Here is a 53,930-nt window from a genome sequence, read left to right on the forward strand (position 1 = left end):
GCATGGTGCAGGTCCACGCCCTGCACCAGCAGCGTCCATTCCGGGCGCGAGCGCGGCGGCAGGGCACGGCGCGTGAACGGCCCGCGGCGCAGGCGCCAGTCCCCGCCCCTGCGCTCGACCAGCCGCGACTCGACCTCCTCGCGCGCCGCCAGCCCGAACAGCGCATCGCGCTCGACCACGGCCTGCATGGCGGGGACGGCGCCGCGGATCAGCAGCGGCTTGCGCTGCCAGTGGCGGCGCATGAACTGCGCGGGCGTCAGGCCGCCCAGCAGGGTGATGGGTTGGTCTATGTCCATGGAAGAGATGTCAGCTGCGACAATTCTCCCCCATGGAAATCAAGGATCAATGCGTGGTCGCGCTGACCTGGACGCTCAAGGACACGCTGGGCGACACCCTGGACGTGCTGGAATCGCCGGTGGAGTTCCTGGTCGGCGGCGAGGACCTGCTGGCCAAGATCGAGGAGGCCCTGCAGGGCCACGAGCCGGGCGACCGCATCGACCTGCACCTGGAGCCGGAGGAGGCGTTCGGCGACTACGACGAGCAGCTGGTCTTCCTGGAGCCGCGCCCGCTGTTCCCGGCGCAGCTGGAGGAAGGCATGACCTTCGAGGGCCTGCCGGCGGGCACCAACCCGGACGCACCCAAGGACATCCTGTACACGGTCACCGAGATCTACCCCGAGCACGTGGTGCTGGACGGCAACCACCCGCTAGCCGGCATCGCGCTGCGCCTGCAGCTGAAGGTGGAAGCCGTGCGCGACGCGACCGAGGAAGAGGTCGGCCGCGGCTCCGCCGGCACCGGCTTCTTCCGTGTGAACTAGCGCCGCGGCCTTACGCGCGGTAGATGACGCCGTTCTCCACGCGCACGCGGTCGCCCACGCGCAGGTCGCCGGTGGCGCTGACCTCGTAGGTGCGCATGACGCCCTGGTCGGTCTGCACCGAGATGCGGTAGGCCGCGCCCGCCGCCGTCGCCGGTGCGGGCTGGTTGTTGCGGCCCACCTGGCTGCCGACGGCCGCGCCGCCCACGCCCCCGAGCACCGTGGCCACGTCCCGGCCGCTGCCGCCGCCGATCTGGCGGCCCAGCACCGCGCCGGCCACGCCGCCCACCACGGCGCCGATCACGTTCGGCCGGTTCTGCGTGGTGGCGCCCGCGGGCACGTACTCGATGTTGGTCACGCGGCCGAACTCCAGCGCCGAGGACGCCGTGGCCGGTGCCGGCGCCGGATAGCTGCCGGCCGCCGGGTAGGTGCTGGTGGGATAGCTGCTCGCCGGCTGCGAGGGATAGCCGGCACAGGCGCCCAGCATTGCAGCGGCGATGCCGGCGGCTGCCACGGAAACGAGACGGTGTTGACGCATGGGAATCTCCTTGTCTGTCGGGGCCGCGCCAAGCGACGGCCGTGCCAGCATTTGACGCGGCCCCGCTTCCACGGCCGGGCAGCAGATGCCGCGGCTTGCTGTAGGAGCGGACGGGAGGGTGCGTAGGAGCCGGCCTCAGGCCTTGCCGGTCGAGCCGTAGCCGCCCTCGCCGCGCCGGCTGGGCGGAAATTCGGCCACCACGTTGAAGCGCGCCTGGGCCACCGGCACGATCACCAGTTGCGCCAGGCGCTCCAGGGGCTGCAGCGTGAACGCCGTGGGGCTGCGGTTCCAGGCGCTCACCATCAGCTGCCCCTGGTAGTCGCTGTCGATCAGGCCGACCAGGTTGCCCAGCACGATGCCGTGCTTGTGGCCCAGGCCCGAGCGCGGCAGGATCAGCGCGGCATAGCCCGGGTCCTTCAGCCAGACGGCGATGCCGGTGGGCACCAGCTGCCAGGCGTTGGGCGCCAGGGTGAGCGGCGCATCCAGGCAGGCGCGCAGGTCCAGGCCGGCGCTGCCCGGCGTGGCATAGGCGGGCAGCTGGTCCGCCATGCGCGGATCGAGGATCTTGACGTCGACTTGCATCGCTTGTCCGTAAGAGGTGCGGTCAGGCCGCCGGCCGCAGGCGCCGGGCGATCTGCGCGATCAGCTGCCGCGCCAGCACCAGCTTGGGGCCGGGCGGCAGCGCCTGCTCGCCGTGTTCGTCCACCAGCAGCAGTTCGTTGTCGTCCCGGCCGAAGGCCAGCGGGCCGATGTTGCCCACCAGCAGCGGAATGCCCTTGCGCCCGCGCTTGGCCCGGGCGTGGGCCACCAGGTTCTCGCTCTCGGCGGCGAAGCCCACGCAGTACAGCGCGCCGCTGCGGGCGCGCTCGCCCTGGGCCAGGGTGGCCAGGATGTCGGGGTTCTCGACGAAGCGCACCGCCGGCGGCTGGCCGGAGCCGTCCTTCTTGATCTTGTGGTCGGCCTGCACCTCGGGCCGCCAGTCGGCGACCGCCGCGGTGGCGATGAAGACGTCGGCCTGCCGGGCCCCGGCTTCGCAGGCCTGCAGCATCTGGCGCGCCGACTGCACGTCCAGCCGCGTCACGCCGCGCGGCGTGGGCAGGCTGACCGGGCCGGCCACCAGCGTGACCTGGGCGCCGGCCTCGCGTGCCGCGCGGGCGATGGCGAACCCCATCTTGCCGGACGAGTGGTTGGTGATGCCGCGGATCGGGTCCATGGCCTCGAAGGTGGGGCCGGCCGTCACCAGCACGCGCCGGCCGGCCAGCGCCTTGGGCTGGAAGAAGGCGACGATGTCCTCCAGCAGTTCGGCCGGCTCCAGCATGCGGCCGTCGCCGGTCTCGCCGCAGGCCTGCGGGCCGGCCCCCACGCCCAGCAGGACGGCGCCGTCGGCGGCCAGCTGCGCCATGTTGCGCTGGGTGGCGGGATGGGCCCACATCTCGCGGTTCATGGCCGGCGCGATCAGCAGCGGCACGCGGTCCAGGGGACGCGCCAGGCACATCAGGCTGAGCAGCTCGTCCGCGCGGCCGTGCACCAGGCGCGCCATGAAGTCCGCGCTGCACGGCGCGACCAGGATGGCGTCGGCCTCGCGCGACAGGTTGATGTGCGGCATGTTGTTCGGCTCGCGCGCGTCCCATTGCGAGCCGTACACCGGGCGGCCGGACAGCGCCTGCAGGGTCACCGGCGTGATGAACGCCTGCGCGGCCTCGGTCATCACGACCTGCACCGTGGCGCCGGCCTTGACCAGGCCGCGGCACAGTTCGGCGGACTTGTAGCAGGCGATGCCGCCGGACAGGCCCAGGACGATGTGCTTGCCGGCGAGGTCGTTCATGCGGCGCAATGTAGCAGAGCCCTCGCGGCCATGCGCCGGGGGTGGAGGGCCCCTACCCCACCCGTATAGAATCTCGCTTTACCACCTCCTTTCGGAAGCCCGCTTCCGAGCCGACATGACCAAATTCGTCTTCGTCACCGGCGGTGTGGTGTCCTCCCTGGGCAAGGGAATCGCCTCAGCCTCCCTCGCAGCGATCCTGGAATCGCGGGGCCTCAAAGTCACCCTCATCAAGCTCGACCCGTACATCAACGTGGACCCGGGCACCATGTCGCCGTTCCAGCACGGCGAGGTGTTCGTCACCGACGACGGCGCCGAGACCGACCTGGACCTGGGCCACTACGAGCGCTTCGTCACCACGAAGATGCGCAAGGCCAACAACTTCACCACCGGCCAGATCTACAAGAGCGTGCTGGAGAAGGAGCGCCGCGGCGACTACCTGGGAAAGACGGTGCAGGTGATCCCGCACGTGACCAACGAGATCCAGGAATTCATCCGCCGCGGCGCCGGCGTCGGCATGCCGGGCGAAGTGGACGTGGCCATCGTGGAGATCGGCGGCACGGTGGGCGACATCGAGTCCCTGCCCTTCCTGGAGGCGGTGCGCCAGATGAGCCTGAAGATGGGGCCCAACAACGCCGCCTTCGTGCACCTGACCTACGTGCCCTTCATCGCCGCCGCGGGCGAGCTCAAGACCAAGCCGACCCAGCACACGGTGCAGAAGATGCGCGAGATCGGCATCCAGCCGGATGCCCTGCTGTGCCGCGCCGACCGCCGCATCCCCGAGGACGAGGCCGAGAAGATCAGCCTGTTCACCAACGTGCCGCGCTGGGGCGTGATCAGCATGTGGGACGTGGACACCATCTACAAGGTGCCGCGCGTGCTGCACGAGCAGGGCCTGGACGGCCTGATCTGCGACAAGCTGCGCCTGAACACGCCGCCGGCCAACCTGCGCCGCTGGGACGAGCTGGTGTACGAGGTCGAACATCCCCGGGGCGAGGTCGGCATCGCCATGGTCGGCAAGTACGTGGACCTGTCGGACAGCTACAAGTCGCTCAACGAGGCCCTGCGCCATGCCGGCCTGAAGAACCACGTGCGCGTGAAGATCGACTACGTGGACTCCGAGACCATCACCGCCGACAGCGTGTCGCGCCTGGCCAAGTACGACGCCATCCTGGTGCCCGGCGGCTTCGGCAAGCGCGGCATCGAGGGCAAGATCGCCGCCGCCCGCTTCGCCCGCGAGAACAAGGTCCCCTACCTGGGCATCTGCCTGGGCATGCAGGTCGCCACCATCGAGTACGCGCGCCACGCGGCGGGGCTGCAGGACGCCAACAGCACCGAGTTCGAGCCCCAGACGCCCCACCCGGTGATCGCCCTGATCACCGAGTGGCACGGCGCCGACGGCACCGTCAACAAGCGCGACGAGAAGTCCGACCTGGGCGGCACCATGCGCCTGGGCGCGCAGAGCTCCGACGTGGCCAAGGGCACGCTGGCCCACAGGATCTACGGCGACGTGGTGACCGAGCGCCACCGGCACCGCTACGAGGCCAACGTCAACTACCTCGACCAGCTGCGCCGGGCCGGCCTGGTGATCTCGGCGCTGACCCAGCGCGAGCACCTGACCGAGATCGTCGAGCTGCCCCAGGAGGTGCACCCCTGGTTCATGGGGGTGCAGTTCCACCCCGAGTTCAAGTCCACGCCCTGGGACGGGCATCCATTGTTCAACGCCTTCATCAAGGCGGCGGTGGATCACCAGTCGGCGGGCAACAAGTCACTGAAGGCGGTCGCGTGAAACTCTGCAACTTCGACGTGGGCCTGGATCGGCCCTTTTTCCTGATCGCCGGCCCCTGCGTGGTCGAGTCCGAGCAGCTGCAGCTGGACGTGGCCGGCCAGCTCAAGGAGATCACCTCCCAGCTGGGTATCCCGTTCATCTTCAAGAGCAGCTACGACAAGGCCAACCGCTCCTCGGGCACCAGCTTCCGCGGCCCGGGCATGTCGCGCGGGCTGGAGATCCTGGCCAAGGTCAAGAAGCAGCTGGGCCTGCCCATCATCACCGACGTGCACAGCGAGGCCGAGGTGCCCATGGTGGCGGAGGTGGTGGACGTGCTGCAGACCCCGGCCTTCCTGTGCCGGCAGACTGATTTCATCCGCGCCGTGGCGCAGTCGGGCAAGCCGGTCAACATCAAGAAGGGCCAGTTCCTCGCGCCGCACGACATGAAGAACGTGATCGACAAGGCGCGCGCGGCGGCGCGCGAGAAGGGCCTGCCCGAGGACAGCTTCATGGCCTGCGAGCGCGGCGCCAGCTTCGGCTACAACAACCTGGTCTCGGACATGCGTTCGCTGGCCATCATGCGCGAGACCGGCGCGCCGGTGGTGTTCGACGCGACGCACTCGGTGCAGCTGCCCGGCGGCCAGGGCACCAGCTCGGGCGGCCAGCGCGAGATGGTGCCGGTGCTGGCCCGCGCGGCGGTGGCCGTGGGCGTGGCCGGCCTGTTCATGGAGACCCACCCCGATCCCGCCAAGGCCCTGTCCGACGGGCCCAACGCCGTGCCGCTCAAGCACATGAAGCCGCTGCTGGAGACGCTGCTGGCGCTCGACCGCGTCACCAAGAAGAACGGTTTCCTGGAGGACCATTTCCATGCCTAGCGCCTACATCCTGGCCAACGTCGAGGTCACCAATGCGCAGCAGTACGAGGAGTACCGCAGGCTGTCGACCGTCGCCATGCAGAAGCACGGCGCCGAGGTCTGCGTGCGCGGCGGCAAGGTGGAGGTGCTGGAGGGCGACTGGTCGCCCAAGCGCGTCGTTTTGCTGAGGTTTCCTACAACCGAGCAGGCGCGGGCCTTTTACGATTCGGCCGAGTACCAGGCGGCCAGGGCCGCCCGGCAGGGCGCAGCCGTGATGAGGATGGTCCTCATCGAAGGTGTCTGAGCCGCCACCCCTTCCCAACTTCCGGAAAAGAGAACCCGAATGAGCGCCATCGTTGACATCGTCGGCCGAGAGATCCTGGATTCGCGTGGCAATCCCACCGTGGAATGCGACGTGCTGCTGGAGTCCGGCACCATGGGCCGCGCGGCCGTGCCCTCGGGCGCGTCCACCGGCAGCCGCGAGGCCATCGAGCTGCGTGACGGCGACAAGGGCCGCTACCTGGGCAAGGGCGTGCTCAAGGCGGTGGAGCACATCAACACCGAGATCAGCGAGGCCGTGCTGGGCCTGGACGCCTCGGAGCAGGCTTTCCTGGACAAGACCCTGATCGACCTGGACGGCAGCGACAACAAGAGCCGCCTGGGCGCCAACGCCATGCTGGCCGTCTCCATGGCCGTGGCGCGCGCCGCCGCGGAAGAGTCGGGCCTGCCGCTGTACCGCTACTTCGGCGGCATGGGCGGCATGCAGCTGCCGGTGCCCATGATGAACGTGGTCAACGGCGGCGCGCATGCCAACAACAACCTGGACCTGCAGGAGCTGATGATCATCCCGGTGGGCGCGCCCAGCTTCCGCGAGGCCGTGCGCTGGGGCGCCGAGGTGTTCCACGCGCTCAAGAAGATCATCCACGACCAGGGCATGAGCGTGGCCGTGGGCGACGAGGGCGGCTTCGCCCCCAACGTGGCCAACCACGAGGCCGCCATCCAGATGATCCTGCAGGCCGTCGAGGCCGCCGGCTACCAGCCGGGCGAGCAGATCGCCCTGGGGCTGGACTGCGCGGCCAGCGAGTTCTACAAGGACGGCAAGTACCACGTCGAGGCCGAAGGCCTGCAGCTCGCCGCGCCCGAGTGGGCCAACGTGCTGGCTACCTGGGTGAACAAGTACCCCATCATCAGCATCGAGGACGGCATGGCCGAGGGCGACTGGGACGGCTGGAAGCTGCTGACCGACCTGCTGGGCAAGCGGGTGCAGCTGGTGGGCGACGACCTGTTCGTCACCAACACCAAGATCCTGAAGGAAGGCATCGACAAGAAGATCGCCAACTCCATCCTGATCAAGATCAACCAGATCGGCACCCTGACCGAGACCTTCGCCGCCATCGAGATGGCCAAGCGCGCGGGCTACACCGCCGTCATCAGCCACCGCTCGGGCGAGACCGAGGACAGCACCATCGCCGACATCGCGGTGGGCACCAACGCCGGCCAGATCAAGACCGGCTCGCTGTCGCGCTCGGACCGCATGGCCAAGTACAACCAGCTGCTGCGCATCGAGGAAGACCTGGGCGACATCGCCAGCTATCCCGGCCGCGCCGCCTTCTACAACATCAAGTAGATCCGGCGAACCGACGCACATGGCCCACCGAGCCGTCCCCGCCGTGCTGATCGCGCTGCTGCTGGTGTTCCATGCGCAGCTGTGGTTCGGCCGGGGCAGCGTGGGCGAGGTGGCGCAGATGCAGCGCAAGCTGGAGGCGCAGAAGGCCGCCAACCTGCTGGCCCTGCAGGCCAACGAGCGACTGGCCTCCGAGGTGCGCGACCTCAAGGAAGGCCTGGAGATGGTGGAGGAGAAGGCCCGCACCGAGCTGGGCATGGTCAAGCCCAACGAGATCTTCGTGAACCTGGGCCCGCAGAAGTGAGATGAAGATCGCCTTGCTGGGCGCCGAGAGCACCGGCAAGACGCGGCTGTCGCACGCCCTGGCCGAGCGCCTGCGCGAACGCGGCCTGCGCGTGGCGGTGGTGGCGGAAGTGCTGCGCGAGTGGTGCGAACGCGAGGGCCGCATGCCCCGGCCCGAGGAGCAGCTGCCCATCGCGCAGGAGCAGGAGCGCCGCGTCGACCAGGCCGCCGCGGGTGCCGGCATCGTGATCGCCGACACCACGGCCTTGATGGTGGCCATCCATGGCGCCCTGCTGTTTCCCGACCACCCCCTCTACCGCTTCGCAGTGGAGCGCCAGCGCGGCTATGACCTGACCCTGGTCATGGGACTGGATCTGCCCTGGGTGGCCGACGGGTTGCAGCGCGCCGGCGCGCATGCGCGCGAACCTGTCGACGCGCTGGTGCGCGAGCTGCTCGGGCGCGAGAAGATCGCCTACACGGTGGTCTACGGGCAGGGCGCGCAGCGCGCCTGCGCGGCGCTGGCCGCCATCGATGCCACCGCGCCTGGTCGAGGGGCCGCGGCGCCGGAACACCGGCCCTGGCAGTGGTCCTGCGCGCACTGCGGCGACGCCTCGTGCGAGCACCGCCTGTTCACGCGTTTCCGACAGGGTTGAAGCCAGCTTCCCCGCAGCAAGCTCAGGTGTTGGCCTACAGGCAGGCCGCGGTGCGGGCGCCTACCCTTCAGGCACTTCAACAGCGGGAGTCCCGATGAAGTTCAGCCCCATCCCGGGCGGCGGTGGCAAGCCCATCGAACGTGCCCAAGTCAAGACCGAGCAGATCCAGCAGACGCTGCTGGTGGCCGGCGCCGAGCTGCACCTGACCAACACGGCACTCGACCGTTGCCTGCCTCACAGCGTGCGCCATGGCGACGTGGGCCGTGCCCTGGTGCAGAACGCCGCGATCGAGGAGAAGGTGCAGGAGGCGGCCGAGGACCTGGCGGAAGTCACCGAATTGCTGCACGAGGAAGCCGCCGAGCGGCGCCGCCTCGAGCGCCAGCTGCAGGCCGTCCAGGGCGGCCGCGGCTGAACCCCCGAGCTTATGAGCATCGCCGTCCTGCTGGTCGAAGACATGAAACAGATCCGCGGCGTGGTCGCGGACCTGCTGGCCAGCCTCGGCGATTTCCAGGTGGTGGGCGAGGCAGCCACCGAGGCCGAGGCCAAGCTCTGGCTGGAGGAGCACCCCGGCGCCTGGGACCTGGCCATCGTCGACCTGATCCTGGAGCAGGGCACCGGCATGGGCGTGGTGTCCAAGTGCCGCGAGCGGCCCGGCGCCGGCAAGGTGGTGGTGTTCAGCGACTACGCCACGCCCGGCATCCGCCAGCACTGCCTGCAGCTGGGCGCCGACCAGGTGTTCCAGAAGAACAGCGACGTGCCGGCCTTCATCGCCTACTGCTCGTCGCTGGCCGGCCCCGGCGCGGCACCGGCTACTGCACGGCGGATGTGACCGGCGGCTGGTCGCCCGGCGCGGCGAACAGCTGGGCCGCGTCCACCGCATCGAAGCGGTACTGCAGGCCGCAGAAGTCGCATCCCACCTCGATGTCGCCGCGCTCGGCCACGATGCTCTCGGCCTCCTCGCGGCCCAGCCCGCGGATCATGTTGGCCACGCGCTCGCGGCTGCAGGTGCAGGCGAAGCGCGGCACCTCGGCCGGGAAGCGCAGCACCTTCTCCTCCCAGAACAGCCGGCGCAGGATGGTGTCCACGTCCAGCTCCAGCAGCTCCTCGCGCTTGAGGCTGGCGGCCAGGATGGCGATGCGGTTGTAGTGCTCGTTCAGGCCGATCTCGTCCTCGTTGGCCTTGGACACCATGGAGCCGGCCAGGTTGCCCTCGCCTTCCAGCGGCAGGCGCTGGATCAGCAGGCCGGCGGCCACCTTCTCGTCGGCGGCCAGCACCAGCGTGGTGTCCAGCTGCTCGGACTGCAGCATGTAGTGCTCCAGCACCTCGGACAGGCGGCCGAGCTTCTCGCGCCGGTCGCCGTGCAGCGGCACCACGCCCTGGTAGGGCTGCTGGCCCGGGAACTTGTCCTTGGGGTCCAGCGTGATGGCGCAGCGGCCCTGGTTGTTCAGGTTGACCAGCTCGGGCAGGCGCGCATCCACCGGCACGTCGCCCACCACCTTGGCGGTGGCGCGCAGGCTCAGGTCGGGCTGGACCTCGGCCACCGCCACCTTGACCGGCCCGTCGCCGAAGATCTGCAGGATCAGCGCGCCGTTGAACTTGATGTTGGACTGCATCAGTGCGCCGGCCGCGGCCATCTCGCCCAGCAGTTCGGCCACCGGCGGTGCCCAGGGCCCGGTGGCGGTGTTGGCCTCCCGGCGCGCCAGGATCTCGGTCCAGGCGCCGGTCAGCCGCACGATGATGCCGCGCACCGGCAGCCCGTCGAACAGGAACTTGTGCAGCTCGCTCAAAAACGTGTCCTCGTCGCGCTGCGCGCCTTCAGGCGATCTTCTTCAGCCCGCGGGCGTAGCGGCGCGCGTTGCCCACGTAGTGCTCGGCGCTTTGCGCCAGCTTCTGCGCGGCGGCCTGGTCCAGGGTGCGCACCACCTTGGCCGGCGCGCCCAGGATCAGCGAGTTGTCGGGGAACTCCTTGTCCTCGGTCACCACGCTGCCGGCGCCCACGATGCAGTTGCGCCCGATCCGCGCGCCGTTGAGCACCACGGCCTGGATGCCGATCAGCGAGTTGTCGCCGATGGTGCAGCCGTGCACCATGACCTGGTGGCCGATGGTCACGTTCTCGCCGATGGTCAGGGGCTTGCCGACGTCGGCGTGCAGCACCGAACCGTCCTGCACGTTGCTGTTGCGGCCGACGCGGATGGTCTCGGTGTCGCCGCGGATCACGGCGCCGAACCACACGCTGGCGTTGTCGCCCAGCTCCACCGCGCCGATCACCTGGGCGCTGTCGGCGACCCAGGCGCCCTCCCCCAGCTGCGGCGCCTTGCCGTCGAGTTCGTAGATGGCCATCGGAATAATCGTCCTGCGATGCAAACCTAGAATTGTAGGTATGGAGCTCCGACAACAGGCTCTGCAGGCCCTGTGCATCGCCGATCCCGAGGAAAAGGTGGCCGCGGCCCGTGCATTGGCCGGGCAGGCAGCCCTGCTCCCGCTGGCAGCCGTGGCCCCGGTGGCTGCGGCGGATGCCGTCCCCGGCCGTCCCGCGCGGCCGCCGCTGGTGCATCCCGCGCGCGTGCCGCGCCGCTCGCCCCACAAGCCCGAGGGGCTGGCGGCCCTGCTGCACGCCATCGCCCACATCGAGTTCAACGCCATCAACCTGGCGCTGGACGCGGCCTGGCGCTGGGGCGGCCTGCCGCGCCGGTTCCACCTGGACTGGCTGCGGGTGGCGGCCGAGGAGGCGCACCACTTCAGCCTGCTGCAGGCGCAGCTGGCTTCGCTGGGCCATGCCTACGGCGACTTCGCCGCGCACGACAATCTGTGGGCCATGTGCACCCGCACCCAGGACGACGTGCTCGCGCGCATGGCCCTGGTGCCGCGCACGCTGGAGGCGCGCGGGCTGGATGCCACGCCGCAGATCCAGGACAAGCTGCGGCAGGTGGGCACGCCCGCCGCGCTGCGCGCCGTCGGCATCCTGGACATCATCCTGCGCGATGAGGTGGGCCACGTGGCGATCGGCAACCGCTGGTACCGCTGGCTGTGCGAGCGCGAAGGCCTGGACCCGGTGGCCCACTACCCGGTGCTGGCGCAACGCCACGACGCGCCCCGCCTGCACCCGCCCTTCAACGAGGCCGCGCGCCGCAGCGCCGGCTTCACCGAGGAAGAGCTGGCGCGGCTGGAGCCCTAGCCGCGGCGCGCGGCCCTGTCCGACAGACGCCACGCCCTGTCAACGTAGAGTGGTGGCACGACCGGGAGCACCCATGTTCAAGCGCATCCTTGTTCCCCTGGACGGCAGCGAGCCGTCGCAGCACGCGCTGGCCATCGCCATCGGCCTGGCCCGCGCCAACGCAGGGCAACTGCGGCTGATCCACATGATCGACCATGCGACCTACCTGGCCGGCTACGACCCGTCCGGCGGTTCGTCGGCCCAGCTGTTCGGCGCGCTGCAGGACAGCGCCCGCCAGATCGTGGCCGGGGCCGAGGCTTCGGCCCGGCAGGAGGGTGTGGCCGCCGACGGGGTCGTCGTGGATGGCCTGGGCGTGCGCCTGGGGGATGCCGTGGCCAAGGCGGCCTCGGAGTGGGGCGCCGACCTGATCGTGGTGGGCACGCACGGCCGCCGTGGTCCCAGCCGGCTGCTGCTGGGCAGCGGCGCCGAGCAGATCATCCGGCTGTCGCCCATGCCGGTGCTGGTGACGCGGGTGCCCGAGCCGGCGTCCAAGTCTGCGTAGCGGTTCTCCGCGCGGCGCGGCAGGCGGTGCCCGGTCGGGACGGCAGGGGCAAGCACAGCCGCGCGTCAGACCAAGGCTCAGCGCGAGACTGCCCACAACAGTCGTCTTGGGTGTCCTACAAGTTATGCCATGCACCATATGGGTGAATGCGTGACCCGCCAGTTGCGGGATCCACGAACCCAAGGAGATCTTATGAAACAACACCTCGGCCGCCTGGGTGCGGCCGTCCTGCTGGTCGGCACCGCCATGGGCGCGTTCGCCTCCAGCCACCGCGAGGCACCGTTCACCTCGTTCCAGCGCCACATCGACGGCACCGACCTGTACATGTTCCGCAGCTACGAGCCCGGCCGCGAGGGCTTCGTGACCGTCATCGCCAACTACATCCCGTTCCAGGATCCGCAGGGCGGGCCGAACTTCTACATGTTCGATCCCAACGCGCTGTACGAGATCCACATCGACAACAACGGCGACGCGAAGGAAGACCTGAGCTTCCAGTTCAGGTTCACCAACACCCCCAAGGACACGGCCCTCAACGTCGGCGGCAAGGCCGTCAAGATCCCGCTGATCAACAGCAACACCATCAGCGGCGTCAACCCGGCCAGCCTCAACGTGCGCGAGACCTACACCGTGGACCTGGTGCGCGGCGACCGGCGCAGCGGCACCCGCGCCGGCAAGCTCACCAACGCCGCCGGCGGTGCGGACACCTTCGACAAGCCGGTCGACAACATCGGCGAGAAGACCTTCTCCAACAACTATGCCGGGTACGCCAACCAGCACATCTACAACGTCAACGTTCCCGGCTGCGGCACGCCGGCCCGCGTGTTCGTGGGCCAGCGCAAGGAGCCGTTCTTCATCGCCGTCGGCAAGACCTTCGACCTGATCAACCTCAATCCCCTGGGCCCCGAGGTCGGCGGCAACAACAACGACCTGGAGGCGAAGAACGTCAGCACCATCGCCATGGAGCTGCCCATCGCCTGCCTGACCGCGGGCAACGAGCCGGTGATCGGCGCCTACACCACGGCCAGCGTGCGCCAGGGCCGCCTGATCGACGGCTCGCCGGCGACCGGCCTGAACAAGGCCAGCCGCGAGGGCGGCCCGTGGGCCCAGGTCTCGCGCCTGGGCATGCCGCTGGTCAACGAGGTGGTGATCGGCATGACCGACAAGGACAAGTTCAACGCCTCCCGGCCCACCGGCGACGCGCAGTTCCTGGACTACGTCACCAACCCGACGCTGCCGGCGCTGATCCAGACGCTGTACCCCAGCGCGCCGGCGCCCACCAAGTTCCCGCGCACCGACCTGGTGGCCGCCTTCCTCACCGGCATCCAGGGCCTGAACAAGCCGGCCAACGTGGTGCCTTCGGAGATGCTGCGGCTCAACACCTCGATCGCGCCGACGGCTGCCGGTGCGCAGAACGTGATGGGCGTGGCCGGCGGTGACAACGCCGGCTTCCCGAACGGCCGCCGCCCCGCCGACGACGTGGTCGACATCGAGCTGCGCGTGGCCATGGGCGCGCTGTGCCACCTCACCGGTCCCACCGATACCTTGCAGGTGGGCTGCGCGGCGGCCGACGCGCCGGCCGGCAACGCGGCGATCACGGACGGCGTGCGCAAGACGCCGGCCGACTACGCCACCACCTTCCCCTACCTGAGGGCGCCCATCCCGGGCAACTTCAACCCGCCCGCTCCCGCCGGCGTGACCACCCCGTGATGGCAGGAGCAAGCACCATGCGCGCAATCAAGGGAATAGGCATGCTGCTGGTCCTGCTCGGCGGCACCGCCCTGCTCGGCGCCTGCGGCGGCGACGGGGATGACGACAACGCCGGCACGGGCGGTGGCGGCACCACGACCACCAGCTCCAACGAGCTGCCGGTCTCGGCCACGGCCAGCTCCAGCGGCCTGATCGCCTACCTGAACGAGCTGATCGCCAACCGCACCGACGAGACCTCGGAGCCCATCCGACTGGGCAACGCGGTCCTGCCCACCGACGATGCCGCCGAGCCGGCCGCCGTGACGCGCTGACGCGCACGGCATCCACCCGCCACCACCCGCCCGGCGTTCAGCCGCGCGGGTGGTGTTTTTCGTGCAGCTGCTTGAGCCGCTCGCGCGCCACGTGGGTGTAGAGGGTGGTGGTGGAGATGTCCGCATGCCCCAGCAGCATCTGCACCGCGCGCAGGTCGGCGCCGTGGTTGAGCAGGTGCGTGGCGAAGGCGTGGCGCAGCGTGTGGGGGGACAGCGGCGCGGTGATGCCGGCGGTGCGCGCGTGCTTCTTGACGATCACCCAGAACATGGCGCGCGTCATGCCCTGGCCGCGCGCGGTGACGAACAGGTCCTCGGTCTGCTGCCCGTCCAGGATGGCCGCCCTGGCCTCGCGCAGGAAGCGCACCAGCCAGTCGCGCGCCACCTCGCCGAACGGCACCAGGCGCTCCTTGCCGCCCTTGCCCATGACGCGCAGCACGTGCTCGCCCAGGCCGACGTTCAGCGTCTTGAGCGTGACCAGCTCGCTCACGCGCAGGCCGCTGGCGTACATCAGCTCCAGCATGGCGCGGTCGCGCAGGCCCAGCGGCGTGTCCACGTCCGGCGCGGCCAGCAGCGCCTCGACCTGGGCCTGCGTCAGCGTGCGCGGCACGCGCAGCGGCCGCTTGGCCGGCTCCAGCTTGAGCGTGGGGTCGGCCTGCACGATGCGCTCGCGCAGCGCCCAGCGGAAATAGCGCTTGAACACCGCCAGCCGGCGGTTGGCCGAGGTGGCCTTGGTCTGCGCGTGGCGCGCCGCGAAGTAGGCGTGCAGGTCGGCTTCGGTGGTGGCCGGCAGCGCGCGGCCCTGCGCCTCGCGCAGCCAGGCGGCGTACAGGGCCAGGTCGCGCCGGTAGGCCTGCAGGGTGTTCCTGGCCAGGCCCTCCTCCAGCCAGAGGGCGTCGATGAAAGCGTCGACCGACGCGTCGGGCCTCAATCCAGCTTCAGCTTGGCGGCGTCGACCACCTTCTTGTACACCTCGTACTCGGCCTGGATCTGCTGCGCGAACTGGGCCGGCGTGTTGCCGATGACGATGGAGCCGGTGTCCTCGATGCGCTTGCGCACGGCCGGGTCCTGCAGCGCCGTCATCACGCCGCCGTGCACCTTGTCCACCACCTCCTTGGGCAGGCCCTTGGGCCCGTAGATGCCGTAGTAGGCCAGGCGGTTCACCGGCTCCAGGCCCACCTCCTTGAAGGTCGGCACGTTGGGCAGCTCCTTCAGGCGCTGCGGCGCGGCCACCACGATGGGCACCAGCCGGCCGTCCTTGATGAAGGGCAGCGCCGAAGGCAGGTTGTCGAAGATCATGGGCACCTGGCCCGCGACCGTGTCGTTGAGCGCCGGGCCGGCGCCGCGGTACGGGATGTGGGTGACGAAGGTGCCCGACAGGTTCTTGTACAGCTCCATCTGCAGGTGGCCGATGCCGCCCGTGCCCGAGGACGAGTAGGAGTACCGGCCCGGGTTGCTCTTGAGCACCTCGACGAAGGTCTTGTAGTCCTTGGCCGGGAAGCTGGGATGCACCGCGATGATGTTGGGCGTGGCCGCGATGTTGATGATGGGCGTGAAGTCGGTAACGGGGTTGTAGGGGATCTTGGGGTTGATCGCCGGGTTGGCCGCCGTGGTGGACACCGTGGCCACGCCCAGCGAGTAGCCGTCCGGCGCGGCGCGCGCGGTCTCGCTGGCGCCGATGACGCCGCCGGCGCCGGCCTTGTTCTCCACCACCACGCTCTGGCCCAGCGCCTTGCCCAGCGGATCGGCGATCACGCGGGCGATGATGTCGGTGGTGCCGCCCGGCGCGAAGGGAACCTGCAGCTTGACCGGCTTGTTCGGGTAACCCTGGGCCAGCGCGGGGCCCGCGGCGGCGGCCAGCGCGGCGGCGGACAGGGCGATCCAGTGACGGCGTTTCATGAATTCTCCTTGTGAGGGGCTGAGCGAAAAGAGCGAGCATCCTAAAGGCAGATGGATGGGGGCGCGCCGCTGGAATACACATAAGGGAGAACCCCAGGGTCTTGCACTATGCTCGGCCGGTGAACTTTGCCCAGCTGCTGTTCCCTGATTTCTCCCTGATCCTGTGCGGCTGGCTGGTGTGCCGCTACACCGCGCTCAACCGCACCGTGTGGGAGCAGGTCGAGAGCCTGGTCTACTACTTTCTTTTTCCGGTCCTGCTGTTCCAGTCCATCGTGCGCAGCCCGCTGGACCTGGGCGCGGCCTCCAGCCTGATCGCGGCCGGGCTGCTGATGGGGATGGCGGGCATAGCCCTGGCGTACTCGCTGCCGGCCCTGCCCTGGATCGGTGCGCGCATCGACCGGCGCGACCACGCGGGCGCGGCCCAGATCGCCTTCCGTTTCAACTCCTTCATCGCGCTGGCGCTGGCCGAGCGGCTGGCCGGCCCGCAGGGCCTGCTGCAGATCGCCGTGCTCATCGGCGTGTGCGTGCCGCTGTTCAACGTGGGCGCGGTCTGGCCCATGGCGCGGCACTCGGGCACGGGCTTCGGTGCGGCGCTGCTGCGCAACCCGCTGATCGTGGCCACCGCCCTGGGCATGGCGACCAACCTGGCAGGCTTGCAGATTCCTGACTGGCTCACGCCGACGGTGAACCGCATAGGCGCCGCTTCGCTGGCGCTGGGCCTGATGGCCGCCGGGGCCGGCATGCAGTTCGGCTCGCTCGCGCAGGGCAAGGTGCTGGCGGCCTCGGTGCTGGCCATCCGCCACCTGCTGCTGCCCCTGGTGGCCTGGGTGCTGGCGCGCCTGTTGCGGCTGGATGCCACGCAGTCCACCATGCTGCTGGCCTTCTCGGCGCTGCCCGCGGCCTCCAGTGCCTACGTGCTGGCCGCCCGCATGGGCTACAACGGCGCCTACGTCGCCGCGCTGGTCACCCTGTCCACGCTGCTGGCCATGGCCAGCCTGCCGTTCGCCCTCGGCGTGCTGCTTCAGCGTTGAGCCTGCTGCGCCAGCGCCCAGGCCACGTGCTCGCGCACCAGGGCGCTGGGGTGGTCCTGCCGTGCGGCCAGCGCGGCGCGCATGGCGGCATCGTCCTGCAGCGCCAGCGCGTTGCCCAGCGCCACCGCCAGGTTGCGCAACCAGCGCTCGTGCCCGATGCGGCGGATGGCGCTGCCCTCGGTGCGGCGCAGGAACTCTTCCTCGCTCCAGCCGAACAGCTCGGCCAGGGCGCTGCCGGCCAGGCCTTCGCGCGCGTCGAAGTCCGGCAGGGGGCTGCGCCGCGCGAACTTGTTCCAAGGACAGGCCAGCTGGCAGTCGTCGCAGCCGTAGATGCGGTTGCCCATCAGCGGGCGCAGCTCGGCGGGGATGGGACCGGCGTGCTCGATGGTGAGGTAGGAGATGCAGCGGCGGGCATCCAGCCGGCCGGGCGCGACGATGGCCCGCGTGGGGCACAGGTCCATGCAGGCGCTGCAGCGGCCGCAATGCGCCTGCACCGGCGCGCTGGGCGGCAGCGCCAGGTCCAGGTAGATCTCGCCCAGGAAGAACATGGAGCCGGCCTCGCGGTCCAGCAGCAGGGTGTGCTTGCCGCGCCAGCCCTGGCCGCTGCGCGCCGCCAGCTCGGCCTCCAGCACCGGGGCCGAATCGGTGAACACGCGGTGGCCGAAAGGCCCCACGGCCTGCGCGATGCGGTCGGCCAGCTTCTGCAGGCGCGCGCGCAGCACCTTGTGGTAGTCGCGGCCGCGCGCATAGAGCGAGACCACGGCCTCGCCCGGGCGGCGCAGGCGCTCCCACTCCACGGCCCGCCAGCCGTCGGGCGTGGCCGCGGGCAGGTAGTCCATGCGGGCGGTAAGCACGCTGACCGTGCCGGGCACCAGCTCGGCAGGACGCGCCCGCTTGAGGCCATGGGCCGCCATGTAGGCCATCTCGCCGTGGAAACCCTGTTCCAGCCACGCCACAAGACCTGGCTCAGCAGAGGAAAGGTCGACGCCGGCGATGCCGATTTGGGAGAATCCCAGCTCACGGGCCCAGTGCCCGATCTGGGCCACCAGCCAAGGACCGTCGAACTGAGCACCGTTGATCGTCACTTGCCGATTGTAGGAAGCCCCCTCCCGCTTGAATGGTCGAGCGAGGACGACACCCTCGCCTTCGCGCAGGCATTGGCCGGCCGGCCCGCGCTGCGCGACGCCTTCATCGAGCTGCGCGGCGACCTGGGCGCGGGCAAGACCACCTTCGTGCGGCACCTGCTGCGCGCGCTGGGCGTGCAGGGCCGCATCAAGAGCCCCACTTATGCGGTGGTGGAGCCGCACGAGGCGCAGGGCCTGCCGATCTGGCACTTCGACTTCTACCGCTTCAGCGACCCGCGCGAGTGGGAGGACGCCGGCTTTCGCGAGGTGTTCGCCGGCCCCGGCCTCAAGCTCGCCGAATGGCCCGACAAGGCCGCCGGCCTGCTGCCGCGGGCCGACCTGGTGCTGCGCATCGAGGTGCGGACGGACGGCTCGCGCGAGGTCACGGCCACGCCGCAGAGCGGCATCGGCAGGGAGCTGCTAACGTGACGCTCTCGCGGCGCGAGCTGCTGCACGGCGGCGCCCTGGTGCTGCTGCTCGGCGCCCACCAGATCGCCCGCGGGGCCAGCATCATGGCGGTGCGCATCTGGCCGGCGCCCGACTACTCGCGCGTCACCATCGAGTCGGACGGCAAGCTGCGCTCCAGGCAGATCGTGGTGACCAGCCCGCCGCGGCTGGCGGTGGACATCGAGGGCATCGAGCTCAACCCCGCCCTGCGCGAGCTGGTGGCCCAGGTCCAGGCCGACGATCCGTACATCGCCGGCATCCGCGTGGGGCAGTTCTCGCCCGACGTGGTGCGGCTGGTGATCGACCTCAAGCAGGCCGCCCTGCCCCAGGTGTTCAACCTGCCGCCGGTGGCCGCCTACCAGCACCGGCTGGTGCTGGACTTCTACCCGCAGCAGCCGGTGGACCCGCTGGAGACGCTGATCGCGCAGCAGATGAAGGAGAACGCCTGGGGCAGCGCGCCGCCGTCGGGGACGGTGGCGGACCCGCTGGACGAACTGATCGCCCGCCAGGGCCAGCGGCCGCCGACGGCGGGGACCGGGCGGTCCGGCGGGTCCAAGCCCTCCGGCGGCGACAAGACCGACCGGCTGATCATCATCGCCCTGGACCCGGGCCATGGCGGCGAGGACCCGGGCGCCATCGGCCCCGGCGGCACGCGCGAGAAGGACGTGGTGCTGCAGGTGGCGCAGCGGCTGCAGGCGCGCATCAACGCCTCCAGCGTGGGCGGCAACCCGATGCGGGCCTTCCTCACCCGCGACGCCGACTTCTTCGTGCCGCTGCAGGTGCGGGTGCAGAAGGCGCGCCGGGTGCAGGCCGACCTGTTCGTCAGCATCCATGCGGACGCCTTCATCACGCCCAGCGCACGCGGCGCCAGCGTGTTCGCCCTCAGCCACAACGGCGCCTCGAGCACGGCGGCGCGCTGGCTGGCCGACAAGGAGAACCGGGCCGACCTGATCGGCGGCCTGAACGTCAAGTCGCAGGACGCGCAGGTGGCACGGGCCCTGCTGGACATGAGCACCACCGCCCAGATCAACGACAGCCTCAAGCTGGGCCATGCCATGCTGGGCGAGATCGGCAACGTCGGCCGGCTGCACAAGCCGCGCGTCGAGCAGGCCGGCTTCGCCGTGCTCAAGGCGCCCGACATCCCCAGCGTGCTGGTGGAGACCGCCTTCATCAGCAACCCCGAGGAAGAAGCCAAGCTGCGCAGCCGGGCCTACCAGGACGAGCTGGCCGACGCCCTGATGCGCGGCATCCTGCGCTACTTCGCGGCCAATCCGCCGCTGGCGCGCAGCCGGCCGCTCTGACGGAGCCTGGCAGGCGTCGCCCCTGGCGCTCACAGACCAGCTTGGCGCGCAGAGGTCTTGAAGACCTTTCGAGCGAAGCAACGCCCCAGCGCGGCAGGCGGTGCCCGGGCGGGGCGATTTCTGGCGCGGCGGGACGGCTCTTCGGCCTGGGGCTGCGCGCCGCCTGTGCGGCGCGCCTCGTGATCTGACTCGCGGCATCTGTCTGAACGCAGCGCCCTTCGGGCGCGCAGTGAGTTATGCCGCGGCCCCAGGCCGAAGAGAACGGCCCGCGAAGTCCGTGCGCAGCACGGACCGCCACAGCATGAGCCCCGGCCGGGCACCGCCTGCCGCGCCGCGCGGAGCTATGCAACCAACAGTGCCCGCAGAGCCTCAATCCGCCGTCAAACCCTCCTCCCCCCGGCCGACAGGTACGGACGCGCGGTTCCTACACCCGAGCAGACCGGTATTTCCTAGAGTGAAGGCATAGGCAGTCCGCGCCTTCTGCGGACGCAACATCCAAAAGGTGAACCGTATGAATCGCAAGCTTCTCGCGGCCGTTGCGGCCGCTTCCATGATGGGCTTGGCCACGGGCTGCGCCAGCGTCGATCGCCAGACCGCGGGCACGGTCGGCGGCGCGGTGGCCGGTGGCGTGCTGGGCGACGCCGTGTTCGGCAACACCCTGGGCACCGTGGGCGGCGCCGCGGCCGGTGCCTACATCGGCAACCGGGCCACCGACCCGAACCGCCGCTAGATCGGGTAGATCAGCGAGTTGAGCACCATCTCGCTGTCGTAGACGCACCGCCGGCTGCGCAGCCTGAGGCCCGCCGGCGTGCGCTCGATCTCGTCGATGTAGCGTCCCACGTTGTAGACCTCGCTGGCATCCCCCGGCCGGGTGCGGAAGACCGCGTAATGCGCTTGGGCCCTGACCAGGCCCCCTTCCACCGACAGCACCTGCGCCGGGCCCACCAGGTGGCGCGTGTAGTACGGCGCATGGTAGATGGTCTGCGTGATGCCGTAGACCCGGTCCTTCATCATGCCCTTGCTCTCCAGCGCCATCAGGGCCAGCGGCAGGCCGCGGTCGAAGTTCTCCCGCGCCTGCACCTGATAGCTCGCGTCGTCAAGGAAGAACTCGGGCCAGTCGTCGAAGCGGCGTTCGTCCAGCGAGGCGGCATAGGCGGCGTTGAGCTGGTCGACCTCCAGCTGCAGCAGCAGCCGCTCGGGCAGCGCCGCGCTCATTGGTTCATCACCTTGCGCCAGTAGGCGTACATCGAGCGGATCAGCGTCTCCGTCACCATGTGTTCGGTGGGCTCGGTGCCGGTGCCGCCCAGCTCGCACAAGGTGCTGCCGCCCTCGCCCCATTGCCGGAAGCCCTCCTGGCTCAACTCTATCACCTCGCCGTCGTCGGCCGAGACGAAGCCGGCGGGACCGAACAGGTTGGCCTGGCGCAGGCGCCGCCGCGTCATCTCGGGCGTGTCGCCCTCAAAGCCGAAGTGCGTCCAGACGAAGTCGAACCCGCCTTCGCCGCGCGGCACGATGTGTCGCGTGGACAGCGAGTTCACCTGCTGCTGGATGATGAGGCTGGGAAACAGCGTGATCATGGTCACGCTGGGCATGATCTCGGCGCCCGGATGGGACGGGTCGGGCACCTTCCACCAGGGCTCGGGCACCACGTCCAGCAGGCGCGCGTCCTGCAGCGCCATGTCGGCCTTGAAGCTGGTCACGCCCTGCGTCACGGCCTTGTTCTCGCCACCATGGGCCACCGCCGGGGCATCCGGATTGCGGCGCGAGATCATCACCGCGTGCCGGCCGTGCGCGTCCATCACCATGCGGCTCTTCTGGTCGGCGCGCCACAGGCCGAAGGTGACGAACCAGGTGTGCAGCAGGCCCGGGTGGTACGGGTCCTTGATGTTCTCCATCATCAGCTTCCAGTTGCCCGGGATGCGCTGGCGGTTGTAGCCCAGCAGCGTGAGCTGGCGGCCCTGGAAGATGCGGTCCAGCCAGGGCAGGATCTGCGGGCCCAGGTACTGCTCGAGCGGCTCGGCCTGCGGGTCGAAGGTGGCGAACACCAGGCCGTGCAGCACCGCCACGCGCAGCCGCGTCAGGCCGTGGGCCTTGAGGTCGAAGCCCTCGGGCATGCCGCCGTGCACGCAGGGCGAGCCGTCGGCCCCCACCGCCTGCACGCCGTCCTTGAAAGGCAGGCCGGCCAGCTCGCCGTTGAGCTTGTAGGTCCACTGGTGATAGGGGCAGACGAAGCTGCGCGCGTTGCCGGTCCGGCCGTCCATGGGCGGCTGGCAGAAGCGCACGCCGCGGTGCGCGCAGCGGTTCTCCAGCACGCGGATGCCGTGGTCCGTGCCGCGGTCCTTGGGCGCGACGCGGTCGCGCACCAGGATCACCTGCCGCTCGCCCACCCAGCTCAGGCGGTAGTCGCCCACATTGGGGATCTCGACCTCCAGGCCAACGTAGCACCAGTGCGGCCCGTAGAAGATCTTTTCCAGCTCGCGCCGGTACAGCTGCGTATCGGTGTAGGCCCAGAAGGGCACGCGGCTGGAGCCGGGCTGGCTCCAGCGCGACAGGGTCTGCGGTGCGTTCATCGGCAGGTGTCTCCTGCCGAAATAATACGCTTGCTTATCAATTCGGGCCAGCGCGGCCCGGCGTTCAGCCGGCCGCGGCGGCGGACGCGCGGCGCGCCTTCCAGGCGCCGCCGACGGCGATCAGCCCCGGCACGATGATCAGCGCCCAGACGATCTTGCTCAGGTTGTCCTGCACCCAGGGCAAGCTCCCCAGGAAGTAGCCGGCGGTGCAGATGCCCAGCACCCAGATCAGCGCGCCGCTGATGTTGAAGAAGCTGAACTTGGGCCGGCTCATCTCGGCCACGCCGGCCACGAAGGGCGCGAAGGTGCGGATGAAAGGCATGAAGCGCGCTAGGATGATGGTGATGCCGCCGTACTTCTCGTAGAAGGCGTGGGCCTGCAGGAAGGCGTTGCGGTTGAAGAAGCGCGACTGCTCCCACTGGAAGACCTTGGGCCCGAAGTAGCGGCCGATGCTGTAGTTGCACTGGTCGCCCAGGATGGCGGCGGCGATCAGCACCGCGCAGGCCAGCGGGAAGCTCATGAAGCCGACGCCGCACAGCGCGCCCACCACGAACAGCAGCGAGTCGCCCGGCAGGAAGGGCATCACCACCACGCCGGTCTCGGTGAAGACGATCAGGAACAGCAGCGCATAGACCCAGGCGCCGTGGTTGCGCACGAAGGCCTCGAGGTACCGGTCCACGTGGAGGATGAAGTCGATCAGGAAGGTGGCGAGTTCCATGGGGCGCGATTATCGGAGCCCGGCCCGCCGCCCGGGCCGGGCCGGGTGGCTCCAACGGGCCATGCCGCCGTCTCCCTAGAATCCTTCCGGTGAACGCCGTGCTTTCCCCACAGCCCCGCCGCCCGATCCGCGAGCTGCCCGACGAACTGATCAGCCAGATCGCGGCCGGCGAGGTGATCGAGCGCCCCGCCTCGGTGGTGCGCGAGCTGGTGGACAACGCGCTGGACGCCGGCGCCACCCAGGTCACGGTGCGCCTTTCGGCCGGCGGCGTGCGCCTGATCTGCGTGGAGGACGACGGCTGCGGCATCGCGCGCGAGGAGCTGCCGGTGGCGCTCAAGCGCCACGCCACCAGCAAGATCGCCTCGCTGGCCGACCTGGAATCGGTGGGCACCATGGGCTTTCGCGGCGAGGCGCTGGCGGCCATCGCCTCGGTGGCCGAGCTCAGCCTGCTGTCGCGCACGGCCGAGGCCGCCAGCGCCCACCTGCTGGACGGCCGCAGCGGCGAGCTGCGCCCGGTGGCCCGCGGCATCGGCACGACGGTCGAGGTCAAGGAGCTGTTCTTCAGCACCCCGGCGCGCCGCAAGTTCCTCAAGACCGACGCCACCGAATTCGCCCACTGCGTCGAGGCGGTGCGCCGCCATGCGCTGGCGCGCCCCGACGTGGGCTTTGCGATCTGGCACGAGGGCAAGCTGGCCGAACAATGGCGCCCGGCCGGCCAGGAGCAGCGCTGGGCCGACGTGCTGGGCCGCGACTTCATCGAGCACAGCGTGCCCGTGGCCTGGCGGGCCGGGCCGGTGCGCCTGGCCGGCCGCGCCGGCATCCCGGATGCCGCGCGCTCGCGGGCCGACCAGCAGTTCGCCTACGTCAACGGCCGCTACGTGCGCGACAAGGTGCTGCAGCATGCCGCGCGCAGCGCCTACGAGGACGTGCTGCACGGCCAGCGCCAGCCGGTGTACGTGCTGCAGTTGGAGATCTCGCCCGAGCGGGTGGACGTCAACGTGCACCCGACCAAGATCGAGGTGCGCTTCCGCGACGGGCGCGAGGTGCACCAGGCGGTGCGCCACGCGCTGGAGCAGGCGCTGGCCGCGCCGCGCGCCGGGCAGGCCGCGACCGAGGCGGTACCGGCCACCGAGCCGCAGCACGCCCCCGCCCACCGGGGCTGGGCGCAGCCGGCGATGGAGTTCGCCCCCGTGGTGGGCCATCCGGTGAGCGACCTGGCGGCCCTGTGGTCGCCGTCGCCTGCGGCGAGTCGCCCAGCGCCCACGGACGGGCAGGCGCCGCAGCCCCTGCCCGAGGGCGACTGGCCGCTGGGCCGCGCCCTGGCCCAGCTGCACGGCATCTACATCCTGGCGCAGAACCGCCAGGGCCTGGTGATCGTGGACATGCATGCCGCGCACGAGCGCATCGTCTACGAACGGCTCAAGGCCCAGCTGGACGGCCAGCAGATCGCCAGCCAGCCGCTGCTGATCCCGGCCACTTTCGCCGCGACGCCCTCGGAGATCGCCACCGCCGAAGCCTGTACCGCGGCCCTGCACACCCTGGGGCTGGAGATCACGCCCTTCTCGGCGCGCACCCTGGCGGTGCGTGCCGTGCCCACCAGCCTGGCCCAGGGCGACGCGGCGGACCTGGCCCGCAGCGTCCTGGCCGAGCTGGCCCAGCACGACGCCAGCACCGTGGTGCAGCGCGCCCGCAACGAGCTGCTGGCCACCATGGCCTGCCACGGCGCGGTGCGGGCCAACCGCCAGCTCACGCTGGAGGAGATGAACGCGCTGCTGCGCCAGATGGAAGCCACCGAGCGCTCGGACCAGTGCAACCACGGCCGGCCCACCTGGCGCCAGCTGTCGGTGCGCGAGTTGGATGCGCTGTTCCTGCGCGGTCGCTGAGCCACCTGCCGCTGCCCTCGCCGCCTCGGCGGTATGACAATTCGCACACTAAAGCTCATCCTTCCGGGCCCTGGCTTGCACGGATCCTGCTCAGTCAGGGTTTCTCCTGGAAACTTCCACGCTGAGCTGGACTCCAGCCATTGCCATGATCCGCCGCTTGCTGCTTGCCTCCGCTGCCCTGGCCGTCGCCCTCACCATGGGCTGCTCCACGCTGGATGAACGCCAGCGCGAATGGATCTTCCAGCCCAGCGACCGGGCCTGGGGCGGCAGCGCCTACCTGGCCGAGGGCATGGACAACGTCTGGATCGAGTTCGAGTCCCGGGTCAGCCGCCAGAGCGTGAAGCTGCACGGCCTGTGGGCGCCCGCCGAGGAGCCGCGGGCCGACGGGCCGGTGATGCTGTACCTGCACGGAGCGCGCTGGAACGTGTCCGGCTCGGCCGGGCGCATCCGCCGCATGCAGGAGATGGGTTTTTCGGTGCTGGCCATCGACTACCGCGGCTTCGGCAAGAGCAGCGCGGCGCTGCCGTCCGAGGAGATGGCCTACGAAGACGCCCGGGCCGCCTGGGACTGGCTGGCTGCCCGATACCCCGACCGGCCGCGCTACGTGTTCGGCCACTCGCTGGGCGGCGCCATCGCCATCGACCTGGCCTCGCGCGTGCATGACGAAGAGGGCACGATCGTCGAGGGCACCTTCACCTCCATCCCGGACGTGGCCAGCAGCTTCAAGTGGGGCTGGCTGCCGGTGGGGCCGCTGATCACGCAGCGCTTCGAGTCCATCAACAAGGTGTCCAAGGTCGGCTCGCCGCTGCTGGTGGTGCACGGCGCGGCGGACAACCTGATCAAGAGCGACCTGGGCCGCCGGCTGTACGAGGCGGCCACCGGCAAGAAGCAGTTCCTGCTGGTCGAGGGTGGCTCGCACCACAGCACCATGTGGGTGGGGCAGGCCAAGTACCGCGAGGCCATGGCCCAGCTGTTCAGCCTGAAGAACTAGCCGCTAGGGCCTGTCATCGAGTGTTTGGCGGGACGCGTTGCGGCCACAAAGGCCGCGCGCAAGGCGCGTGGACGCAGCCGGGCTGGGTGCCCGGCAAGGCCGCGCAACGCGGCGCGCGGTCTTTGTGGCCGCAACCCGAAGGGAGCGAGCCCGCAAAACACTCGATGACAGGCCCTAACCGTCGCGCGGCTCGCGCGGCGTCTCCAGGATGCGCTGGTACAGCGCCAGGTCCAGCCAGCGCCCGAACTTGAAAGCGGCCTGCCGCACCGTGCCCGCATGGCTGAAGCCCAGCTTCTCGTGCAGGGCGATGCTGGCGGCATTGGCGGCGTCGATGGCGCCCACCAGGACGTGCACCTCCCGCTCCCGCGCGGCCTCCACCAGGGCCTGCAGCAGCAGCCGGCCCAGGCCGCGGCCGCGATGGTCGCGGTGCAGGTAGATGGAATGCTCCACCGTGTACTTGTAGGCCGGCCAGGCGCGGAAGGTGCCGTAGCTGGCGAAGCCCAGCAGCGTGCCCTGCGCATCCTCCAGCCCGAGCACCGGGAAGCCGTTCTGCCGCTTGGTGGCGAACCACGCTGCCATGCTCTGCGGCGGGCGGGGCCGGTAGTCGTACAGCGCGGTCGAGTTCAGGATGGCGTCGTTGAAGATGTCCAGCATGGCCCCGGCATGGCGCTCCTCGGTGCAGGCGATCGGTTGCATGGCACGCTCCTTCCATAAAAGTAGACGCTCGTCCATCATAATGGACGAATGCCCGATACCACCGACCTGGACATCGACGCCTCCATCGCGCTGCGGCTGCTGGCGCTGCGGCAATCGCAGTCGCTCAGCCTGGCCCAGCTGGCCGAGCGCTCGGGCGTGAGCAAGGCCATGATCTCGCGCATCGAGCGTGCCGAGAGCAGCGCCACGGCCGCCCTGCTGGGCCGGCTGGCGGCGGCCCTGGGCGTGCCGCTGGCGCAGCTGCTGGCCGAGCCGTCGGCGTCGGCGCAGCCGCTGCGGCGGCGGCAGGACCAGGAGGTCTGGCGCGACCCCGAGGTCGGCTACCTGCGGCGCCAGGTGGCGCCGGCCGAGCCGCCGGGCGGCATCGAGCTGGTGGAAGTGGAGATGCCGCGGCGCGCCTGCGTCAGCTACCCGCGCTGGAGCCAGGGCGCCTACCGGCAGCGCCTGTGGATGCTGGAGGGCGAGCTGGCCGTGACCTATGGCGAGGAGACCTTCCACCTGGCGCCCGGCGATTGCCTGAGCTTTTCGGTGGACCGGCCGCTGACCTACCGGGCCCAGGGCCGAGGGGGCTGTCGCTACCTGCTGGTGGTTGCCCGCGCGGCGAGGTGAGCGCCGCTTTGCCCGCGGCGCCTCTGCTACCCTCGCGCGCATCATGACCGAAGCCCCGGATCGCGTCATCGCCCTGGCCGGTCCCACGGCCAGCGGCAAGACCGCCGCGGCGCTGGCGCTGGCGCAGGCCCTGCCGGTGGAGATCGTCAGCGTGGACTCGGCCCTGGTGTACCGCGGCATGGACATCGGCACCGCCAAGCCCAGCGCGGCCGAGCGCGCCGCCGTGCCGCACCACCTGATCGACATCCGCGACCCGGCGCAGGCCTACAGCGCCGCCGAGTTCGCGGCCGACGCGCGGCGCCTGGTGGGCGAGATCCAGGCACGCGGCCGCATCCCGCTGCTGGTGGGCGGCACCATGCTGTACTTCAAGGCCTTGTTCGAGGGCCTCTCGTCCATGCCGGCGGCCGACGCGGAGGTGCGGGCCGCGATCGACGCCCAGGCCCGGGACCAGGGCTGGCCCGCGCTGCATGCCGAGCTGGCGCGCGTGGACCCGGCCGCGGCCGCGCGCCTGGCGCCCCAGGATGCGCAGCGCATCCAGCGTGCGCTGGAGGTCTGGCGGGTGAGCGGCGTCCCGCTGAGCGTCCACCATGCCGCAGCTGGCCGGGACGCCGCGCCGCCCGCCTGGGCCGCGGGCTGCGAGCTGTTCTCCCTGGAGCCCCGGGACCGCGGCTGGCTGCACGAGCGCATCGCCCTGCGTTTTTCGCAGATGCTGGAGCAGGGTTTGGTGGACGAGGTGGAAGGCCTGCGCGGCCGCGGCGACCTGTCGCCCCAGCTACCCAGCATGCGTTGCGTGGGCTACCGGCAGGCCTGGGAATGGCTGGACGCGCAAGCCGCGGGGCACGCCCCGCCGCTGGCCTGGCTGCGCGACCGCGGCATCTTCGCGACGCGCCAGCTGGCCAAGCGGCAGCTCACCTGGCTGCGCGGCATGGCGCGGCGCCGCGTGATCGAGTGCGACGCACCGGACGCGCCCGCGCGCCTGCTGGCAGCGGCAGGCGTACCGGCGCGCACCGCGCGCCGGTGATCAGACCGCCAGTTCCTTCTCGACGTCCTGCACCTTGCGGCGGGCCAGCGCCAGGTTGGACTTGGGCTTGTCCAGCACGAGGTAGATGAACAGGCCTTCCTTGCGCGCCATCGGGCGGATGATGTGGTACTGCTTGCCCAGCGTGATCAGGATGTCCTCGATCACGTCGGCCAGGCCCAGCGAACGCATGGTCTTGAGCTTGGCGCGCACCACCTCGGTGTTGCCGGCCGCCGCCACCTCGAGATCGACCCCCGCACCGATCTGGCCCAGGATCATCCCGCTGCTCGAATCGACCAGCGCGGCGCACAGGGCACCGTCGATGGTCATGAGTTCGTCCATCGACGATTTGATGGTTGACATGTTCTTTCTCCAGGACGCCTTCACAACAGCCGATCCGCCGCGGCATCCAAGCAGCGGATCGGCGAGAGAGACCAGAAACAGGCCGGCAGCCCGTCAGCGGCGGGGCGCCTCGGCCACCGCCTGCTTGAGCCTTTCCATCACGGGACGCCATCGCGCCCAGGCCGCGCGCGCCTTGTCGGCCACGCACACCAGCACCAGTGGCGGCTGGACCGAGCAGCTGAACAGGCCGATCACGTGCGTGTCGAACGAGTAGGCCGCCGAGGCCAACGGGCCGAAGCGGGAGAACTGCTGCTGCAGCCGGCCGTGCACCCGCCAGAACTCCACCGCCGCCTCGGCGATCTCCTCACGGTCCGCCAGATCGCCCGCGTGGTACCAGGCCATGCCGGTGTCGGCATCGACCAGCGCGCAGGCCTGGACGCCGTCGAAAGACGCGAGTTCGGCGATCAGGTATTCCGCTTGCTGCATCGGTCCGGGTGAAAATCGAAGTAGCCATTTTCCGACGATTCGTATCAAAATGTGAATCTGCTGTTGGCAGATTGACGTAACCGGCAGACTGGATTGCAGGCTGTAGTACCGCAACGACAGCGTTCTTCAGGGAAAAAGACGGATTCGCGGCCAAAAGCAGTCAGCGACGCAAGCATCGACAACTTATGACTACGCGCGCTCCTGCGTTCTCCCTCGTCAGCATCAGCACGGCCTGTGGCGGCCCGCACCTGCAGGATGAATCGGCCCTGTCGTGCTGGCTGGGCGAGCTGCAGGCAGGCATGACCGCCGCCCATCGCCAGGCCGGCGTGCACGGCCTGCTGGTCTTTGCCCAGGGGCAGTTCGTGCAGTGGCTGCAGGGTCCCGAAGCCGCGGTGCGCGAGCTGATGCACCAGGCCGGGCAGGACAGCTGGCGTGAGCAGGTGCAGACACTGTTCTGCGGCGCGGACCGGATGCTGCTGGACGAATGGTCCCTGCTGCTGGTCCTGCGCGGCGACCGCGGCGGCCGGCTGGACCGTGTGCTGCAAGGCCTGCGCGGGGGTCAGCTGCCGGACGCGGGCGAGCAGACCCCGGCCGCGATCTTCCGCGGCCTGGTGCATCCGCCGGCCCTGCAGGACGGCTCGCAGCGCCTGGTCGGCGTCATCGGCCAGACCGGCCTGTGGTCCGGCGCGCTGCTGAGCCACGTGAGCGGCAAGTGGAAGGCGCCTCTGCACCGCACCCGCCTGCAAGGCCCGGCGGGCCTGGAGCGGGAGGCGCTGTCCGAATACACCGAGCACCCGCATCCGCGGCACGGCAGCGTGCGGGTCGTCCATTACGCGGGCAGCGCGGTGGCCATCCCCTGGCTGGAGCGCACGCCCGAGCGGTACGACGTGGTCGTCCTGTTCTATTCCTCCCCCTCGGTCGAGGCGGCGCTCGCGTTCACCGCCACCGTGGTGCAGCGCCTGGGGAACGACAACGCCTCCACGCGCCTGGTCTGCCTGTTCGGCCGGCTGGCCGGGCCGTGCCTGGCGGCCGTCGAGCGCTGGCTGGTGCAGCAGCAGCGAGCCGCAAGTCTGCTGACCCTGCCGCTGGCCGACAGCGACGCCGTGTGGCAGGCGGTCGAGCAGGCACTGGGCGAGGCCCGGGCACCTGCGCCCGCGCCCGCGCCGACGCCTGCGCCGGCCGCTGCCGCGCCGGCACGGCCACGGCCTGCAGCCCCGGCGCCCCTCTCCGCGCCAGCCCCGGCCCCCACTTCCCCGCCAGCGCAGGCGCGCAGCGGGCGCCCGGGTCTGGCCCTGGCGAGCGGGGGACACGACTGGCTGTCGCAGCTGCTGGACATCGAGGGCGTGGGCGCCGTGGCACTCGCGCCCACCCGGGAGCGGGACGTCGAGCCGGTGCTGCTGCTGACGGGGCAGGTCGAGGCCGATGCGGCCCAGCGCCGGCGCGTGCTGGGCGAGATCGCCTGCGAGCTGGGCGTGCAGGCGCGGCTCGCGCCGCCGCAGTCGCCGCCGCAGCCGACCCAGGTGCTCACGCGCTACGCCGACCGGGTCGGGCTGTCGCGCGCCCTGCCCGACGAGCACCGCTCGGTGCTGTACGTATCCACCATCCCCGGCTACTGCAACGAGGCGCTGCTGCTGCGCGGCATCGAGCTGTGCGTGGCCAGCACCCCGCCGCGCCTGTTCGAGCGCACGCCCGGGGCGGCGGCGGGCCGCGGGTGAGCGCGCCGGTGCCGGCCCGTGCCACGCTGTCGGTACAAGGCCTGGGCAAGCGCTACGGTGCCACGCCGGTGTTCGCCGACGTCTCGCTCGAGGTCGCGCCCGGCGAGTTCGTGGCCATCGTCGGCGAGTCGGGGGTGGGCAAGTCCACCCTGCTCAACTGCCTGGCCGGCCTGGACCAGGGGGACGAGGGCCGGGTGGTGCTGTGCGGCCATGACCTGGGCGCGGCATCCGACGAGCAGCGCGCGCTGATCCGCCGCGCCCACGTGGGCTTCGTGTTCCAGGCCTTCCACGTGCTGCCGCACCTGGACGTGGCGCAGAACGTGGGCCTGCCGCTGCTGCTGCTGGGACGTCAGGACACCGGCGAAAGGGTGGCGGCCATGCTCGAGGCGGTGGGCCTGCAGGGGCTGGGGCAACGCCTGCCGCAGCAGCTCAGCGGCGGCCAGCTGCAGCGCGTGGCCATCGCCCGCGCCCTGGTGCACCGGCCGGCCCTGCTGCTGGCCGACGAGCCCACCGGCAACCTGGACCCCGGCACGGCCGCGCGCGTCATGGACGTGCTGCTGGCGCAGACGCGCGACCACGATGCGTCCCTGGTGCTGGTCACCCATTCCGAGGCCGCCGCCGCGCGCGCCGACCGCGTGCTGCATCTGACCAGCCTGGGCTTTCGCCCGCCAGCCTGAAGCCCGCGGCGCGGCCGCAGGCGCGGCACCGTGATAGCGCGGCGTCGGCAGGGTCGCCATGGGATGGTTGAATGAGTCCGACACGCTGCGGGGTCGCGACCTGACCCCCTGCTCTTCCCGTGGACGTAGCCTGCATTCCAGCAGGCGCCAGCGCCCGCGAGTTCCCCACCCCATCGTTTGTTGAAGGAGCTGTTCCATGTCGACCAGAAAGAAATTCCTGGGCCTGTTGGCCGGTGCATCGACCGTCGCCGTTCTCGGCGTGGCCGTGGCGCAGGGCGTGCCGCCCGACGCCGACATCGCCAACCCGGCGCTGGGCGCGGGCCAGCAGAGCGCCCTGGGCACGCCCATGGGCGAGACCGGCGTGCCCGAGTACGAGGCACCGGTGCAGGCCGCCGTCATCGTCGTCACGCCACCGGTGGTGAGCCAGGCGCCCGCCCCGATGCCGGCGCCGGTGGCACAGGCCGAGCCGGCCCCGGCCCCCGCGCCGGCCACCACCATGGGCGCGGCCCCGGCCCCCGCGGCCGAGCCGGTGCAGCAGGTGGCCGAGGCACCCGTGCCGCGCGCCGATCGCAACTGACGGCGCCTCCCGCGCCGTGGACGCGGCCGGGTTCGCTGCAGGCGGACCCGGCCGCGCTGCATCCGGCCTGCGCGGCGACGTGGCCCGCCGAGGCACCGTCAGCCGGTTCAGACGTTTTCCTACATGGGCCCGCGCAGGCGGCGCGGATCATGAAACGACCCATTAGGAGAACACCATGGCCACCCGAGAGAAAGATGCTTGCGACCTGCTTGACGCCGACCACAGGGCCGTCAAGAAGATGTTCAAGGAATACGAGGAACTGACCGGGTCGCGCGCCCGCAGCGCCGCCCAGAAGAAGATGGAGCTGGCCCGCCAGATCTGCCAGGAGCTGAAGGTACACGCGCAGATCGAGGAAGAGATCTTCTACCCGGCCCTGCGCCAGGCCATCAAGGACACCGACCTGCTGGACGAGGCCAAGGTCGAGCACGACAGCGCCAAGGACCTGATCGCGCAGCTGGAGGAAGCCGGCGAGGCCGACGACATGTTCGACGCCAAGGTCAAGGTGCTGGGCGAGTACGTGGACCACCACGTCAAGGAAGAAAAGAGCGAGATCTTCGTCAAGGCGCGCGCCGCCCGCAAGCTGGACCTGGTGGGCATGCGCGAGCAGATGGAGACCCGCAAGGAAGAACTCATGGGCGAGATGGCCGGCGCCGGCATGGCGGCCGAGGCCTGACGCCTTCTTCCCGCTTCACCTGACCGTGCCGCGGGGCCGGTGACCGGGGCCACAATCGGCCTCCATGCTGGCCCTGCTGCGCACCTTCTCCTGGCAGGAACTGCGCCAGCATCCCTGGCGCAGCGCCGCGGCCGCCGCCGCGGTGATGCTGGGCGTGGCCCTGGCCTTTGCCGTCCACCTGATCAATGCCTCCGCGCTGAGCGAATTCTCCAGCGCGGTGCGCTCCGTCAACGGCCAGCCCGACCTGGAGCTGCGGGCCGTGCAGGGCGGCTTCGACGAATCGCTGTTCGCCCGCGTGGCGGCGCATCCGCGGGTGGAGCTCGCCAGCCCGGTGCTGGAGCTGGTCACGCTGGCGGCCACCGCGGACGGGCGGCGCCAGCCGCTGCGCGTGCTGGGGGTGGATGCGCTGGTGGTGGCCACCCTGGCGCCGGCGCTGCTGCCCGCGGCCGCCGAGGGCGCGGACCGCTTCGCGCTGTTCGCGCCCGACACGCTGTTCCTCAACCCGGCGGCGCGCCAGCTGCTGGGCGACGGGGGCATCGAGGTGCAGACCGGGCTGCGGCTGCGGACCCTGCGCGTGGCCGGCACGGTGTCGGCCGGCGGGGCGCCGCTGGCGGTGATGGACATCGCCGCCGCGCAGGATGCCTTCGCGCGCCAGGGCCAGCTCACCCGCATCGACCTGCGGCTGCGCCCGGGCACGGAGCACGGCGCCTTCATCCGCTCGCTGCAGCTGCCGGCGGGCGTGACGGCGGCCGAGCCGGGCGATGCCGCCGAGCGCGTGAGCAATCTCTCGCGCGCCTACCGCGTCAACCTGACGGTCCTGGCCCTGGTGGCGCTGTTCACCGGCGGTTTCCTGGTGTTCTCGGTGCTGTCGCTGAGCGTGGCCCGGCGCACGCAGCAGCTGGCGCTGCTGGGCGTGCTGGGCCTGACGGCGCGCCAGCGGCTGCGCCTGGTGGTGGCCGAGTCGGTCGCGCTGGGCGCCGCGGGCAGCCTGGCCGGCATCGCCCTGGGCACGGCGCTGGCCGCGCTGGCGCTGCGGCTGCTGGGGGGTGACCTGGGCGGCGGCTACTTCCAGGGGGTGGCGCCGACCCTGCAGTGGAGCGCGCCGGCGGCAACCACCTATGGCGTGCTCGGCGTGGTCGCGGCGGCCGCGGGCGGCTGGTTCCCGGCGCGGCTGGCCCAGGCGCTGCCGCTGGCCCAGGCGCTCAAGGGCCTGGGCGGGGCGGGCCAGGCCGGGCGGCGCCCGCGCGGCTGGAGCCTGGCGCTGGTGGCGCTGGCCGGCCTGCTGGCGCTGCTGCCGCCGGTGGCCGGCATCCCGCTGGCGGCCTACCTGTCGGTGGCGCTGCTGCTGGTGGGCGGCATCGCCGCCCTGCCCTGGGCCGTGGGCGCGGTGTACGACCGGCTGGCGCCGCTGCTGGCGCACCGCGTGCTGCCGCTGCTGGCGGTGGAGCGCGCGCGCCGCGTGCGCGAGAGCGCCGCGGTGGCGGTCAGCGGCGTGGTGGCTTCGCTCAGCCTGGCGGTGGCGCTGACGGTGATGGTGGCGAGCTTCCGCGACTCGGTCACCCGCTGGCTGGACGTGGTGCTGCCGGCCGACCTGTACGCGCGCACCGCCGAGGGCACGGCCGCCGGCGAGGTGGCCAACCTGGGGCCCGGCTTCGTGCAGGCGGCGACGCAGGTGCCCGGCGTGGCACGGGTGGCCCCGCAGCGCGTGCGCTCGCTGCTGCTGGACCCGGCGCTGCCGCCGGTGGCGCTGCTGGCGCGGCGCATCGACGACCCGGCCCAGGCGCTGCCCCTGGTGGGCGCCGCGCTGCCGGTGCCGCCGGGCCGCATCGGCATCTACGTGAGCGAAGCCGTAGTGGACCTGTACGGCGCCCGGCCGGGCGAGCCCTTCCCCCGCCTGGCGCAGGCGTTCGGCGCCACCGCGTCCGGGCCGCCGGCCTCGTTCTTCGTGGCCGGCGTGTGGCGCGACTACGCGCGCCAGAGCGGCGCCGTGCTGATGCAGCTCGCCGATTACCAGCGGCTGAGCGGCGACCTGCGCGCCAACGACCTGATGCTGTGGCTGTCGCCCGAGGCGCGGCCCGAGGCCGTGCAGCAGGCGCTGCGCGCGCTGGCCGAGCGCGAGGGCGGTGCCGGCGGCCTGGTCGAGTTCGCCTCGGCCAGCGAGATCCGAGCGACCTCGCTGCGCATCTTCGACCGCAGCTTCGCCGTCACCTACTGGCTGCAGGCGGTGGCCATCGCCATCGGCCTGTTCGGCGTGGCCGCCAGCTTCAGCGCCCAGGTGCTGGCGCGGCGCAAGGAGTTCGGCCTGCTGCAGCACCTGGGCCTGACGCGGCGCCAGGTGCTGGCCGTGGTCGCCGGCGAAGGCGCGGCCTGGACGGCCATCGGCTCGGCCGCCGGACTGGCGCTGGGGCTGGCGGTGGCGGTGGTGCTGGTGCACGTGGTCAACCCGCAAAGCTTCCACTGGACCATGGACCTGCAGGTGCCGTGGGCCCGGCTGGCGCTGCTGTGCGCCGCGGTGGTCGCGGCCGGCACCCTCACGGCCTGGCTGTCGGGCCGGGCCGCCGCCGGGCGCGACGCGGTGCTGGCGGTGAAGGAGGACTGGTGATCAGCCCGCGCGCCGGCGCAGCGACTGCACCATGGGCATCGACGCCAGGTGCGCCAGCAGGCGCTGCTTCTGGCCGTCCAGCAGCCCGCTGGCGTTGATCAGGTCGGGCCAGGCCGCGGCAGCGCGCTTGACCACCTGGCGCACCGTGGAATGCGCGATGGGCTCGGCCAGCCCGCAGAACGAGCAGAACTCGCGCAGGATGCGCGGCGACAGGCGCGCCTGCGTCTGGCCGCCGGGCGTGAAGCGCAGCGCATGGCCGCGCCCGCCCAGGTAGGCGGCGTAGGCCACCACGTCGTAGGCCGGCGCCAGCCGGGGCGTGCGGCCGTCCTGGTAGACCAGGCCGAAGTTCTTGACGTGGGCGTCGTAGTTGCCCAGCAGCTCGTTGACCGCGATGCGGCGCAGCAGCTCCACCGCGGCGGCCTCGCCCAGCGCGGGCGTCTGCAGCATCAGCTGCGCCATGATCGCGTAGCAGGCGCTGTCGTCGCCGTACTTGCGCTCCGGCTGGATGCCCAGCACCTGGGCGAAGTCCTCGCAGTGCACGTGGTCGCGGCCGCCGCGCCGGTCGAAACGCGTGACGGCCAGGAATTGCCGGGCCCCGCCCAGCTCGAACGGCACCTCGCCGGCGATGGCCGCGAGCGGCTCCAGCCGCGCCTGGCAGACCTCGACGCCGGCGGCGGCGGCCAGTTGCAGCGACAGCGCCTCCACCTCCGGCAGCAGCGGGAACTCCACCGTGGGCAGCTTGGCGATGGTGTGCAGGCCCTGGGCGTCGCGGGTGCGCTGCACGTAGCGGCCCCCCTGCAGCACCAGCGACAGCTTGGGCTGGATGCCCGACAGCGAGGTGGCCTCGGCCACCGGCTCGGCCGTGACGGCGACCTCCAGCGCGTCATGCCCCTGCGTGACGATCCGCTCCACCTCGTCGCGTACCAGCTGCGCTGGCCGCGCGTACACCGCGCCGGGCAGGTCGGCGCCGCAGGTCGCCAGGATCTCGAAGTGGTCGTCCTCGCGGCAGCCGCGCAGCTGCGCCAGGTGGCGGCGCAGCAGGCCCTCGGGCAGCATGTTCTGGAAGAAGGCCGGCAGCCGGCCGTCCTGGCCGTTGAAGAAGCGCTGCGTCGCGTGGCCGGCCCAGAACGCGTCGCGCTCGGCCTCGCCGGCCGTCAGCGTGGCCCAGGACAGCACGGGCGGCGCGCTGCGGCGCCAGAAGGATTCGAGCGGCCGCAGCCGGGCGATGGCGCCGGGCCCCTCGCCGTACTGGAACAGCAGGCCGACCGGCTCGTCCCTCAGAAAGATGTCCAGCGCGCGCAGCCTCAAGGCGGGTCCTTGCGCCGGCGTGCCTGCTCCAGCAGCCGGTCGACCACGGTGAGGGCGGGGGCCGGCGCGGGCATGGCGCCCGCCAGGCCCTCGGCCACCACCTTGGGCACGACCACCACCTCCAGCCCCAGCTTGTCGGCCAGCGCCATCACACTGGTGATGCGCGGCGCCGACTTGCCCTGCAAGGCCTGGCGCACGGCCAGCGGCGACAGGCCCGCGCTGTCGGCCAGCTCGCCGTAGGTGAGGCGCCGCTGCAGGCGGGCGGCTTCCAGGGTGTGGGCAAGTTGGGCCAAGGTTTTCATCAGGAAACCATCGAATGGCAGCGGTATCGATGGTGCAATATAGATGACCGGCTGCCTGTCTTCAATAGTTAAATATCTAATCCCACCAAATAGATGGTTTGCTATCGACGCAATCATGCCTGAGCTGCCTCTGCCCCTCCTGCTGACCCGTCGTACCCTGCTGGGTGCCACCCTGGGCATGGGCGCGCTCGCCATGGCTCCACGCCCGGCCCGGGCGCTGCCGCCGCGCACGCTGGTGTTCCCGCGCGACCACGGCGCCCACCCGGATTTCCGCACCGAGTGGTGGTACATCACCGGCCATGCGAGGGCCGGCGACGGCCGGGAGTTCGGCTTCCAGCTCACCTTCTTCCGCTCGCGGGTGGACGCGACGCAGGCCCTGAAGTCGGGTTTCGCGGCCAGGCAGCTGGTGTTCGCGCATGCCGCCGTCACCGATGTGCGGGGACGGCGCCTGTGGCACGACCAGCGCATCGCCCGGGCCGGCTTCGGCATCGCGCAGGCGGACGAGGACGACACGCGCGTGCGCCTGCGCGACTGGTCGCTGCAACGCCGCCCGGACGGCAGCTATGCCGCGCAGCTGCCGGCGGGCGGATTCTCGCTGCAGCTCGAGTTCGCACCCACCCAGCCGCTGCTGCTGCAGGGGCGTGCCGGCCTCTCGCGCAAGGGGCCGGACGAGAAGCAGGCCAGCTACTACTACAGCCAGCCCCAGCTGGCGGCACGGGGCCGGCTGGGCCTGCAGGACGGGGGCGAGCTCGAACTTGCCGGCCGCGCCTGGCTGGACCACGAATGGAGCCAGGAGCTGCTGCATCCCGAGGCGGCGGGCTGGGACTGGATCGGCATGAACCTGGAGGACGGCGGCGCGCTCACCGCCTTCCGGCTGCGCCGCCCCGACGGCACCGCGGTGTGGGACGGCGGCTCCTTCCGCGCACCGGGCCGTGAGCCGGAGAGCTTCCGCCCCGGCCAGACCGAGTTCCTGGCGCGGCGCCGCTGGACCAGCCCGCTGTCCGGCGCCAGCTACCCCGTGGAGTGGGCGGTGCGCACGCCCGCCGGCCCGTACACCGTGCGCGCCGTCATCGACAACCAGGAGCTGGACAGCCGCGCCTCGACCGGTGCCTTCTACTGGGAAGGCCTGTCCGACCTGCTGGACGGCGACGGCCGGCGCGTGGGACGCGGCTACCTGGAGATGACCGGCTACGCGCAGCGGCTGCGCCTGTAGCGCCGCGCCTCACTCGCGCGGCGAGTGGGCCGACGACCAGCGCGGCAGGGTGAAGCCGGTGGCCAGCGCCAGCACGCGCAGCCCGGTCGCGGTGGTCGCGCCCGCCAGCAGGCCCCAGCCCGGGGGCAGGCCGGCATGGTGGACGGCCACCAGCACCCAGCCGCCGGCGAAGGCACACACCGCATAGGGCCGGTGGTCGTGCAGGGCCGTGGGGATCTCGTTGCACACGATGTCGCGCAACACGCCGCCGAAGGTGGCGGTGACCACCCCCATCAGCACGGCCACGATGCCGGGCAGGTCCTGCGCCACCGCCAGCTGGGTGCCGCTGGCGCCGAACAGGCCCAGGCCCAGGGCATCGGGCCACTGCATGGCGCGCTCGGTGGGCGCGAAGTGGCGCGCCCGCAGGAAGGCCATGGCGGCGATGCACAGGGCCAGCAGGCCCCACAGCCAGCCGGCATGCTCGACCCAGAAGAAGGGCCGCCGGTCCAGCAGCACGTCGCGCAGGGTGCCGCCGCCGAAGGCCGCCAGGCCGGCCACCACGCACACGCCCACCGCGTCCAGGCGCTTGCGTGCCGCGGCCAGCAGGCCCGACAGCGCGAAGGCGATGGTGGCGCCGGCCTCCACCAGGGTGTGCAGCAGCGCGAGCAGCGCGGGGTTGGACATGGGCCGTGCAGCCGCTCAGGCCGGCCGGGCCGGGGCCAGCAGGCGGTCCAGCGCCGCCGGCTCCACCGGCTTGGTGACATGGTGGTCGAACCCCGCCTCCCGGGCGATGCGCCGGTCCTCGGCCTGGCCCCAGCCCGTCACCGCCACCAGCACCAGGCCCTGCGCCCAGGGCTCCTGCCGCAGCGCGCGCGCCACCTCGTGCCCGTTCAGCTCGGGCATGCCGATGTCCAGCAAGGCCGCATCGGGCTGGAAGGCGCGCGCCAGCGACACCGCGGTGCGCCCGTCGTAGGCCACGCGCACCTGGTGGCCGTCGGCCTCGAGCAGCAGGGCCAGGGTGTCGGCCGCATCGCGGTTGTCGTCGGCCACCAGCACCTTGCGCCCGGCCTGTTCCAAGGCGGTGGCCGGCGAGTCCGGCCGGGAAGGCCCGGTGGCGGCGGGCAGCGGCACGCGCACGGTGAAGGTGCTGCCCTGCCCCGGTCCGGCGCTGCCCGCGGCCACGCTGCCGCCGTGCAGCTCGACCAGGGCCCGGACCAGGGCCAGCCCCAGGCCCAGCCCGCCTTCGGACCGGTCGCTGGCCTCGCGCACCTGCGAGAACATCCGGAACAGCCCGGGCAGTGCCTCGGGTGCCAGGCCGATGCCGGTGTCGCGCACTTCCAGGCGCAGCAGGCCGCCTTCGGCCGCCGCGGCCAGGGTGATGCAGCCGCCGGCGTCGGTGTACTTGGCCGCGTTGGTCAGCAGGTTGGCCAGCACCTGCGACAGGCGCAGCGGGTCGGCCTCCAGTTCCAGCGCCCGGGCCGGCAGCTCGATGCGCAGCCGGTGCTGCTTGCGCTCGATGAGCGGGCGCACGGCCTCCACCGCGCTGTCCACGATGGCTGCCAGCGCCACGCGCTCGCGCCGCAGCTCCAGCTTGCCCTGGGTGATGCGGGCCACGTCCAGCAGGTCGTCCAGCAGCAGGGCCATGTGGCCGACCTGCCGCTGGATCACCTGGCGCGCCAGCGCCAGCTGGTCGGCCGCCAGCGTGGGCCGCGCCAGCAGCTCCGCGGCCGTGCGGATGGGCGCCAGCGGGTTGCGCAGCTCGTGCGACAGCGTGGCCAGGAAGCGGTCCTTGCGCGCGTCGGCGTCGCGCAGCTCCAGGTTCTGCCGCTCGATGGTCTGCTGCGCGGTGCGCATGGCCGTCACGTCGGCGCCGGTGGTCATGAACTCCTCGCTGCCCAGCGGCACGGTGGCGAAGCGGAAGTGGCGGCCCAGCGGCTGGAAGAAGTCGTCGTAGCTGACCGGCCGCTGCTCGCGCATCACCTGTTCCACCACCGGCCGGTAATGCCCGGTGGCGCCGGCGCCGAAGATCTCGTCCGTGGTCAGGCCGCGGATGTCGTCCAGCCGCCGCTGCCAGGTCGCCAGGGCCGGCCCATTGGCATCGAGCAGGCGCCAGCTGCGGATGCGGCCGTCCGGCTCGCGCTCGAGCCGCCAGAAGTGGACCTCCTCGGTCATGTTCTCGAACAGCTGGCGGTAGCGCCGCTCGGCCTCGCTGCGCGCGCGGCCGGCCGCCAGCAGGTCGGTGATGTCGGTGTGCACGCCCACCCACTCGCGCACCTGCCCGTCGGCATCCTGCACCGGCAGCGCGCGGACGGAGAAGGTCCGCCAGACGCCGTCGTGCCGCCGCACCCGGTGCTGGAAGACGAACTTGGAGCCGCGGGCCACGGCGGCGTTCCAGGCGGCTATGGTGGGCTGGGCATCGTCGGGGTGCACCGCCCGGGCCCAGCCGTAGTCCTGGTACTCCTCCTGGCGCTGGCCGGTGAAGGCCGCCCAGCCCGGCTGCGGACCGCGCATGCGGCCGGACGGGTCGTTGGTCCACAGGATGTCGCTGGCCGCCTCGGCCGCGACCCGGAAGCGCGCCTCGCTGACGCGCAGCGCGGCATCGGCCAGCACCTCGGAGGTCACGTCCCGGGCGGCGCACATGCCGCGGTCGGGCTGGAGCTGGCCATCGGCGGCTGGGGCAAAAGTGACCTGCAGCCGGATGTCCAGCCATTTCACGGTGCCGCTGGGCAGCAGGGCGCGCACCTGGATGGCGAGGTGGCCGTTGCCGGCCGGGTCGATGGCCCGCGCGATGCCCTGCAGGTAGCGCGGCCGGTCCTCGGGATGGATGCGGTCGAAGATGGCCTGCCGCGGCACGGTCATGGCAGCCTCGCCCATCTCGAACAGCCGGGCGAGTTCCGCCGAGATGTGGTTCTGGTTGCTGCGGTAGTCGATCTCGGCCATGACCAGGCCCGCCGCCTGCACTCCCATCTCCAGCTTCAGCCGGATCAGGTCGCGCTGGGCCTGCGCCAGCTTGCGCTCGGTGATCTCGCGCGCCACGGCCAGCAGGCCGATGATCCGTCCTCGTTCGTCCCGCAGCGGCGTCTTGCGCGTGAGCCAGTGGCGCCAGCCGCCGTCCGCCGAGGGGACGGCTTCCTCCACCTCCACCGGCTGTCCGTGCGCCAGCACCTGCCGGTCGTTGTCCATCAGCTGGCGTGCGGCCGCCGCATCCGGCAGCACCTGCTCGGCCGTGCGTCCCAGGACCTCATGCGCCTGCAGGCCGACCGCCTGCAGCAAGGCCGGGTTGGCATAGCGGTAGCGGCCCTGCAGGTCCTTGGTGAAGATGACGTCGGCGGAAGCCTCGACGAGCAGGCCGGCCAGCAGCCGGGGATCGTCAAAGGCGAAGGTGGGCGCTTCCATGGGCCGCCGATTCTCGCCGCCGTCCGGCTGGCGCCGGATGCTTGTTTTCCCGCCTTCCACGAGCCGCCTCCAGGCCGATCCGCCGCAGAAACGTAACTTTCTGCCTCAGGCCCGGTGGCCCCTGTCGGCAGCCGCTGCGCCTTCTTCTGCATTCCGCGTGCGGACTGTCGAGGCACCTTCACGTCGCTGCCGAGCCGCGCCAGCACTTGGCTCAGCCGTTATCGGTGGCAAATTTCGTCTTGCGTTCTTGGGCCGTGCTGCGCCCAGCCTGTGAGCTTTATCACAAAAAAACCCAAGCTCATCTTCGTTACTTCTGTAGTCAACCTCCTACGAGATGTAGGAGCGCGGCCCATAAATTCACGCTTCTTGCTGAGGTTGGGCTCGAACTCGACCGCTGGCACCGCGAAGCCCAGGCACCGCGCTCCAGGGCCCAGAAGCCGCAGCTGATCTTTGAACAGGCCGAGGCGCAGCGGTGGGACCGCTGGCCGAAGCAGCTTCCCGAGGACATGTTGAGCATGAAACGACGCCTATTTCTCCACACCGGTTCGGCCGCCGCGGTTCTTGCCCTCACCGGATGCGGTGGTGGCGGTGGCGGCGGCACCGGCGAGAGTGCCGGCCTTGCGACCGGAGTCTCGACAGGCGGCGCAGCGGGCAGCGTGGCGCCGGCTTTCGCTCAATCCTCGGCTGCGGCCGCCGGCGCCGGCCTGCCCGCCAAGGTCCTGGCCTGCTACTTCACCACCTGGGACACCAGCCGGCTCAAGATCGACGAGGTGCCGACGGACTTCAACGTCATCTACCTGTTCCATGCCAAACCCAACGGCAGCCCGGTCAACGGCAGCCACAACAACGTCGGTGACGGCTCGTTCTTCTTCGAGTACCACGCCAACGTGACGCCCGGCCAGGTCCAGGCCTGCCGCGACCGCGGCCAGAAGGTGATCCTGACGGCGGGTGGCGCGCAGGCCGGCTACGCCTGGGACAACCGGGCCAAGTCGCAGAACTTCGTCAACTCGTTCCGGCGCATGCACGACAGCCTGGGCGGGCTGGACGGCCTGGACTTCAACAACTTCGAGGCCGCCATCCTCAACGACGGCAACGTCCAGGCCGTCACCCAGGAGATGGTCTGGATCGCCCAGCAGCTCAAGTCTCTGTACGGCCCGGCCTTCGCCATCACCGCGCCGCCCCAGCCCAACGATCCGCGCCAGCAGCAGCTGATGGCCGGCCTCCAGGACGCCGGCGTGCTGACCTACTGCGGCGCCCAGTTCTACGACTGGAGCGGATTCAACGCACCGGGCTACATCAAGCAGCGCACCGACGCCTGGATCTCGATGCTGGGCGACGAACGCAGCTTCGTGGTCGGCCTGTCGGGCAACTACCCCAACGGCCCCTCGCTGCAGGACTGCATCCGCGAGTGGGACAGCATCAAGGCCGCCCACCCCGACATCCGGGGCATGTTCTGCTGGAGCGCCCAGCACGTGGCGGCCGGCGGCAACGCCTGGAGCAGCGCGATGAAGGCGCGGCTGTAGGTCAAAAATCACGGCGCGGGCCTGGCGGCCGACGAGTCCAGGTCCGCCGCAGGCCCGCCGCGCGCCGCCACCAGGAAGCCGGCGAAGCGGTGCGCCGCCTGCTGCCAGCTGAAGTCCAGCGCACGCTGGCGCGCCTCGTGGCGCGGCACGGCCAAGGCAGCATGCCAGGCGCGCTGCAGGTCAGCGTCCATGGCGCCGCCCATCGGCCGCCCGCCGTCGGGATGGGGCCGGCCCAGCACCTCCAGCGGCCCGTCGGCCGGGTAGGCGGCCACCGGCGTGCCGGTCGCCATGGCTTCGAGCATGACCAGGCCGAAGGTGTCGGCCCGGCTGGGGAAGACGAACACGTCGGCGGCCGCGTAGACCTGGGCGAGCCGCGGGCGCTCCAGCAGGCCGACCCAGTGGACGCCCGGATAGCGCCGGCGCAGCTGCGCCTCGACCGGTCCGACACCGCACACCACCTTGCTGCCGGGCACCTCCAGGTCCAGGAAGGCCCCGATGTTCTTCTCGTAGGACACGCGGCCCACGAACAGCGACACCGGCCGCGGCAACCCGCCCAGGACCGGGCAGATGCGCGGCTGGGGATGGAAGGCGAACAGCTCCGTGTCCACCCCGTGCGTCCACTCGCGCAGCCGGCCCAGGCCGCGCCGCGCGAGCATGTCCAGAACGCTGCGGGTGGGCACCATCACGCCGCTGGATGGCCGGTGGAAGTGCCGCATCAGGGCATAGCCCCAGGCCACCGGGATGCGCAGCGCCGCGTGGGCGATCTCCGGGAACTTGGTGTGGAACGCGGTGGTGAAGGCCAGGCCGTGCCGCAGGCAGTGGCGGCGCGCGGCCCAGCCCAGCGGCCCCTCGGTGGCCAGGTGGATGGCATCGGGCGCGCAGGCGGCCAGCCGCTCGGCCAGCGCGCGGCCCGGGCGCACGGCCAGGTCGATGCCGGCGTAGCCGGGACAGGGCCGGGTGCGGAACTGGCCCGGGTGGATCACCTCCACCTCGTGGCCCGCCTGTTCCAGCTCGCGCACCAGCTCGGCCAGGGTGGTCACCACGCCGTTGACCTGCGGCATCCAGGCATCGGTCACCAGGGCGAGCTTCATGCGGGCTCCAGCCAGGGCGCGGCCACCGGGGCGGGCGCCTGCCGGGGCGGCTCCAGCGGCGCGGCGTCCCAGTGCACGATTTCCAGCCGGCCGTCCAGGTGCTCGACCAGCGCGGTGCGGCTTTCCACCCAGTCACCGTCGTTGCAGTACAGCACGCCGTCGATCTCGCGCATCTCGGCGCGGTGGATGTGGCCGCACACCACGCCGTCGTGGCCGCGGCGGCGGGCCTCCTGGGCCACGGCGGTCTCGAAGCTGGTGACGTAGTTCAGCGCTTTCTTGACCTTGTGCTTGAGGTAGGCCGACAGCGACCAGTACGGCAGGCCCAGGCGGGCCCGCCAGGCGTTGAGATGGCGGTTCACCCGCAGCGTGAACTCATACAGGGTGTCGCCCAGGTAGGCCAGCCACCTGGCGCCCTGCACCACGGCATCGAAGTGGTCGCCGTGGATCACCCACAGCCGCCGGCCGGTGGCGGTGACATGCACCGCCTCGGCCGCCACTTCGATGCCGCCGAACTGGTGGCCCACGAAGTTGCGCGCGAACTCGTCGTGGTTGCCTGGCACGTAGACGACGCGGCAGCCCTTGCGGGCGCGCCGCAGCAGCTTCTGCACCACGTCGTTGTGGGCCTGCGGCCAGAACCATCGCTTCCTCAGCTGCCAGCCGTCCACGATGTCGCCCACCAGGTACAGGTAGTCGCTCGGGTGGGCCTTCAGGAACTCCAGCAGCGGGCCGGCCTGGCAGCCCGGCGTGCCCAGGTGCAGGTCGGACACGAAGACGGCGCGCAGGCGCCGCGCCGGCGGGTCCGCGTCGCAGCCGGCTGGCGACACGGGCGGCAGCGGCGCCAGGGCTTTTCTGAAGGCGGCTCGGGTCTCGACTCTCATGGCGGCTCCTGGGGCTGCGGATGAGCCCATGGTCGCGCCGTGCGATGACGCCCGCGTGGCAGTTCCGTGGCGCGCCGGTGACGTTCCCGCAGCGCTACAGGCGCGCCGCCAGCGCCGCCAGCCACAGGCCGGCGCACAGCAGCAGGCTCAGGAGCACGGCGGCGCTGCCCATGTCCTTGGCGCGCTTGGACAGGTGGTTCCACTCCGGGCCGATGCGGTCGATCGCCGTCTCGATGCCGGTGTTGAGCAGTTCCACGATCATCACCAGCAGCACCGATCCGGCCAGCAGGCCCACCTCCACCCAGCCGCGGCCGATCCAGAATGCGGCCGGCAGCAGCACGATAGAGGCCACGGCCTCCTGGCGGAAGGCCGGTTCCTCCCAGCCGGCGCGCAGGCCGGCCAGCGAGTAGCCGGCGGCATGCCAGACGCGGTCGAGGCCGGTGCGCAGCTTCTGGGCATTGGCCGGCAGCCCGGGGTCGTGGAGGTTCATCGCCGCACTCTCTCACGGCCCAGTGACGGGAATGTGTCGGGAATGTGGCGCGCGCGGGCGGCTACAGCGCCACGTCGAATACCCCGCGCAGCCGCGCCTTCATCCACTCGGCGCGCCTGCGCTGGCCATCCTGCAGCGCCAGGTGGATGGCCCACGCGTAGTTGAGCACGTTCAGCGCGCGCAGTTGCGGCGCGATGCGGGCAAAGCGCGCCGCCGACAGCCCGTAGCCTTCCAGGAACACCTCCTTGCCGTCGGGCCCCAGGTCGTGCAGCGCGATCGCCAGCTCCCAGTGCGGCGGCGGCGCGGACAGGCAGTCCTCCCAGTCGATCAGCGCGACGATGCGCCCGTCGCGCGGCGAGACGATCACGTTCTTCAGGCGCAGGTCGCCGTGCTGCAGCACCGGGCGGCGGCTCCAGCGGCGCATCTGCGCCAGCGTGGCCGTCAGCGCCTGGCGCGCCGGCGTCGGCAGCGCGTTGACGCGGTCCAGCATCCCCAGCCGCTCGCCCACGCGCAGTTCGTGGTCCAGGAAATCGGCCCAGTGCGGCCAGCTGCGCTGCCCGGGCACGGCGCTGCCGCCCACCGCCGGACCGAAGCCCTGGGTCGCCACCTGGTGCAGCCGCGCGGCCAGCTCGCCCATCTGTCGCAGCACCGCGTTGCCGTCGGCCCATTGCGTGCCGGGGATGCCCTCCACCAGCCGCTGCAGCATGTACGGGTGCCCGCCTTCCTCCCCCACTTCGAGCACCTGGGGCGTGGGCACGCCGGCCTTGCGCGCCTGCCCCATGGCCCAGGCCTCCTTGCGGTAGACCGCGAGCTTGCCCGGGTCCTGGTGCAGGCGCACCACCAGCGGCTGGCCGCCCGCCTGCAGCTGGTAGACATGGTTGTTCAGGCCGCCGCCCAGGGCCTGCAGGCCGCGCGGCCGCTCGCCGAAGCGGCGCTGCACCAGCCGCGCGACCCAGGCGCGCGCCGGCCCGTCCTGCGGCTTGGGGGTGGGGGCGGAGTCTGCCGCGCCGGCCTTGCGCATGCTCAGCGCACCGCCTCGGCCACGGACAGCAGCAGTTCGCCGAAGGCCGGCGCGTCGGGCAGGCGCACCGTGTCGACGCGGCCCTTGAAGCCCACGTCCTGGTTGCCCACGATGGCCGCGAAGCCGACCTCGTCCAGGAAGGTGTCGGTCTCGGCGTCGCCCGCGCCTATGCTGTCGGCCAGCGACACCCGGAGGTGGGCGGCCAGCGCCAGCGCGCCCGAGCGCTTGTCCACGCCCTGGCGGGTGACAAAGCGGGTCTGGGCGGTGTGCTGGTAGGCCATCAGCCGGTCCTGCGGCGCGTCGATCAGCAGGAACACCATGCACTGGGGCTGCGCATGCAGCGCGGCCTCCAGCGCCGGCAGGCCGCCCGAGAGCACGCGGCTGGCGCTGCGGTACTTGGCCTGCACCGGCGCGATGCGCTGCGCATCCGGGGTCCAGATCAGCTCGCCCTCCTGCCAGCGGCGCGGGTAGAAGAACACCAGCAGGTCCTGCGCGCCCTGCTCCACCAGCCCGCGCACGCCCTGCAGCACCTCGTCGACCTCCTGCGTGGTCAAGGTGAAGGCGTGCACTTCCTCGAAGGCGAGCTCGCCGCCCTGCGAGGCCACGATGCGCCCGACCAGGCTGCCCTTGAGCGAGACCACCGTCATGTCGCTGCCCGAGGCGCGGCGCCAGTCGGCGCCGAACACGCGCATGATGGACAGCGGAAAGCGCAGGGTGTTGATCAGCACCTCGCGGCCGGCCGCATGCACCTGCTGCAGGCCCAGCTCCACGCTGCGGGACAGCAGCACGCGGCCCTCGACCTCGTGCACCGCGGTGCCGTCCAGGTCGGTGATCACCGCCCCGCTTCGCGCGAAGTCGGATGCCCGCAGGAAGCGCTGCAGGCGCGGCCGGTAGTCGGTCAGCAGGTCGTCCATGGGGCGGGCTCGGGTTGCACGCATGATGGCAGCGCGCCTGCCCGCGGCCTGTCAGCCAAGCCCGCTACCTGCGGCCGGGCCGGGCTCACGGCGCACCGCGCGGCTGCCGCTCGCGCCACCACTTGCGCCGCTCGGTCAGCCGCTCGAACGGGAACAGGCTGCCCAGCGCCCCGGCCACCGACGACAGGCTGTTGAGCGAGCGCCAGGCCTCCAGCGCGAACTCCTGCACCACCTGGCGCTCGCTGACCTCGCTGCCTTCGTCGATGCGCGACAGCGCGTGCATCACGTACAGGCCGAACAGGGCCGAGATGGCGAACAGGAACTCCCAGTGCGCGAAGCTGACCACCGCCATCTCGCCCCAGCTGAGGGGAGTGGCCCAGCGCACCACCGCCGACAGCTCGGCGGCCTGGAACGCGCCGGCCAGGGCGCCCGCGGCAATGGGCGCGATGCCGCCGGACACCGCCGAGGCCAGGCCGATGGCGGCCAGGTAGGCCGTGCCCTGGCCCTGCGGCGCCAGCTTCAGGCCCAGGTTGCCGGTGGCCAGGCCGATGCCGCCGGTGGCAATGCCCATCACGAAATGGATGGCGTACAGCAGCCCCAGCTGCCAGCCGGCGTCGGTCACGGCATCGGCGAACACCAGGGCGAGGATGCAGGTGAAGTGCACCGGCAGGGCCACCGCCAGCACCGCCTTGTTGGAGAACCGGTCGGACAGCCGCCCCCACAGGTACAGGGTCAGGGCGTTGGCCAGCTGGCTGGTCACCCACAGGCTGGTGACGGTGGCCACGGCGTAGCCGCGCTGCTCCATCAGGTAGACGGTCAGGAAGGGCGCCGCCAGGTTGGAGGCGATGGTCCAGGCCGCCAGGAAGACCAGCAGCCGGCGGAAGTTGCGGTCGCGGAACGGCTGCCGGAAGCGCTCGCGCAGCCCGACCTCCGGCCCGGCGTCGGGCATCACCGGCTCGGGCGCCCGGCCCAGGTAGAACGAGCTGACGAAGCCGGCCAGCGCCGCCAGCGCGAACACCAGCGCGTAGGGCTGCAGCGACGCCGCCGCCGGGACGCGGTCGATCAGGGTGCCCGCCGCCAGCGTGCCGATGCAGGCCAGCGTGGTGCCGAAGAACAGCCGGCGCGAGAAGAAGCTGCCCAGCTCGCGCGGCGGGATCAGCTGGTGCAGCCAGGAGTTGACGGCGCAGCCGCCCACCGCGTTGAGCGCCGCGATGGCCAGCTGCGCGGCGATCAGCAGCTGCAGCGCCAGCGAGGGTTCCGTCAGGAAGGGCAGCACCGCGGTCAGCAGGATCAGCACGCGCGCCGCCGTGACCGCCAGCACGCCGATCCGGCGCCGCTGGCGCACCCGCTCGATCAGCAGCGTGGCGGGCAGCTGGGCCGCTTGGGCGATGAAGGGGATGGCGGCCAGCAGGCCGATCTGCAGCGGCGTGGCGCCCAGCGCCAGCGCGAATGCCACCAGGATGACGCCGCCGGAGAAGGAGCCCGCCAGGCTGGCCCAGGCCAGGTCCTTCACCAGGTCACGCTGGCCTGCGGCCAGCTCGGCGGGGGAGATGTGGGGAACGGGGCGCAGCATCCTTCGCGGGCAAAGGCGTCCAGTAGAGGCGCTGCGCCGGCGGCCCGGTGTAGGAACTGGACGGTTTTTCGGGTACGTGCCGGGCCTGAGGCGCCGGCCGCGTCAGGCGACGCGGAACACGCCCATCATCCCGCCTTCCTGGTGCTCCAGCACGTGGCAATGCAGCATCCAGTCGCCGGGGTTGTCGGCCACGAAGGCGATGTCGGCCCGCTCGCCGGGATCGAGCAGCACCGTGTCGCGCCACTCGCGGTGCGCGGTCTCGCGGCCGTTGCGGCGCAGGACGCGGAAACTGTGGCCGTGCAGGTGGATGGGATGGTGCCAGCGGGTGTCGTTGTGCAGCGCCAGCACGTAGCTGCGGCCGCGGCGCAGCGTGACGATGGGCGCCTCGTGCCGGCCGTGCGCCCCGCCCTCGCCATGGCCGCCGGAGACCACGCCGTTGACCGCCCAGGCCTTGCCCTGGCGCAGCAGGCCCATCATGGGCAGGGGCTGGCCGTCGAGCAGGGCGCGGTGCAGGCTGCCCATCATGCCGCCCTGGAACACCACCTCGTGCGTCTGCGCCGCCCCCAGGTCGGGCTCGGCCAGCGGGTTGCCCGGCAGCGCCGCCGGCGGCGTCAGCGGCTGCGCACGCAGGGGCTGGCCCTCCACCACCCGCTGCAGCAGGTCGAAGGCGCCGCGCGGGTAGAAGTCGTCGAACACGGCATGGCGTTGGCCGGCCTGCTGCCCGGCATCCAGCACCAGGTCGCAGCGCATGCCGGGGGCCAGGCGCACCCGGCCGCCGGGCGGCGCGTGCGGGGCCACCGGCTGGCCGTCCAGCGCCACCACCCAGGGTGCCGGGCCGTCGAAGCCCAGCGAGAAGATGCGCGCATTGGCCGCGTTGACCAGGCGCAGCCGCACGCGCTCGCCGGGGCGCAGCAGCAGGTCCTGCGGCGGCCGGCCGTTGAGCGTGATCGCGTTGCCGATGCGTCCCGCGTGCGCGATGTCGTGCCGGCTGCCGAAGCTCTCGCTGACCTGGCCTCCCTCGCCCAGCCGCCAGTCGTCCAGCACCCAGGTGAGGTCGCGGTCCACCGGCGGCGGCTGGGCCTCGTCCACCACCAGCGCGCCGTACAGGCCGCGCTCCATCTGCTCGCTGCTGCGCAGGTGCGAGTGGTACCAGTAGGTGCCCGCGTCCGGCAGCTCGAATTCGTAGGTGAAGCGCCCGCCCGGCGGGATCGGCGGCTGGGTGAGATGGGGCACGCCGTCCATGGCGTTGGGCACCCGCAGGCCGTGCCAGTGCACGGTGGTCTCCTGTGGCAGCCGGTTCTCCACCACGACGCGCAGCCGCTCGCCCTGGCGCGCGCGGATCAGCGGGCCGGGCACGCCCCCGGCGTAGCCCCAGGCCGCGACCGGCGGCTGGGCGGCGCCGCGCACCGGCACTGCGACGGGCGCGGCCACCAGCGTGTACTCGCGCACCGCGGCCGTCGCGGAACGTTGCGCGCAGCCGGTCGCCAGCCATACCGCCGGCGGCACGGTGGCGGCCAGCCAGCGGCGGCGGTTGAACAGGAAGGTCGGGGGCATCTGCATGCGGGGCGGGGCAATGGCGTGGCGGGGTCCTTGGCACCCACTATAGAGCCCGCTGGCTACACTGCCCGCCCATGGCCTCCCGACCCGCCGACCCGGCCAAGGGTTCCCCGCGCTCGCTGTCCGGCCTGGCGCCGTTCCTGAGGCCCTACCGCGGCCGCATCGCCGCGGCCGGCCTGTTCCTGGTGCTGGCGGCAGCGGCCACGCTGGCGTTCCCCCTCGCGCTGCGCGGCCTGATCGACGGCGGCCTGGCCGCCTCGCAACGCGGCGAGCAGCTGCTGGCCCTGCGCGAGCATTTCCTGGCGCTGTTCGCGGTGGCGGTGGCGCTGGGCCTGTTCTCGGCGGCGCGCTTCTACATGGTCAGCTGGCTGGGCGAGCGCGTCACGGCCGACCTGCGCAGCGCGGTGTACGCCCACGTGCTGCGGCAGAGCCCGGAATTCTTCGAGACCACGCAGACCGGCGAGGTGCTGTCGCGCCTGACCACCGATACGACGCTGGTGCAGACCGTGGTGGGCTCCTCGCTGTCGCTGGGCCTGCGCAACGCGGTGATGGGCGTGGGCGCGCTGGCCATGCTGGTATGGACCAACCCCTACGTGATGTCGCTGGTGCTGCTGGCGCTGCTGGGCGTGGTGCTGCCGGCCATGGCCTTCGGCCGCCGGGTGCGCCGCCTGTCGCGCGCCAGCCAGGACCGGGTGGCGGACTCCAGTGCCATCGCGGCCGAGGTGCTCAATGCCATCCCGGTGGTGCAGAGCTACACCGCCGAGGGGCGCGAGGCACGGCGCTTCGGCGAGGCCACCGACCACGCATTCCACACCGGCGTGCGCCGCACGCGCGCGCGGGCGCTGCTGGTGGCCTTCGTCATCGTCGCCAACGCCGCGCTGCTGCTGTGGGGCCTGTACCAGGGCACGCAGGCGGTGCTGGCCGGCCGCATCACCCCGGGGCACCTGGGCCAGACGGTGGTGTACGTGATCATCTTCGCCGGCGCGGTGGCGGTGCTGGGCGAGGTCTATGGCGACCTGCTGCGCGCGGCCGGCGCCACCGAGCGGCTGATGGAGCTGCTGGACGCGCGCTCGCCGGTGGCCTCGCCGCCGCAGCCCGCGCCGGCCCGCGTGCCGGCGGGCGGCAGTGCGCTGGAGCTGCAGGCCGTCACCTTCCACTACCCCTCGCGCCCGCGGCAGCCGGCGCTGCGCCAGCTGAGCCTGGCGGTGGCGCCGGGCGAGACGGTGGCCCTGGTGGGCGCCAGCGGGGCCGGCAAGACCACGGTGTTCCAGCTGCTGCTGCGCTTCTACGACCCCACCGAAGGCCGCATCCTGATCGATGGCGTGACGGTGCGCGAGATGGCCTTGTCCGAGCTGCGCGGGCGCATCGCCATCGTGCCGCAGGAGCCGGTGATCTTCTCCTCCAGCGCGATGGACAACATCCGCTACGGCCGGCCGCAGGCCAGCGACGAGGAGGTGGTGGCGGCCGCGCGCGCCGCCTTCGCCCACGGCTTCATCGAGGCGCTGCCGGAGGGCTATGCCACCTTCCTGGGCGAGCGTGGCGTGCGCCTGTCGGGCGGCCAGCGCCAGCGCATCGCGATCGCGCGCGCCATGCTCAAGGACGCGCCCCTGCTGCTGCTGGACGAGGCCACCAGCGCGCTGGACGCCGAGAGCGAGCGCATGGTGCAGGCGGCGCTGCAGTCGGCCATGCGCGGGCGCACCACGCTGGTCATCGCGCACCGGCTGGCGACCGTGCAGCAGGCCGACCGCATCGTGGTGCTGGAGCAGGGGCGCATCGTGGAACAGGGCCGGCACGAGGCGCTGGTGGCCGCGGGCGGCCTGTATGCCCGACTGGCTGCTTTGCAGTTCATGGACTGACACCTTCTGTTTTGGCTGGCAGGCTGGCTGGAGGGCTGCAGATGCTCCTCGCCTTCCCCCCCTTCTCCCCCCGCCGGGGCGAAGAGGGGCGCCTTGGATTTGCCCGCGCGCGCCGAATACGGATCTACCGGGGTGAGGTCGCGGTACGGAGTTGGCGCGCCACGGCGCGAACCTGCAGTTGGACGCGCTTCGAGGCCGGCAGGCTCGGAGCCGCTGGCCGCGCGAAGCGCTGGCCAGAACGAGACAGTAGGGACGGCACGAATGTCCCCTTACGAGCCAGCCGCGCTTTGCGCGCTGGCTCGCAGCTCCGAGCTGGTCGGCCAGCCATCCCTAGGACTGCAGCGCCCAGGCCGTGGTGCACCGCGAAGGTGGCGACGGTGCCGGGTAGCTCCGTAGCCGGCGTGAAGAAACCAAATCAAGGCTCCCCTCTTCGCCCCGGCGGGGGCGAAGAGGGGCGGGGGGGAGAAGGGGGGGATGGCGAGGAGCTTCTACAGCCTTGAAAGCAGGCCAGACCGAAACACTACTGAACCGGCCCTTTCAGAGCCTTCGGGATGGGCAGCGGCAACACCCCGATCCCCTCCTCCAGCAAGGCCTGCGTCTCCTCCCGCGTGGCCTGCCCGCGGATCCCCCGCTCCTCGGCCTCGCCGTAGTGCATGCGGCGCGCCTCGTCGGCAAAACGCTCGCCCACGTCCTCGGTGTGCGCCATCACGTGGCGCACCATCTTCAGCCAGGCCGCCTGCAGGGCGGCCGGCCCGGCGGCCATCACGTCCTGGCGCGCCGGCTGCGGCTGCGACTGCTGCGGCCGCGGCTCGGCCGCGCCCAGGTTGAGGCGCGGCGCGCTGAGCATCTTGGTGACCTGCGTGTCGCCGCACATCGGGCATTCGACCAGGCCGCTCTGCAGCTGGTCCTGGAAGGCGTCCTCGTTGGCGAACCAGCCTTCGAAGACGTGCTCCTGCGGGCACTGGAGGTTGAGCACTTTCATGACGGCTCAGATTGTGGCTGCCATTCCAAATTCCAGGCGCCGGAAAGGACGTTCTGCAGCCACAGCGCGCCGGTCAGGGTCTTGGCGTCGGTGACGACGCCCTCGCGGCACCAGGCCTGCAGCTGCGCCGGCGCGACGGCGATCACATCCAGGAACTCGCCGGCATCCAGCTGGCGGCCGCCCGGGCGCAGGCCGCGGGCGAACCAGATGTCGATGAACTCGTCCGAATAACCGATGCAGGGATGCAGCTGGCCGGCATGGGCCCACTCGCCGGCCACGTAGCCGGTCTCCTCCTGCAGCTCGCGGCGGCCGCAGGCCAGCCGGTCCTCGCCCGCACCGAGCTTGCCGGCGGGGAACTCCACCATCACGCGGCCCACCGGATGG

At 71.7% G+C, this 53,930-nt stretch carries 57 protein-coding genes (2 of these 57 running past the window's edge); 29 read left to right on the forward strand and 28 right to left on the reverse strand.

Annotated features, from left to right (window positions below; genetic code table 11):
* Nucleotides 1–296 carry the 5' portion of a cupin domain-containing protein gene (locus RTA_RS13165; RefSeq protein ID WP_013901905.1) on the reverse strand. The gene continues 832 nt to the left of window position 1, outside the view, so the window shows 296 of its 1,128 coding nt (coding positions 1–296); it begins with the start codon at nucleotides 294–296; its stop codon lies beyond the left edge, outside the window.
* 32 nt (nucleotides 297–328) lie between these two features.
* Between RTA_RS13165 and RTA_RS13170 the strand changes: the two genes are divergently transcribed.
* Nucleotides 329–817 (forward strand): FKBP-type peptidyl-prolyl cis-trans isomerase, encoded by a 489-nt coding sequence (locus tag RTA_RS13170; protein WP_041675551.1) that lies wholly within the window; start codon nucleotides 329–331, stop codon nucleotides 815–817.
* Between the two features lie 10 nt (nucleotides 818–827).
* Here RTA_RS13170 and RTA_RS13175 read toward each other — a convergent pair whose 3' ends face one another.
* From RTA_RS13175 to coaBC, 3 genes are all read right to left on the reverse strand, one after another.
* The gene (locus tag RTA_RS13175) at nucleotides 828–1,352 is read right to left on the reverse strand and encodes a glycine zipper 2TM domain-containing protein (RefSeq protein WP_041675554.1); all 525 of its coding nucleotides are present in this window, start codon (nucleotides 1,350–1,352) and stop codon (nucleotides 828–830) included.
* Between the two features lie 135 nt (nucleotides 1,353–1,487).
* Nucleotides 1,488–1,934 (reverse strand): dUTP diphosphatase, encoded by a 447-nt coding sequence (gene dut / locus RTA_RS13180; RefSeq protein ID WP_013901908.1) that lies wholly within the window; start codon nucleotides 1,932–1,934, stop codon nucleotides 1,488–1,490.
* Nucleotides 1,935–1,956: 22 nt separating this feature from the next.
* Entirely contained in the window at nucleotides 1,957–3,177 is a 1,221-nt protein-coding gene (gene coaBC, locus RTA_RS13185) for a bifunctional phosphopantothenoylcysteine decarboxylase/phosphopantothenate--cysteine ligase CoaBC (RefSeq protein ID WP_041675557.1), read from the reverse strand.
* 115 nt (nucleotides 3,178–3,292) lie between these two features.
* On the opposite strand from coaBC, the gene pyrG reads away from it, so the two are divergent.
* The 8 genes from pyrG (at nucleotide 3,293) to RTA_RS13225 (ending at nucleotide 9,184) form a co-directional block, all read left to right on the forward strand.
* Nucleotides 3,293–4,963 (forward strand): CTP synthase, encoded by a 1,671-nt coding sequence (gene pyrG, locus RTA_RS13190; protein ID WP_041675559.1) that lies wholly within the window; start codon nucleotides 3,293–3,295, stop codon nucleotides 4,961–4,963.
* Complete coding sequence (gene kdsA, locus RTA_RS13195) at nucleotides 4,960–5,817, forward strand: 3-deoxy-8-phosphooctulonate synthase (protein WP_013901911.1); 858 nt, start codon at nucleotides 4,960–4,962, stop codon at nucleotides 5,815–5,817. Before pyrG ends, kdsA begins: the two co-directional genes overlap by 4 nt.
* Nucleotides 5,810–6,100, forward strand: a complete 291-nt coding sequence (locus tag RTA_RS13200) for a DUF1330 domain-containing protein (RefSeq protein WP_013901912.1) — start codon at nucleotides 5,810–5,812, stop codon at nucleotides 6,098–6,100. The genes kdsA and RTA_RS13200 overlap by 8 nt, the downstream gene beginning before the upstream one ends.
* Nucleotides 6,101–6,139: 39 nt before the next feature.
* Nucleotides 6,140–7,423 carry a phosphopyruvate hydratase gene (gene eno, locus RTA_RS13205; RefSeq protein ID WP_013901913.1) on the forward strand — a complete coding sequence of 428 codons (1,284 nt, stop codon included), beginning with the start codon at nucleotides 6,140–6,142 and terminating at the stop codon, nucleotides 7,421–7,423.
* Between the two features lie 19 nt (nucleotides 7,424–7,442).
* Nucleotides 7,443–7,724, forward strand: a complete 282-nt coding sequence (locus RTA_RS13210) for a septum formation initiator family protein (protein ID WP_041675561.1) — start codon at nucleotides 7,443–7,445, stop codon at nucleotides 7,722–7,724.
* 1 nt (nucleotide 7,725) lies between these two features.
* Nucleotides 7,726–8,355, forward strand: coding sequence for an AAA family ATPase (locus tag RTA_RS13215; protein WP_013901915.1), 630 nt, complete (start codon nucleotides 7,726–7,728; stop codon nucleotides 8,353–8,355).
* 94 nt (nucleotides 8,356–8,449) lie between these two features.
* The gene (locus RTA_RS13220; protein ID WP_013901916.1) at nucleotides 8,450–8,767 is read left to right on the forward strand and encodes a hypothetical protein; all 318 of its coding nucleotides are present in this window, start codon (nucleotides 8,450–8,452) and stop codon (nucleotides 8,765–8,767) included.
* Between the two features lie 12 nt (nucleotides 8,768–8,779).
* A complete protein-coding gene (locus tag RTA_RS13225) occupies nucleotides 8,780–9,184 on the forward strand; it encodes a response regulator (RefSeq protein ID WP_013901917.1) in 405 nt (134 codons plus the stop codon).
* On the opposite strand, the gene hslO is transcribed toward RTA_RS13225, so the two are convergent.
* Both hslO and RTA_RS13235 read right to left on the reverse strand, forming a co-directional pair.
* Entirely contained in the window at nucleotides 9,165–10,142 is a 978-nt protein-coding gene (gene hslO / locus RTA_RS13230; protein ID WP_013901918.1) for an Hsp33 family molecular chaperone HslO, read from the reverse strand. The two genes, RTA_RS13225 and hslO, sit on opposite strands and share 20 nt — an antisense overlap.
* A 28-nt stretch (nucleotides 10,143–10,170) precedes the next feature.
* Complete coding sequence (locus tag RTA_RS13235) at nucleotides 10,171–10,695, reverse strand: gamma carbonic anhydrase family protein (protein WP_013901919.1); 525 nt, start codon at nucleotides 10,693–10,695, stop codon at nucleotides 10,171–10,173.
* Nucleotides 10,696–10,735: 40 nt separating this feature from the next.
* Between RTA_RS13235 and RTA_RS13240 the strand changes: the two genes are divergently transcribed.
* The 4 genes from RTA_RS13240 (at nucleotide 10,736) to RTA_RS13255 (ending at nucleotide 14,089) form a co-directional block, all read left to right on the forward strand.
* Complete coding sequence (locus RTA_RS13240; protein WP_041675564.1) at nucleotides 10,736–11,530, forward strand: ferritin-like domain-containing protein; 795 nt, start codon at nucleotides 10,736–10,738, stop codon at nucleotides 11,528–11,530.
* Between the two features lie 73 nt (nucleotides 11,531–11,603).
* Entirely contained in the window at nucleotides 11,604–12,071 is a 468-nt protein-coding gene (locus tag RTA_RS13245) for a universal stress protein (RefSeq protein ID WP_013901921.1), read from the forward strand.
* Nucleotides 12,072–12,263: 192 nt separating this feature from the next.
* Nucleotides 12,264–13,778: a DUF4331 domain-containing protein gene (locus RTA_RS13250; RefSeq protein ID WP_013901922.1), complete on the forward strand. Its 1,515-nt coding sequence runs from the start codon at nucleotides 12,264–12,266 to the stop codon at nucleotides 13,776–13,778.
* Between the two features lie 17 nt (nucleotides 13,779–13,795).
* Nucleotides 13,796–14,089, forward strand: coding sequence for a hypothetical protein (locus RTA_RS13255; RefSeq protein ID WP_013901923.1), 294 nt, complete (start codon nucleotides 13,796–13,798; stop codon nucleotides 14,087–14,089).
* 37 nt (nucleotides 14,090–14,126) lie between these two features.
* Here the strand turns inward: RTA_RS13255 and xerD are convergent, their stop codons facing one another.
* Both xerD and RTA_RS21235 read right to left on the reverse strand, forming a co-directional pair.
* Entirely contained in the window at nucleotides 14,127–15,017 is an 891-nt protein-coding gene (gene xerD, locus RTA_RS21230) for a site-specific tyrosine recombinase XerD (protein WP_013901924.1), read from the reverse strand.
* Nucleotides 15,014–15,985 (reverse strand): tripartite tricarboxylate transporter substrate binding protein BugE, encoded by a 972-nt coding sequence (locus RTA_RS21235; protein ID WP_013901925.1) that lies wholly within the window; start codon nucleotides 15,983–15,985, stop codon nucleotides 15,014–15,016. Before RTA_RS21235 ends, xerD begins: the two co-directional genes overlap by 4 nt.
* A 119-nt stretch (nucleotides 15,986–16,104) precedes the next feature.
* Between RTA_RS21235 and RTA_RS13270 the strand changes: the two genes are divergently transcribed.
* A complete protein-coding gene (locus tag RTA_RS13270; RefSeq protein WP_041675569.1) occupies nucleotides 16,105–17,016 on the forward strand; it encodes an AEC family transporter in 912 nt (303 codons plus the stop codon).
* Here the strand turns inward: RTA_RS13270 and queG are convergent.
* Nucleotides 17,007–18,101: a tRNA epoxyqueuosine(34) reductase QueG gene (queG, locus tag RTA_RS13275; RefSeq protein WP_081466276.1), complete on the reverse strand. Its 1,095-nt coding sequence runs from the start codon at nucleotides 18,099–18,101 to the stop codon at nucleotides 17,007–17,009. The genes RTA_RS13270 and queG overlap by 10 nt on opposite strands.
* Here queG and tsaE point away from each other — a divergent pair, their 5' ends adjacent.
* The 3 genes from tsaE to RTA_RS13290 all read left to right on the forward strand — a co-directional run bounded on the left by tsaE (nucleotide 18,102) and on the right by RTA_RS13290 (nucleotide 20,618).
* The gene (tsaE, locus tag RTA_RS13280) at nucleotides 18,102–18,569 is read left to right on the forward strand and encodes a tRNA (adenosine(37)-N6)-threonylcarbamoyltransferase complex ATPase subunit type 1 TsaE (RefSeq protein WP_226986075.1); all 468 of its coding nucleotides are present in this window, start codon (nucleotides 18,102–18,104) and stop codon (nucleotides 18,567–18,569) included.
* Complete coding sequence (locus RTA_RS13285; protein ID WP_013901929.1) at nucleotides 18,566–19,888, forward strand: N-acetylmuramoyl-L-alanine amidase; 1,323 nt, start codon at nucleotides 18,566–18,568, stop codon at nucleotides 19,886–19,888. Before tsaE ends, RTA_RS13285 begins: the two co-directional genes overlap by 4 nt.
* Nucleotides 19,889–20,438: 550 nt before the next feature.
* Nucleotides 20,439–20,618 (forward strand): glycine zipper 2TM domain-containing protein, encoded by a 180-nt coding sequence (locus RTA_RS13290; protein WP_226986166.1) that lies wholly within the window; start codon nucleotides 20,439–20,441, stop codon nucleotides 20,616–20,618.
* Here RTA_RS13290 and RTA_RS13295 read toward each other — a convergent pair.
* From RTA_RS13295 to RTA_RS13305, 3 genes are all read right to left on the reverse strand, one after another.
* Nucleotides 20,615–21,103: an aromatic-ring-hydroxylating dioxygenase subunit beta gene (locus RTA_RS13295; protein ID WP_013901931.1), complete on the reverse strand. Its 489-nt coding sequence runs from the start codon at nucleotides 21,101–21,103 to the stop codon at nucleotides 20,615–20,617. The genes RTA_RS13290 and RTA_RS13295 overlap by 4 nt on opposite strands.
* Complete coding sequence (locus tag RTA_RS13300; RefSeq protein ID WP_013901932.1) at nucleotides 21,100–22,458, reverse strand: aromatic ring-hydroxylating dioxygenase subunit alpha; 1,359 nt, start codon at nucleotides 22,456–22,458, stop codon at nucleotides 21,100–21,102. The genes RTA_RS13295 and RTA_RS13300 overlap by 4 nt, the downstream gene beginning before the upstream one ends.
* Nucleotides 22,459–22,522: 64 nt before the next feature.
* Nucleotides 22,523–23,176: a DedA family protein gene (locus RTA_RS13305; RefSeq protein WP_013901933.1), complete on the reverse strand. Its 654-nt coding sequence runs from the start codon at nucleotides 23,174–23,176 to the stop codon at nucleotides 22,523–22,525.
* 89 nt (nucleotides 23,177–23,265) lie between these two features.
* Here RTA_RS13305 and mutL point away from each other — a divergent pair, with 89 nt between their 5' ends.
* Both mutL and RTA_RS13315 read left to right on the forward strand, forming a co-directional pair.
* Nucleotides 23,266–25,059 (forward strand): DNA mismatch repair endonuclease MutL, encoded by a 1,794-nt coding sequence (gene mutL, locus RTA_RS13310; RefSeq protein ID WP_013901934.1) that lies wholly within the window; start codon nucleotides 23,266–23,268, stop codon nucleotides 25,057–25,059.
* Between the two features lie 145 nt (nucleotides 25,060–25,204).
* Complete coding sequence (locus tag RTA_RS13315; RefSeq protein ID WP_013901935.1) at nucleotides 25,205–26,050, forward strand: alpha/beta hydrolase; 846 nt, start codon at nucleotides 25,205–25,207, stop codon at nucleotides 26,048–26,050.
* A 174-nt stretch (nucleotides 26,051–26,224) separates the two neighbouring features.
* Here the strand turns inward: RTA_RS13315 and RTA_RS13320 are convergent, their stop codons facing one another.
* Nucleotides 26,225–26,746, reverse strand: a complete 522-nt coding sequence (locus tag RTA_RS13320) for a GNAT family N-acetyltransferase (RefSeq protein ID WP_013901936.1) — start codon at nucleotides 26,744–26,746, stop codon at nucleotides 26,225–26,227.
* Nucleotides 26,747–26,794: 48 nt separating this feature from the next.
* Between RTA_RS13320 and RTA_RS13325 the strand changes: the two genes are divergently transcribed.
* Together RTA_RS13325 and miaA are read left to right on the forward strand one after the other, a co-directional pair.
* Nucleotides 26,795–27,373: a helix-turn-helix domain-containing protein gene (locus tag RTA_RS13325; RefSeq protein WP_013901937.1), complete on the forward strand. Its 579-nt coding sequence runs from the start codon at nucleotides 26,795–26,797 to the stop codon at nucleotides 27,371–27,373.
* A 43-nt stretch (nucleotides 27,374–27,416) separates the two neighbouring features.
* A complete protein-coding gene (miaA, locus tag RTA_RS13330) occupies nucleotides 27,417–28,394 on the forward strand; it encodes a tRNA (adenosine(37)-N6)-dimethylallyltransferase MiaA (protein WP_041675571.1) in 978 nt (325 codons plus the stop codon).
* On the opposite strand, the gene RTA_RS13335 is transcribed toward miaA, so the two are convergent.
* Both RTA_RS13335 and RTA_RS13340 read right to left on the reverse strand, forming a co-directional pair.
* The gene (locus RTA_RS13335) at nucleotides 28,395–28,754 is read right to left on the reverse strand and encodes a hypothetical protein (protein ID WP_013901939.1); all 360 of its coding nucleotides are present in this window, start codon (nucleotides 28,752–28,754) and stop codon (nucleotides 28,395–28,397) included. It lies immediately after the preceding gene.
* A gap of 93 nt (nucleotides 28,755–28,847) precedes the next feature.
* Nucleotides 28,848–29,219, reverse strand: coding sequence for a hypothetical protein (locus RTA_RS13340; RefSeq protein ID WP_013901940.1), 372 nt, complete (start codon nucleotides 29,217–29,219; stop codon nucleotides 28,848–28,850).
* 185 nt (nucleotides 29,220–29,404) lie between these two features.
* On the opposite strand from RTA_RS13340, the gene RTA_RS13345 reads away from it, so the two are divergent.
* From RTA_RS13345 to RTA_RS13365, 5 genes are all read left to right on the forward strand, one after another.
* The gene (locus RTA_RS13345; RefSeq protein ID WP_013901941.1) at nucleotides 29,405–30,934 is read left to right on the forward strand and encodes a BLUF domain-containing protein; all 1,530 of its coding nucleotides are present in this window, start codon (nucleotides 29,405–29,407) and stop codon (nucleotides 30,932–30,934) included.
* A complete protein-coding gene (locus RTA_RS13350; RefSeq protein ID WP_013901942.1) occupies nucleotides 30,931–31,611 on the forward strand; it encodes an ABC transporter ATP-binding protein in 681 nt (226 codons plus the stop codon). The genes RTA_RS13345 and RTA_RS13350 overlap by 4 nt, the downstream gene beginning before the upstream one ends.
* Nucleotides 31,612–31,807: 196 nt before the next feature.
* Entirely contained in the window at nucleotides 31,808–32,188 is a 381-nt protein-coding gene (locus RTA_RS21120) for a hypothetical protein (protein WP_013901943.1), read from the forward strand.
* Between the two features lie 175 nt (nucleotides 32,189–32,363).
* On the forward strand, nucleotides 32,364–32,861 hold the full coding sequence (locus RTA_RS13360; RefSeq protein WP_013901944.1) for a hemerythrin domain-containing protein: 498 nt from the start codon (nucleotides 32,364–32,366) through the stop codon (nucleotides 32,859–32,861).
* Between the two features lie 64 nt (nucleotides 32,862–32,925).
* Nucleotides 32,926–35,463 (forward strand): ABC transporter permease, encoded by a 2,538-nt coding sequence (locus RTA_RS13365; RefSeq protein ID WP_013901945.1) that lies wholly within the window; start codon nucleotides 32,926–32,928, stop codon nucleotides 35,461–35,463.
* Here the strand turns inward: RTA_RS13365 and RTA_RS13370 are convergent, their stop codons facing one another.
* Together RTA_RS13370 and RTA_RS13375 are read right to left on the reverse strand one after the other, a co-directional pair.
* On the reverse strand, nucleotides 35,464–36,771 hold the full coding sequence (locus tag RTA_RS13370; RefSeq protein WP_013901946.1) for a type II toxin-antitoxin system HipA family toxin: 1,308 nt from the start codon (nucleotides 36,769–36,771) through the stop codon (nucleotides 35,464–35,466).
* Nucleotides 36,768–37,073 carry a helix-turn-helix domain-containing protein gene (locus RTA_RS13375; protein ID WP_041675574.1) on the reverse strand — a complete coding sequence of 102 codons (306 nt, stop codon included), beginning with the start codon at nucleotides 37,071–37,073 and terminating at the stop codon, nucleotides 36,768–36,770. The genes RTA_RS13370 and RTA_RS13375 overlap by 4 nt, the downstream gene beginning before the upstream one ends.
* 115 nt (nucleotides 37,074–37,188) lie before the next feature.
* Here RTA_RS13375 and RTA_RS13380 point away from each other — a divergent pair, with 115 nt between their 5' ends.
* Nucleotides 37,189–38,286 carry a lipocalin-like domain-containing protein gene (locus RTA_RS13380; RefSeq protein ID WP_041675575.1) on the forward strand — a complete coding sequence of 366 codons (1,098 nt, stop codon included), beginning with the start codon at nucleotides 37,189–37,191 and terminating at the stop codon, nucleotides 38,284–38,286.
* A gap of 9 nt (nucleotides 38,287–38,295) precedes the next feature.
* On the opposite strand, the gene RTA_RS13385 is transcribed toward RTA_RS13380, so the two are convergent.
* The gene (locus RTA_RS13385) at nucleotides 38,296–38,949 is read right to left on the reverse strand and encodes a trimeric intracellular cation channel family protein (protein ID WP_013901949.1); all 654 of its coding nucleotides are present in this window, start codon (nucleotides 38,947–38,949) and stop codon (nucleotides 38,296–38,298) included.
* Nucleotides 38,950–38,964: 15 nt separating this feature from the next.
* Nucleotides 38,965–41,661 (reverse strand): hybrid sensor histidine kinase/response regulator, encoded by a 2,697-nt coding sequence (locus tag RTA_RS19835; protein ID WP_049871286.1) that lies wholly within the window; start codon nucleotides 41,659–41,661, stop codon nucleotides 38,965–38,967.
* A 656-nt stretch (nucleotides 41,662–42,317) separates the two neighbouring features.
* Here RTA_RS19835 and RTA_RS13395 point away from each other — a divergent pair.
* Nucleotides 42,318–43,184 (forward strand): glycoside hydrolase family 18 protein, encoded by an 867-nt coding sequence (locus RTA_RS13395; RefSeq protein ID WP_041675576.1) that lies wholly within the window; start codon nucleotides 42,318–42,320, stop codon nucleotides 43,182–43,184.
* Nucleotides 43,185–43,192: 8 nt separating this feature from the next.
* Here the strand turns inward: RTA_RS13395 and RTA_RS13400 are convergent, their stop codons facing one another.
* From RTA_RS13400 to RTA_RS13430, 7 genes are all read right to left on the reverse strand, one after another.
* Nucleotides 43,193–44,275 carry a glycosyltransferase family 4 protein gene (locus RTA_RS13400; RefSeq protein WP_013901952.1) on the reverse strand — a complete coding sequence of 361 codons (1,083 nt, stop codon included), beginning with the start codon at nucleotides 44,273–44,275 and terminating at the stop codon, nucleotides 43,193–43,195.
* On the reverse strand, nucleotides 44,272–45,153 hold the full coding sequence (locus tag RTA_RS13405) for a UDP-2,3-diacylglucosamine diphosphatase (RefSeq protein ID WP_013901953.1): 882 nt from the start codon (nucleotides 45,151–45,153) through the stop codon (nucleotides 44,272–44,274). The genes RTA_RS13400 and RTA_RS13405 overlap by 4 nt, the downstream gene beginning before the upstream one ends.
* A 94-nt stretch (nucleotides 45,154–45,247) precedes the next feature.
* Complete coding sequence (locus RTA_RS13410) at nucleotides 45,248–45,643, reverse strand: diacylglycerol kinase (RefSeq protein WP_013901954.1); 396 nt, start codon at nucleotides 45,641–45,643, stop codon at nucleotides 45,248–45,250.
* A gap of 61 nt (nucleotides 45,644–45,704) precedes the next feature.
* Nucleotides 45,705–46,664, reverse strand: a complete 960-nt coding sequence (locus tag RTA_RS13415) for a phosphotransferase family protein (protein WP_013901955.1) — start codon at nucleotides 46,662–46,664, stop codon at nucleotides 45,705–45,707.
* Nucleotides 46,665–46,666: 2 nt separating this feature from the next.
* Nucleotides 46,667–47,578 carry an HAD family hydrolase gene (locus tag RTA_RS13420; protein ID WP_013901956.1) on the reverse strand — a complete coding sequence of 304 codons (912 nt, stop codon included), beginning with the start codon at nucleotides 47,576–47,578 and terminating at the stop codon, nucleotides 46,667–46,669.
* An 85-nt stretch (nucleotides 47,579–47,663) separates the two neighbouring features.
* Complete coding sequence (locus RTA_RS13425; protein WP_049871287.1) at nucleotides 47,664–49,151, reverse strand: MFS transporter; 1,488 nt, start codon at nucleotides 49,149–49,151, stop codon at nucleotides 47,664–47,666.
* Between the two features lie 102 nt (nucleotides 49,152–49,253).
* Entirely contained in the window at nucleotides 49,254–50,711 is a 1,458-nt protein-coding gene (locus RTA_RS13430; RefSeq protein WP_013901958.1) for a multicopper oxidase family protein, read from the reverse strand.
* A gap of 71 nt (nucleotides 50,712–50,782) precedes the next feature.
* Here RTA_RS13430 and RTA_RS13435 point away from each other — a divergent pair, with 71 nt between their 5' ends.
* Nucleotides 50,783–52,564, forward strand: a complete 1,782-nt coding sequence (locus RTA_RS13435) for an ABC transporter transmembrane domain-containing protein (RefSeq protein WP_013901959.1) — start codon at nucleotides 50,783–50,785, stop codon at nucleotides 52,562–52,564.
* A gap of 520 nt (nucleotides 52,565–53,084) precedes the next feature.
* Here RTA_RS13435 and RTA_RS13440 read toward each other — a convergent pair.
* Nucleotides 53,085–53,546, reverse strand: coding sequence for a DUF1178 family protein (locus tag RTA_RS13440; protein WP_041675577.1), 462 nt, complete (start codon nucleotides 53,544–53,546; stop codon nucleotides 53,085–53,087).
* A protein-coding gene (locus RTA_RS13445; protein ID WP_013901961.1) for an NUDIX domain-containing protein crosses the window boundary here: on the reverse strand, nucleotides 53,543–53,930 show its 3' portion. It continues 209 nt past the right edge of the window; the window shows 388 of its 597 coding nt (coding positions 210–597); its start codon lies beyond the right edge, outside the window; the stop codon is at nucleotides 53,543–53,545. Before RTA_RS13445 ends, RTA_RS13440 begins: the two co-directional genes overlap by 4 nt.

This window comes from Ramlibacter tataouinensis TTB310 (assembly GCF_000215705.1).
Classification (GTDB): Bacteria; Pseudomonadota; Gammaproteobacteria; order Burkholderiales; family Burkholderiaceae_C; genus Ramlibacter; species Ramlibacter tataouinensis.

Excerpts from the sequence above, each read along its gene's own strand:
- RTA_RS13170 (WP_041675551.1), top strand. The coding sequence starts at position 329 with ATGGAAATCAAGGATCAATGCGTGGTCGCGCTGACCTGGACGCTCAAG.
- RTA_RS13175 (WP_041675554.1), bottom strand. The coding sequence starts at position 1,352 with ATGCGTCAACACCGTCTCGTTTCCGTGGCAGCCGCCGGCATCGCCGCT.
- dut (WP_013901908.1), bottom strand. The coding sequence starts at position 1,934 with ATGCAAGTCGACGTCAAGATCCTCGATCCGCGCATGGCGGACCAGCTG.
- coaBC (WP_041675557.1), bottom strand. The coding sequence starts at position 3,177 with ATGAACGACCTCGCCGGCAAGCACATCGTCCTGGGCCTGTCCGGCGGC.
- pyrG (WP_041675559.1), top strand. The coding sequence starts at position 3,293 with ATGACCAAATTCGTCTTCGTCACCGGCGGTGTGGTGTCCTCCCTGGGC.
- RTA_RS13200 (WP_013901912.1), top strand. The coding sequence starts at position 5,810 with ATGCCTAGCGCCTACATCCTGGCCAACGTCGAGGTCACCAATGCGCAG.
- eno (WP_013901913.1), top strand. The coding sequence starts at position 6,140 with ATGAGCGCCATCGTTGACATCGTCGGCCGAGAGATCCTGGATTCGCGT.
- RTA_RS13210 (WP_041675561.1), top strand. The coding sequence starts at position 7,443 with ATGGCCCACCGAGCCGTCCCCGCCGTGCTGATCGCGCTGCTGCTGGTG.
- RTA_RS13215 (WP_013901915.1), top strand. The coding sequence starts at position 7,726 with ATGAAGATCGCCTTGCTGGGCGCCGAGAGCACCGGCAAGACGCGGCTG.
- RTA_RS13220 (WP_013901916.1), top strand. The coding sequence starts at position 8,450 with ATGAAGTTCAGCCCCATCCCGGGCGGCGGTGGCAAGCCCATCGAACGT.
- RTA_RS13225 (WP_013901917.1), top strand. The coding sequence starts at position 8,780 with ATGAGCATCGCCGTCCTGCTGGTCGAAGACATGAAACAGATCCGCGGC.
- RTA_RS13235 (WP_013901919.1), bottom strand. The coding sequence starts at position 10,695 with ATGGCCATCTACGAACTCGACGGCAAGGCGCCGCAGCTGGGGGAGGGC.
- RTA_RS13240 (WP_041675564.1), top strand. The coding sequence starts at position 10,736 with ATGGAGCTCCGACAACAGGCTCTGCAGGCCCTGTGCATCGCCGATCCC.
- RTA_RS13245 (WP_013901921.1), top strand. The coding sequence starts at position 11,604 with ATGTTCAAGCGCATCCTTGTTCCCCTGGACGGCAGCGAGCCGTCGCAG.
- RTA_RS13250 (WP_013901922.1), top strand. The coding sequence starts at position 12,264 with ATGAAACAACACCTCGGCCGCCTGGGTGCGGCCGTCCTGCTGGTCGGC.
- RTA_RS13255 (WP_013901923.1), top strand. The coding sequence starts at position 13,796 with ATGCGCGCAATCAAGGGAATAGGCATGCTGCTGGTCCTGCTCGGCGGC.
- RTA_RS21235 (WP_013901925.1), bottom strand. The coding sequence starts at position 15,985 with ATGAAACGCCGTCACTGGATCGCCCTGTCCGCCGCCGCGCTGGCCGCC.
- RTA_RS13290 (WP_226986166.1), top strand. The coding sequence starts at position 20,439 with ATGATGGGCTTGGCCACGGGCTGCGCCAGCGTCGATCGCCAGACCGCG.
- RTA_RS13295 (WP_013901931.1), bottom strand. The coding sequence starts at position 21,103 with ATGAGCGCGGCGCTGCCCGAGCGGCTGCTGCTGCAGCTGGAGGTCGAC.
- RTA_RS13300 (WP_013901932.1), bottom strand. The coding sequence starts at position 22,458 with ATGAACGCACCGCAGACCCTGTCGCGCTGGAGCCAGCCCGGCTCCAGC.
- RTA_RS13305 (WP_013901933.1), bottom strand. The coding sequence starts at position 23,176 with ATGGAACTCGCCACCTTCCTGATCGACTTCATCCTCCACGTGGACCGG.
- RTA_RS13315 (WP_013901935.1), top strand. The coding sequence starts at position 25,205 with ATGATCCGCCGCTTGCTGCTTGCCTCCGCTGCCCTGGCCGTCGCCCTC.
- RTA_RS13320 (WP_013901936.1), bottom strand. The coding sequence starts at position 26,746 with ATGCAACCGATCGCCTGCACCGAGGAGCGCCATGCCGGGGCCATGCTG.
- RTA_RS13325 (WP_013901937.1), top strand. The coding sequence starts at position 26,795 with ATGCCCGATACCACCGACCTGGACATCGACGCCTCCATCGCGCTGCGG.
- miaA (WP_041675571.1), top strand. The coding sequence starts at position 27,417 with ATGACCGAAGCCCCGGATCGCGTCATCGCCCTGGCCGGTCCCACGGCC.
- RTA_RS13335 (WP_013901939.1), bottom strand. The coding sequence starts at position 28,754 with ATGTCAACCATCAAATCGTCGATGGACGAACTCATGACCATCGACGGT.
- RTA_RS13340 (WP_013901940.1), bottom strand. The coding sequence starts at position 29,219 with ATGCAGCAAGCGGAATACCTGATCGCCGAACTCGCGTCTTTCGACGGC.
- RTA_RS13345 (WP_013901941.1), top strand. The coding sequence starts at position 29,405 with ATGACTACGCGCGCTCCTGCGTTCTCCCTCGTCAGCATCAGCACGGCC.
- RTA_RS21120 (WP_013901943.1), top strand. The coding sequence starts at position 31,808 with ATGTCGACCAGAAAGAAATTCCTGGGCCTGTTGGCCGGTGCATCGACC.
- RTA_RS13360 (WP_013901944.1), top strand. The coding sequence starts at position 32,364 with ATGGCCACCCGAGAGAAAGATGCTTGCGACCTGCTTGACGCCGACCAC.
- RTA_RS13365 (WP_013901945.1), top strand. The coding sequence starts at position 32,926 with ATGCTGGCCCTGCTGCGCACCTTCTCCTGGCAGGAACTGCGCCAGCAT.
- RTA_RS13375 (WP_041675574.1), bottom strand. The coding sequence starts at position 37,073 with ATGAAAACCTTGGCCCAACTTGCCCACACCCTGGAAGCCGCCCGCCTG.
- RTA_RS13380 (WP_041675575.1), top strand. The coding sequence starts at position 37,189 with ATGCCTGAGCTGCCTCTGCCCCTCCTGCTGACCCGTCGTACCCTGCTG.
- RTA_RS13385 (WP_013901949.1), bottom strand. The coding sequence starts at position 38,949 with ATGTCCAACCCCGCGCTGCTCGCGCTGCTGCACACCCTGGTGGAGGCC.
- RTA_RS19835 (WP_049871286.1), bottom strand. The coding sequence starts at position 41,661 with ATGGAAGCGCCCACCTTCGCCTTTGACGATCCCCGGCTGCTGGCCGGC.
- RTA_RS13400 (WP_013901952.1), bottom strand. The coding sequence starts at position 44,275 with ATGAAGCTCGCCCTGGTGACCGATGCCTGGATGCCGCAGGTCAACGGC.
- RTA_RS13405 (WP_013901953.1), bottom strand. The coding sequence starts at position 45,153 with ATGAGAGTCGAGACCCGAGCCGCCTTCAGAAAAGCCCTGGCGCCGCTG.
- RTA_RS13410 (WP_013901954.1), bottom strand. The coding sequence starts at position 45,643 with ATGAACCTCCACGACCCCGGGCTGCCGGCCAATGCCCAGAAGCTGCGC.
- RTA_RS13415 (WP_013901955.1), bottom strand. The coding sequence starts at position 46,664 with ATGCGCAAGGCCGGCGCGGCAGACTCCGCCCCCACCCCCAAGCCGCAG.
- RTA_RS13420 (WP_013901956.1), bottom strand. The coding sequence starts at position 47,578 with ATGGACGACCTGCTGACCGACTACCGGCCGCGCCTGCAGCGCTTCCTG.
- RTA_RS13425 (WP_049871287.1), bottom strand. The coding sequence starts at position 49,151 with ATGCTGCGCCCCGTTCCCCACATCTCCCCCGCCGAGCTGGCCGCAGGC.
- RTA_RS13430 (WP_013901958.1), bottom strand. The coding sequence starts at position 50,711 with ATGCAGATGCCCCCGACCTTCCTGTTCAACCGCCGCCGCTGGCTGGCC.
- RTA_RS13435 (WP_013901959.1), top strand. The coding sequence starts at position 50,783 with ATGGCCTCCCGACCCGCCGACCCGGCCAAGGGTTCCCCGCGCTCGCTG.
- RTA_RS13440 (WP_041675577.1), bottom strand. The coding sequence starts at position 53,546 with ATGAAAGTGCTCAACCTCCAGTGCCCGCAGGAGCACGTCTTCGAAGGC.